49 protein-coding genes, 1 pseudogene and 1 riboswitch (1 of these 51 running past the window's edge) are annotated in these 50,901 nt (G+C 71.6%); of the genes and pseudogenes, 25 read left to right on the top strand and 25 right to left on the bottom strand.

The window, feature by feature from the left end:
• Positions 1–375: 375 nt before the first annotated feature.
• Positions 376–1,263 carry a LysR family transcriptional regulator gene (locus QSK21_RS17705; protein WP_285697080.1) on the bottom strand — a complete coding sequence of 296 codons (888 nt, stop codon included), beginning with the start codon at positions 1,261–1,263 and terminating at the stop codon, positions 376–378.
• 300 nt (positions 1,264–1,563) lie between these two features.
• Between QSK21_RS17705 and QSK21_RS17700 the strand changes: the two genes are divergently transcribed.
• The 4 genes from QSK21_RS17700 (at position 1,564) to QSK21_RS17685 (ending at position 6,304) form a co-directional block, all read left to right on the top strand.
• Entirely contained in the window at positions 1,564–2,073 is a 510-nt protein-coding gene (locus QSK21_RS17700) for a (2Fe-2S)-binding protein (RefSeq protein WP_502871571.1), read from the top strand.
• On the top strand, positions 2,073–3,053 hold the full coding sequence (locus QSK21_RS17695; protein WP_285697079.1) for an FAD binding domain-containing protein: 981 nt from the start codon (positions 2,073–2,075) through the stop codon (positions 3,051–3,053). The genes QSK21_RS17700 and QSK21_RS17695 overlap by 1 nt, the downstream gene beginning before the upstream one ends.
• Positions 3,050–5,260, top strand: a complete 2,211-nt coding sequence (locus QSK21_RS17690) for a xanthine dehydrogenase family protein molybdopterin-binding subunit (RefSeq protein ID WP_285697077.1) — start codon at positions 3,050–3,052, stop codon at positions 5,258–5,260. Before QSK21_RS17695 ends, QSK21_RS17690 begins: the two co-directional genes overlap by 4 nt.
• A 384-nt stretch (positions 5,261–5,644) precedes the next feature.
• Entirely contained in the window at positions 5,645–6,304 is a 660-nt protein-coding gene (locus QSK21_RS17685; RefSeq protein ID WP_285697076.1) for a phosphatase PAP2 family protein, read from the top strand.
• Between the two features lie 12 nt (positions 6,305–6,316).
• On the opposite strand, the gene QSK21_RS17680 is transcribed toward QSK21_RS17685, so the two are convergent.
• Complete coding sequence (locus QSK21_RS17680) at positions 6,317–6,901, bottom strand: class I SAM-dependent methyltransferase (RefSeq protein WP_285697075.1); 585 nt, start codon at positions 6,899–6,901, stop codon at positions 6,317–6,319.
• Positions 6,902–7,014: 113 nt separating this feature from the next.
• Between QSK21_RS17680 and QSK21_RS17675 the strand changes: the two genes are divergently transcribed.
• Positions 7,015–7,734 (top strand): AraC family transcriptional regulator, encoded by a 720-nt coding sequence (locus QSK21_RS17675; protein WP_285697074.1) that lies wholly within the window; start codon positions 7,015–7,017, stop codon positions 7,732–7,734.
• Between the two features lie 23 nt (positions 7,735–7,757).
• Here the strand turns inward: QSK21_RS17675 and QSK21_RS17670 are convergent, their stop codons facing one another.
• Entirely contained in the window at positions 7,758–8,897 is a 1,140-nt protein-coding gene (locus tag QSK21_RS17670; protein ID WP_285697073.1) for a serine hydrolase domain-containing protein, read from the bottom strand.
• A gap of 156 nt (positions 8,898–9,053) precedes the next feature.
• Here QSK21_RS17670 and QSK21_RS17665 point away from each other — a divergent pair, with 156 nt between their 5' ends.
• The gene (locus QSK21_RS17665; protein WP_285697072.1) at positions 9,054–9,665 is read left to right on the top strand and encodes a QsdR family transcriptional regulator; all 612 of its coding nucleotides are present in this window, start codon (positions 9,054–9,056) and stop codon (positions 9,663–9,665) included.
• A gap of 202 nt (positions 9,666–9,867) precedes the next feature.
• The gene (locus QSK21_RS17660) at positions 9,868–11,874 is read left to right on the top strand and encodes a SpoIIE family protein phosphatase (RefSeq protein ID WP_285697071.1); all 2,007 of its coding nucleotides are present in this window, start codon (positions 9,868–9,870) and stop codon (positions 11,872–11,874) included.
• Positions 11,875–12,003: 129 nt separating this feature from the next.
• Here the strand turns inward: QSK21_RS17660 and QSK21_RS17655 are convergent, their stop codons facing one another.
• From QSK21_RS17655 to QSK21_RS17605, 11 genes are all read right to left on the bottom strand, one after another.
• Complete coding sequence (locus tag QSK21_RS17655; RefSeq protein ID WP_285697070.1) at positions 12,004–13,818, bottom strand: CocE/NonD family hydrolase; 1,815 nt, start codon at positions 13,816–13,818, stop codon at positions 12,004–12,006.
• Between the two features lie 261 nt (positions 13,819–14,079).
• Positions 14,080–15,255, bottom strand: coding sequence for a phosphopentomutase (locus QSK21_RS17650; protein WP_285697069.1), 1,176 nt, complete (start codon positions 15,253–15,255; stop codon positions 14,080–14,082).
• On the bottom strand, positions 15,252–16,424 hold the full coding sequence (locus tag QSK21_RS17645) for an alanine racemase (RefSeq protein WP_285697068.1): 1,173 nt from the start codon (positions 16,422–16,424) through the stop codon (positions 15,252–15,254). The genes QSK21_RS17650 and QSK21_RS17645 overlap by 4 nt, the downstream gene beginning before the upstream one ends.
• On the bottom strand, positions 16,415–17,524 hold the full coding sequence (locus QSK21_RS17640; RefSeq protein ID WP_285697067.1) for an aminotransferase class V-fold PLP-dependent enzyme: 1,110 nt from the start codon (positions 17,522–17,524) through the stop codon (positions 16,415–16,417). The genes QSK21_RS17645 and QSK21_RS17640 overlap by 10 nt, the downstream gene beginning before the upstream one ends.
• Complete coding sequence (locus QSK21_RS17635; RefSeq protein WP_285697066.1) at positions 17,521–18,450, bottom strand: phosphotriesterase family protein; 930 nt, start codon at positions 18,448–18,450, stop codon at positions 17,521–17,523. Before QSK21_RS17635 ends, QSK21_RS17640 begins: the two co-directional genes overlap by 4 nt.
• A 24-nt stretch (positions 18,451–18,474) precedes the next feature.
• Entirely contained in the window at positions 18,475–19,851 is a 1,377-nt protein-coding gene (locus QSK21_RS17630; protein WP_285697065.1) for a YhfT family protein, read from the bottom strand.
• Positions 19,852–19,887: 36 nt separating this feature from the next.
• Positions 19,888–20,244: a DUF2620 family protein gene (locus QSK21_RS17625; RefSeq protein WP_285697063.1), complete on the bottom strand. Its 357-nt coding sequence runs from the start codon at positions 20,242–20,244 to the stop codon at positions 19,888–19,890.
• The gene (locus tag QSK21_RS17620; RefSeq protein WP_285697062.1) at positions 20,241–20,618 is read right to left on the bottom strand and encodes a hypothetical protein; all 378 of its coding nucleotides are present in this window, start codon (positions 20,616–20,618) and stop codon (positions 20,241–20,243) included. Before QSK21_RS17620 ends, QSK21_RS17625 begins: the two co-directional genes overlap by 4 nt.
• Before the next feature lie 49 nt (positions 20,619–20,667).
• Entirely contained in the window at positions 20,668–21,597 is a 930-nt protein-coding gene (gene yhfZ, locus QSK21_RS17615; protein ID WP_285697061.1) for a GntR family transcriptional regulator YhfZ, read from the bottom strand.
• Between the two features lie 71 nt (positions 21,598–21,668).
• Positions 21,669–22,877, bottom strand: coding sequence for an L-2-hydroxyglutarate dehydrogenase (lhgD, locus tag QSK21_RS17610; protein WP_285697060.1), 1,209 nt, complete (start codon positions 22,875–22,877; stop codon positions 21,669–21,671).
• A 101-nt stretch (positions 22,878–22,978) separates the two neighbouring features.
• Positions 22,979–23,959: a threonine ammonia-lyase gene (locus QSK21_RS17605; protein ID WP_285697059.1), complete on the bottom strand. Its 981-nt coding sequence runs from the start codon at positions 23,957–23,959 to the stop codon at positions 22,979–22,981.
• Between the two features lie 116 nt (positions 23,960–24,075).
• On the opposite strand from QSK21_RS17605, the gene QSK21_RS17600 reads away from it, so the two are divergent.
• Positions 24,076–25,095 carry an LLM class flavin-dependent oxidoreductase gene (locus QSK21_RS17600; protein ID WP_285697057.1) on the top strand — a complete coding sequence of 340 codons (1,020 nt, stop codon included), beginning with the start codon at positions 24,076–24,078 and terminating at the stop codon, positions 25,093–25,095.
• A 27-nt stretch (positions 25,096–25,122) separates the two neighbouring features.
• On the opposite strand, the gene QSK21_RS17595 is transcribed toward QSK21_RS17600, so the two are convergent.
• Genes QSK21_RS17595 through QSK21_RS17585 form a run of 3 tightly spaced genes read right to left on the bottom strand, consistent with a single transcriptional unit; the run spans position 25,123 to position 28,081 of the window.
• A complete protein-coding gene (locus QSK21_RS17595; protein WP_285697056.1) occupies positions 25,123–25,788 on the bottom strand; it encodes a TetR/AcrR family transcriptional regulator in 666 nt (221 codons plus the stop codon).
• Positions 25,789–25,793: 5 nt separating this feature from the next.
• The gene (locus tag QSK21_RS17590) at positions 25,794–26,597 is read right to left on the bottom strand and encodes a fatty acid desaturase family protein (RefSeq protein ID WP_285697055.1); all 804 of its coding nucleotides are present in this window, start codon (positions 26,595–26,597) and stop codon (positions 25,794–25,796) included.
• Positions 26,594–28,081, bottom strand: coding sequence for a phytoene desaturase family protein (locus QSK21_RS17585; protein WP_285697054.1), 1,488 nt, complete (start codon positions 28,079–28,081; stop codon positions 26,594–26,596). The genes QSK21_RS17590 and QSK21_RS17585 overlap by 4 nt, the downstream gene beginning before the upstream one ends.
• Positions 28,082–28,164: 83 nt before the next feature.
• On the opposite strand from QSK21_RS17585, the gene QSK21_RS36135 reads away from it, so the two are divergent.
• Positions 28,165–28,506 (top strand): alpha/beta fold hydrolase, encoded by a 342-nt coding sequence (locus QSK21_RS36135; RefSeq protein ID WP_352231290.1) that lies wholly within the window; start codon positions 28,165–28,167, stop codon positions 28,504–28,506.
• Here QSK21_RS36135 and QSK21_RS17575 read toward each other — a convergent pair.
• Both QSK21_RS17575 and QSK21_RS17570 read right to left on the bottom strand, forming a co-directional pair.
• Complete coding sequence (locus QSK21_RS17575) at positions 28,484–28,927, bottom strand: MmcQ/YjbR family DNA-binding protein (RefSeq protein ID WP_285697052.1); 444 nt, start codon at positions 28,925–28,927, stop codon at positions 28,484–28,486. The two genes, QSK21_RS36135 and QSK21_RS17575, sit on opposite strands and share 23 nt — an antisense overlap.
• A 61-nt stretch (positions 28,928–28,988) precedes the next feature.
• The gene (locus QSK21_RS17570) at positions 28,989–30,122 is read right to left on the bottom strand and encodes an acyl-CoA dehydrogenase family protein (protein WP_285697051.1); all 1,134 of its coding nucleotides are present in this window, start codon (positions 30,120–30,122) and stop codon (positions 28,989–28,991) included.
• A 189-nt stretch (positions 30,123–30,311) separates the two neighbouring features.
• On the opposite strand from QSK21_RS17570, the gene QSK21_RS17565 reads away from it, so the two are divergent.
• The 6 genes from QSK21_RS17565 to QSK21_RS17540 all read left to right on the top strand — a co-directional run bounded on the left by QSK21_RS17565 (position 30,312) and on the right by QSK21_RS17540 (position 33,815).
• Entirely contained in the window at positions 30,312–30,893 is a 582-nt protein-coding gene (locus QSK21_RS17565) for a peroxidase-related enzyme (RefSeq protein WP_285697049.1), read from the top strand.
• Between the two features lie 98 nt (positions 30,894–30,991).
• Entirely contained in the window at positions 30,992–31,354 is a 363-nt protein-coding gene (locus QSK21_RS17560; protein WP_285697047.1) for a hypothetical protein, read from the top strand.
• Positions 31,355–31,488: 134 nt separating this feature from the next.
• Entirely contained in the window at positions 31,489–32,025 is a 537-nt protein-coding gene (locus QSK21_RS17555) for a hypothetical protein (protein WP_285697044.1), read from the top strand.
• 13 nt (positions 32,026–32,038) lie between these two features.
• On the top strand, positions 32,039–32,404 hold the full coding sequence (locus QSK21_RS17550; RefSeq protein ID WP_285697043.1) for a hypothetical protein: 366 nt from the start codon (positions 32,039–32,041) through the stop codon (positions 32,402–32,404).
• Between the two features lie 393 nt (positions 32,405–32,797).
• Positions 32,798–33,178 carry a hypothetical protein gene (locus QSK21_RS17545; RefSeq protein ID WP_285697041.1) on the top strand — a complete coding sequence of 127 codons (381 nt, stop codon included), beginning with the start codon at positions 32,798–32,800 and terminating at the stop codon, positions 33,176–33,178.
• A 226-nt stretch (positions 33,179–33,404) separates the two neighbouring features.
• Positions 33,405–33,471: riboswitch (guanidine-III (ykkC-III) riboswitch) on the top strand.
• Positions 33,472–33,491: 20 nt separating this feature from the next.
• The gene (locus QSK21_RS17540; protein ID WP_285697040.1) at positions 33,492–33,815 is read left to right on the top strand and encodes a DMT family transporter; all 324 of its coding nucleotides are present in this window, start codon (positions 33,492–33,494) and stop codon (positions 33,813–33,815) included.
• 19 nt (positions 33,816–33,834) lie between these two features.
• Here the strand turns inward: QSK21_RS17540 and QSK21_RS17535 are convergent, their stop codons facing one another.
• Positions 33,835–34,233, bottom strand: a complete 399-nt coding sequence (locus QSK21_RS17535) for a hypothetical protein (protein ID WP_285697039.1) — start codon at positions 34,231–34,233, stop codon at positions 33,835–33,837.
• A 532-nt stretch (positions 34,234–34,765) separates the two neighbouring features.
• Between QSK21_RS17535 and QSK21_RS17530 the strand changes: the two genes are divergently transcribed.
• Complete coding sequence (locus QSK21_RS17530) at positions 34,766–35,089, top strand: histone-like nucleoid-structuring protein Lsr2 (protein WP_285697091.1); 324 nt, start codon at positions 34,766–34,768, stop codon at positions 35,087–35,089.
• A 455-nt stretch (positions 35,090–35,544) separates the two neighbouring features.
• Here the strand turns inward: QSK21_RS17530 and QSK21_RS17525 are convergent, their stop codons facing one another.
• Positions 35,545–35,889 carry a hypothetical protein gene (locus QSK21_RS17525; RefSeq protein ID WP_285697038.1) on the bottom strand — a complete coding sequence of 115 codons (345 nt, stop codon included), beginning with the start codon at positions 35,887–35,889 and terminating at the stop codon, positions 35,545–35,547.
• A 250-nt stretch (positions 35,890–36,139) separates the two neighbouring features.
• On the opposite strand from QSK21_RS17525, the gene QSK21_RS17520 reads away from it, so the two are divergent.
• The gene (locus QSK21_RS17520; RefSeq protein ID WP_285697037.1) at positions 36,140–36,943 is read left to right on the top strand and encodes a VOC family protein; all 804 of its coding nucleotides are present in this window, start codon (positions 36,140–36,142) and stop codon (positions 36,941–36,943) included.
• Positions 36,944–36,985: 42 nt separating this feature from the next.
• Here the strand turns inward: QSK21_RS17520 and QSK21_RS17515 are convergent, their stop codons facing one another.
• Complete coding sequence (locus QSK21_RS17515; RefSeq protein ID WP_285697036.1) at positions 36,986–38,488, bottom strand: dihydrolipoyl dehydrogenase family protein; 1,503 nt, start codon at positions 38,486–38,488, stop codon at positions 36,986–36,988.
• A gap of 133 nt (positions 38,489–38,621) precedes the next feature.
• Complete coding sequence (locus QSK21_RS17510; protein ID WP_285697034.1) at positions 38,622–41,462, bottom strand: alpha/beta hydrolase; 2,841 nt, start codon at positions 41,460–41,462, stop codon at positions 38,622–38,624.
• A 189-nt stretch (positions 41,463–41,651) separates the two neighbouring features.
• On the opposite strand from QSK21_RS17510, the gene QSK21_RS17505 reads away from it, so the two are divergent.
• The 6 genes and pseudogenes from QSK21_RS17505 to QSK21_RS17480 all read left to right on the top strand — a co-directional run.
• Positions 41,652–42,269 carry a PadR family transcriptional regulator gene (locus tag QSK21_RS17505; RefSeq protein ID WP_285697033.1) on the top strand — a complete coding sequence of 206 codons (618 nt, stop codon included), beginning with the start codon at positions 41,652–41,654 and terminating at the stop codon, positions 42,267–42,269.
• Positions 42,266–43,456, top strand: a complete 1,191-nt coding sequence (locus QSK21_RS17500; protein ID WP_285697030.1) for an FAD-dependent monooxygenase — start codon at positions 42,266–42,268, stop codon at positions 43,454–43,456. Before QSK21_RS17505 ends, QSK21_RS17500 begins: the two co-directional genes overlap by 4 nt.
• 124 nt (positions 43,457–43,580) lie before the next feature.
• Entirely contained in the window at positions 43,581–44,006 is a 426-nt protein-coding gene (locus tag QSK21_RS17495) for a ChaB family protein (protein WP_285697029.1), read from the top strand.
• Between the two features lie 389 nt (positions 44,007–44,395).
• The gene (locus QSK21_RS17490; protein ID WP_285697028.1) at positions 44,396–45,562 is read left to right on the top strand and encodes an NAD-dependent epimerase/dehydratase family protein; all 1,167 of its coding nucleotides are present in this window, start codon (positions 44,396–44,398) and stop codon (positions 45,560–45,562) included.
• A gap of 4 nt (positions 45,563–45,566) precedes the next feature.
• A complete protein-coding gene (locus tag QSK21_RS17485) occupies positions 45,567–46,424 on the top strand; it encodes a class I SAM-dependent methyltransferase (RefSeq protein ID WP_285697026.1) in 858 nt (285 codons plus the stop codon).
• A pseudogene (locus tag QSK21_RS17480) lies at positions 46,421–46,834 on the top strand (GtrA family protein); the annotation flags it as partial. The gene QSK21_RS17485 and the pseudogene QSK21_RS17480, both read left to right, overlap by 4 nt.
• 47 nt (positions 46,835–46,881) lie before the next feature.
• Here the strand turns inward: QSK21_RS17480 and QSK21_RS17475 are convergent.
• Positions 46,882–47,736, bottom strand: a complete 855-nt coding sequence (locus QSK21_RS17475; protein WP_285697025.1) for a glycosyltransferase family 2 protein — start codon at positions 47,734–47,736, stop codon at positions 46,882–46,884.
• Positions 47,733–48,677: an NAD-dependent epimerase/dehydratase family protein gene (locus QSK21_RS17470; protein WP_285697023.1), complete on the bottom strand. Its 945-nt coding sequence runs from the start codon at positions 48,675–48,677 to the stop codon at positions 47,733–47,735. Before QSK21_RS17470 ends, QSK21_RS17475 begins: the two co-directional genes overlap by 4 nt.
• A gap of 170 nt (positions 48,678–48,847) precedes the next feature.
• Between QSK21_RS17470 and QSK21_RS17465 the strand changes: the two genes are divergently transcribed.
• On the top strand, positions 48,848–50,086 hold the full coding sequence (locus QSK21_RS17465; RefSeq protein WP_285697021.1) for a hypothetical protein: 1,239 nt from the start codon (positions 48,848–48,850) through the stop codon (positions 50,084–50,086).
• A gap of 81 nt (positions 50,087–50,167) precedes the next feature.
• A protein-coding gene (dacB, locus tag QSK21_RS17460) for a D-alanyl-D-alanine carboxypeptidase/D-alanyl-D-alanine endopeptidase (protein WP_285697019.1) crosses the window boundary here: on the top strand, positions 50,168–50,901 show its beginning. The gene runs 841 nt beyond the window's last position; only the first 734 of its 1,575 coding nucleotides appear in the window; the start codon lies at positions 50,168–50,170; its stop codon lies beyond the right edge, outside the window.

Below are 50,901 nucleotides of genomic sequence, written 5' to 3'. Positions count from 1 at the left end.
AGCTACCGGCTCAAAGACCGCGACCTCGGCCGCGTCCCCGCGGCCAAGACCGACAACTAAAGATCAACAATCGGGTGGGTCACGGTTCACCCGGAACAACCGGGTCACGATTGGGCCGGGATTGACAGACATGCACACCATGCCAAGCTGCGCAGACCGGTGAACCCCGTGCGCAGGTCTCGGAGCCCTGCGGGTTGCCCGGCGTTTGGGCGCGGGACGACAGATCGTCGGCGCGCGGCTCGCCGAGGGCGTAGCGCGAGTCCTCGCCGGGAGTGCCGTCGGCGGGCGGCCGGCCCCGCCCCCTCCGCCGCATCGCGCTGAGTTGCTGTGGTATCGACCGCTGGGGGCGTTGCGAGCCGGGCTGATTTTTTTCAATCAGCCTGGGAATTTTGTCAGGTGGGCTTGGGCAGTTTCGCGGAAGGTTGTTACGAGGGGGTTGGGGTCGCCGGTTCGGGTGGCCAGGACGACGTGGCTTGGCTCGACGTCCTTGAGGGGGATGGTGGTCAGGTCGTCGCGCAGGGTTTCGGCATGGAGGCCGGCCGACACGATGGCGATGGCCTGGCCTGCGGCGATGATCTCCAGTTTGTCGTCCATGGCCTCGACCAGCGGGCCGTCCGGTGGGCTGCTGCCGTCGGGGCGGGGGTCGATGCGCCAGAAGGCGTTCCATTCCGGGTCGGACCAGCGGGGAATGGGCTCGTCGGCGATGTCGTCGAGGGAGATCGCCTCCTTTTCCGCCAAGTGGTGATCGAGTGCGACCAGCACCACCCGGGGTTCGCCGTACAGGACGGTCACGTCGAGGCCGTCGGTGCCTATCGGCAGCCGGGTCACGGCTGCGTCCACCCGGTGTTCGAGTAGGGCGGCGCGCGGTTCGTTCCAGGCCAGCGGGATCGTGCGTACGTCGGCGTGCGGGTGACGGTGACGCAGCTCGCCCACCGCCTCGGTGACCGGCACGTTCGCGGTGTGCCCGATCGTGATGCGGCTGGGACGGGCGACGGCGCGGGTGTGGGCGGCGGCCTGGGCGGCCGAGCGGAGGAGAGCCCTGGCTCGTGGCAGGAACACCGTCCCGGCCTCGGTGAGGACGGTGCCGCGCGGGGTGCGGTCGAGCAGGCGCGCGTCCAGTTGCCGTTCGAGTCGCCGGATCTGGCGGCTCAGCGACGGCTGGGTGATGTGCAGGGCCTCGGCGGCGCGGCCGAAATGCCGGTGTTCCGCGACGACGATGAAATACCGCACCAGCCGGAGGTCCAGGTCGGGTCCGGACGCCATGGCCCCATGCTATTCGGCGCTCCTGGAAAGGCTTCATAAAGCCGTGCTCACCTGGGGTGATGCCCAGAACGTATCGGGATGCGCAACAGGCTTTGGACGTGGGCCGTCCCCGGCTCGCACGATGAGGAGGTCGCTCCGGCCAAAGGCCGGTGTCATTTCCCGACTCCTTTCGTGGGGTGGTCAGTCATGTCCAGCGAGGAATCCTCGCCGCGAGCGGAATCGCCTCCGGAGATCGAGGCGTCCAGGCGCACCGTGATCAAGGCCGGTGTCGCCGTCACCGCCGCGGCGGCCGCACCTGCGCTGCCTGGGACATCGGAGGTTCTGGCCGGTGAAACGTCCACCGGTCCGGTGCGCACGGCTCTGCATGTCAACGGGGTGGTACGTGAGCAGGAGATGGAGCCGCGCGTGACCCTGCTCGACGCGTTGCGTGAGCGGTTCGGCCTGACCGGCACCAAGAAGGGCTGCGACCGGGGTGAGTGCGGTGCCTGCACGGTGCTGGTGGACGGACGGCGCATCAAGTCGTGCCTGACACTGGCGGTCATGCAGCAGGGCCGCGAGATCACCACGATCGAGGGCCTGGCCCGGGGTGACCGGCTGCATCCGGTGCAGGCGGCCTTCATCGAGAACGACGGGCTCCAGTGCGGCTTCTGCACGCCCGGCCAGGTGATGTCGGCCGTGGCGTGCATCGATGAGGACCATGCCGGGTCGGACGACGAGATCCGCGAGTGGATGAGCGGCAACCTGTGCCGCTGCTCCTGCTACCCGAACATCGTGGCCTCCGTGCGGCAGGCCGCCGAGGAGATGCGCTGATGGAGGATTTCGCCTACACGCGCGCCGACCGTCCCGAAAGCGCGGTACGACTGGCCGCGCGGCCGGGGGCGCGCTACATCGCGGGCGGCACCGATGTGCTGAACCTGATGCGGGATGGCGCCGAACGCCACGAGCACTTGATCGACATCAACGCCCTGCGGCTGTCCGGCGTGCGGGAGAAGGAGGGACGGATCGAGATCGGCGCGTTGAGCCGCATGAGTGATGTCGCCGAGCACGAGACCGTCCGGCGCCGGCTGCCGGTGCTGTCACAGGCGCTGCTGGCGGGCGCGTCGCCGCAAGTGCGGAACATGGCGTCGCTCGGCGGCAACCTGCTGCAACGGACGCGATGCTGGTACTTCCGGGACCCGTCCATGCCGTGCAACAAGCGGCAGCCCGGCAGTGGTTGTGCGGCCATCCAGGGACAGAACCGCTGGCACGCCATCCTTGGCGGCAGCGACAGTTGCATCGCCGTCCACCCGTCCGATCTCGCCGTGGCCCTGACCGCTCTGGACGCCACCGTCCACACGATGAGCCAGGAGGGTCCGCGCAGCATCCCGATGTCGGGTCTGTACGTGTTGCCGGGGGACACCCCGCACCGCGAGACCGTGCTGCGTCATGGCGAGCTGATCACCCGGATCGACGTCCCGGTGACGCCGCTCGCGGCCGGTTCGCGCTACCTGAAGGTGCGGGACCGTGCGTCGTTCGAGTTCGCGCTGGTGTCGGTCGCCGCCCTCGTGGACCTGCGCGACGGCGTGGTACGAGCGGCGCGTCTGGCCTTCGGGGGCGTCGCTCCACGGCCGTGGCGTTCCCCGGCGGTGGAGCAGGCCCTGGTCGGGCGGCGCCTGGACGCCGGCACGATCCGCGCGGCCGGTCAGGCGCTCGTACGGGGCGCGACGCCACGTGAGCACAACGCGTTCAAGGTGCCGCTGGTGCAGCGCGCCTTGGCCGACATCCTTGAGGGCTTCGGGAGGACCCGATGAGCGAGACCGTGGTCGGCCGTTCGATGGACCGGGTGGACGGCGTCGCGAAGGTCACCGGGGCCGCCCGGTACGTCGCGGACTCGCAGGTCCCCGGTGTCGTCCACGCGGTGCTGGTCATGAGCACGATCGCGCGTGGCCGCATCGCGTCCATCGACACCTCCGAGGCGACGGACGCGCCCGGCGTGCTGGGCGTCTTCACCCACCGCAACATGCCGCGCATCAACACGCCGACCGGCGAGAACTCCCGTTACGTGAAGGGCTTCTTCCCTGTCCAGGACGACCGGATCCGGCACGCGGGCCAGCCCGTCGCGGTGGTGGTGGCGCGGACCCTCGAACAGGCACAGCACGCGGCCACCCTCGTCCAGGTCTCGTACCGGGCCGAAACGCCCCAGGTGTCGCTGGCGGCGAACCTGCGTCACGCGTACACGCCCGAGCCGGGCCCGTTCGGTCCGTACACCTACCAGCGCGGGGACGTCGCCGCCGGGCTCAGGTCCGCGGCCGTCAGCGTGGACGCCACCTACACGACCCCGCTGCAGGAACACAACGCGATGGAGCCGACGGCCGCCGTGGCGGCCTGGGACGGGGAGCGGCTTCAGGTGTTCGTGTCGACCCAGTCCATCACCGACGTGACGAACTCGCTGGTCGAGGCGTTCGGGATGCGCCGCGAGCACGTCCGGGTCAGCTGCACCTACCTGGGCGGGGCGTTCGGCGGCAAGGGCCTGGCCTGGCCGCAGCCCATCCTCGCCGCGGCCGTCGCCCGGGAGCTGCGGCGGCCGGTGAAGCTGGTGCTGACCAGGGCCGACACCTACACCAGCCACGGCCACCGCGCGGAGAACCGGCACCGGCTGCGGATCGGCGCCACCCGGGACGGACGGCTCACCGCGATCGACCACACCATCACCCAGCAGGCGTCCCGCACCGACGAGCTGGCCGTCAACGGCTCCGAACCCACCAAGATCCTCTACGCCTGCCGGAACGTGCGGACCGAGCTGCGGGTGGTGCGGCTGGACCTGCCCACCGCCCAGTTCGTCCGGTCGCCGGAGACCACGGCCAACTACGCGCTGGAGTCCGCGCTGGACGAGCTGGCCGCCGAGCTCCGGATGGACCCGGTCGAGCTGCGCATCCGCAACTGGTCGGCGATCAACCAGGAGTCCGGGGAGCGGCACGGCAGCAGCTACCTGCGCGAGTGCTACCGGGAGGGGGCGCGGCGGTTCGGCTGGTCACGCCGCGATCCCCGGCCCGGGTCCATGCGCGACCGCGACGGCGGGTTGATCGGCTGGGGCATGGCGACCGCCTCGCACGTGTCCGGCGGCCTGAACGCGGCGGGCGCCACCGTCCGGATCACCGAGGACGGCACCGCCCGGATCCGGTCCGGCACCCAGGACCTGGGCACCGGCACGTACACGGTGATGGCCCAGGTCGGCGCGGACACGCTGGGGCTGCCGGTCGGCGCGGTCACCTTCGAGCTGGGCGACTCGACCTACCCGCAGGCGCCCGCGTCGGTGTCGTCCACGACCGTGCCGAGCGTCGGGGCGGCCGTGGTACGGGCGGCGACCCGGGCACGCCGCCAGGTGATCGACCTCGCCGTGGCCGACCCGGGCGGCCCCCTGCACGGGCTGCCCGCCGACCGGGTCGGCACGCGGGACGGGTACCTGTTCGACACCGGACGGCCGTCGCGCCGGATCGCCTACCGCGAGGTGATGCGCCGCCACGGGCGGCGGATCGAGGTCACCGAGCAGCCGCCGGAGGACGGCACGCCGATGCGGTACTCCTTCGGCGCGTACTTCGTCGAAGTGGGCGTCCACCCACGGCTCGGCCAGGTCCGGGTGCGCCGCGTCGTCGGTGTCTTCGACCCTGGACGCGTCCTCAACCCAAAGACCGCCCGCAGCCAGGCCATCGGCGGCGCCATCTGGTGCATCGGCGTCACCCTCACCGAGCACGCGCTGATCGACCACCGGCTGGGACGCATCGTCACGCCGAACCTGTCCGGCTATCTGGTGCCGGTGAACGCCGACGTGCCGGACATGGACATGGGCTTCATCGACCGCCCGGACCCGTCCAGCGACGCGATGGGCGCCCGCGGCTTCGGCGAGGTGCCCTCGACCGGGCTCACGGCGGCCATCGGCAACGCCGTCCACCACGCCATCGGCCGCCGCATCCGCGACCTGCCGATCACCCCGGACAAGGTCATCGCCGCCCTCGGCTGACGGCTCCTCACACGGCCGGGCGCCGCGACCGCTGCGCGGCGCCCGGCACTCCCCGCCCGTCACGTTCTGCCGGGGCGTACGGCGGTGTGTGGTCGGTGACCAGTGCGCCGACGGCCTGCCGTTAAACCTGCATCACCTGGTCGGCGCGTTTCCGCTCTCCCGCGTCCCGTAGGACGCTCGGCAGGGAGCCGGCACCACCTTCATCGGGCCGCGGCGCACGGCAGCGGTGGTCAACCTCGACCCCGGACGATCCCCGGCCTTCTTCACGTACCGTCACGCCGATCCGGCGGCCGAGCTGAGAGGACTGAGGTGCGACCCGGGACAGCCGAAGGTCTCGGGGTAGCCCCAGTGCTCGGCGTGTTCGCTGGTCTATACGGTCCTTTCATGAAGGACCAGTCACCCATGCCGGGCGGGCGGAGGCTCAAGGTCGCCCTGGTCGGCGGGCTCAGCCTTGCCGCCATCTGGATCGCCGGAATCGCTCTCGGCGACCGGGTTCCTCCGTTGGACTCGTGGATCGTCGGCCACCTGTATTCCCGGCCCCGGACGGTCCCGTCCGCGATCGCCGCGGTGGTCAGCGGGGCCGGGACGGTGATCGCGCTCGCGTTGCTCCTGGCCACCGTGTCGGATCTGCTGCGGCGTCGCCGGGCACAGGGCGCCCGGCTTCTCGCGCGCCATGCGGCACTGCTCACGGCGTGCCTTGCCACCATGGCCCTCCAAGCGGTCTTCCAGCGTCCGGGGCCGCCCGTCACCGCGCAGGACTGGACCTACCCCAGCGGGCATGTCACCCTGCTCACCGCCCTGGCCTTCACCGCCTTCATGATCAGCAGGGAACTGACGGCCGCGTGGCGTGCCACCGTTCTCGTCGCGAGCACGGCGACGCTGGTCGCGGTGTCGGCCGGTCGCGTCACCCTGGGCGAGCACTATCTGCTGGATGTGGTCGCGGCGGTGCTCGCCACACTGGGCGTCGGCCTCATCACCGTCGCCGTCCTGAACCTCACCCGCAATCCGGCGCCGTTGCGCGAGTCGCGCTCGGCCGAGTCCTAGTGCTCGCAGCGATCAAGCTGTGGATGCGGACGAGGTGGCGCGGTAGGCGGTGAAGCGCAGCGCTCGGGGTGTGGTGTCGACGCGGACGTCGGTGAAACCGGCGGCTTGGAGGCGGGCCGCCAGGGTGGCGGGGTCGATGGGGACCATGGTGTCGCCCAGGTGGGCGGCTCGGAACATCGGGCTGGGACGGCTGTCGCTGCCGGCGAAGACCCCGCCGGGCTCCAGGACGCGGTGAGCCTCGGCGAACAGCCGGTCCTGCAACTCGGCGGACCGGACGTGGTGGAGCATCGTGAAGCACACCACCGAGCTGAAGGCGGCCTCGTCGAAGGGCATCGCGGTGCCGTCCCCCGTGACGATCTCGGTGGAGCCGGTGCGCGCCCGTAGCCGCCGGGCCAGGGAGGGGTCGATCTCCAAGGCGGTCAGGGAAGCGGCCCGGCGTTCCAGCACCCGCGTGGTCGCCCCGTACCCGGGCCCGATCTCCAGGGTCCGTCCACCAAGGTCGACGCGTCCGAGCACCCAGGGCAGAAGCCTTTCCTCGACGGTTCGTCTCCAGCGGCCGGAGCGGCAGTACCACTGGTGAACGCGGTTCATCGCCATGCCGGTGACAATAGGGAGCGGTCACGGATGTCGGCTATCAGGTAAAAGGACAATCGTTGTCGCCAACAGGACAGCCGGAATCGGACGTCATCGCACCGGATCCGATCGGCGCGATGGCGGTGTGGACCTACTCGCTGCCTCCCGGGGAACGCTTCGATCTGCACGTCCACCACGACTTCCACCAGCTCGCCTGGGCCGAGCACGGTGCGATGTGGGTCCAGACCGCCGGCGGGCTGTGGGTCCTGCCTCCGACGCGGGCGCTCTTCATCCCCGCAGGGGTCGCGCACGTCACCGGGACGCACGGCCGGTCGCTGATGCGCAGCGTCTTCCTGCGCCCGCACGCCTGCCCGGTCGTCTGGGACGCGCCATCGGTCTTGGCCGTGCGGCCGTTGTTGCGGGAGTTGATCCGGTATTTGGCGGCTCCCGAGCTGGCGGGGGCGCCCCGCGAACGTGCCGAGGCGGTGCTGTTCGACCTGCTGGAGCCGGTCGACGCCGTTCCCTTGATGGTGCCGATGCCCCGCGACGCCCGTGCACGCGAGGTCGCCGAGGCGCTGCTCGCCGATCCGTCCGACCGCCGCACGCTGGACGACTGGGGCCGTACGACCGGGGCGAGCGGCCGCACGCTGGCCCGCCTGTTCGCGTCCGAGACCGGCATGACCTTCGGTCGCTGGCGGACACAGGCCAGGCTTCGCGCCGCCCTGGCGCACCTGGCGGAAGGCGTACCGGTCACGGTCGTCGCCCATCGGGTCGGCTATGTCACCCCGAGCGCGTTCGTCGCCGCCTTCCACCGAGCCTTCGGCCTACCGCCCGGCGCCTACTTCGCCGGAACATGACAGCCCTCGAACCGGGGGACCATTCAGCGGAGGCAGTCGTGGATGGCACGGACATACGTCTCGGATCGATCGGATCCGATGACGCCGGAACCCATCTTGTTCATCATGTAGCTGATCGTGGTGCGGGTGTCGAGATCCACGATGACCAGTGAGCCGCCCCAGCCGCCCCAGTAGCAGGCGCGGCCCTGCGGTACGTACGGAAGCGTCTGCGTCTCGGGAAGGGCGTAGCCGATGCCGAACCGGAGCGGGACACCCAGGACGAGGTCGATGCCGTGGCTCTGCTCGTCGAAGATGAGCGAGATGGTCTCCGGCGAGAGCAGGCGCACGCCGTCCACGGTCCCGTCCAGGGCCAGTGACTTCAGGATCCGGGCCAGGGAGCGGGCGTTGCCGTGGCCGTTGAGGGCGCCCAGCTCGGCGCGCCGCCAGGCGGGGGTGTTGGCGGTTCCGGCGTTGAGCGGCGCCCGCATCAGGGTCTTGTAGGCGGGGCCGTCCCGGTCGATCTGGTCGAGGTCGACGCTTTCCGCGGGCGGCGGCGTGACCGGCGCGATCCGGTCCCAGACGGCCTCGGCCGCGCCGATGCGGAAGTCGGCGCCCAGCGGGCCGGCGATCTCACCGGCGATGAAGTCGGTGAGGGACGTGCCCGCGCATCGGCGCACCAGCTCGCCGACCAGATGGCCCTGGGTCTGCGCGTGGTAGCCGGAGGCCGTGCCGGGTTCCCACCAGGGCGCCTGCGCGGCGAGCCGGCGTGTGGCCCGCTCGGTGTCGTACATGTCCTCGGGCCGGAACGGCGCCTCCCACCCGGAGACGCCGGAGGTGTGGCTGAGCAGGTGGCGGACCTCGATGCCGTCCTTGCCGTTCTCGGCGAACTCCGGCCAGTACTTGGCCACCGGCGCGTACGGGTCGAGCTTGCCGCGGTCGACCAGCATCAGGGCGGCGAGGTTGGTGACCATCTTGGTGGCCGACCAGACGTTGGTGATGGTGTCCTCGGTCCACGGCTCGCGGCGTCCGGCGTCGCGCCACCCGCCCCAGAGGTCGACGACGACGTGCCCGTCCACGTCGACCACGATGCTCGCGCCCAGCTCGTTCCCCGACTCGAGCTGCCGCTCGAACGCGTTCCGGACTTCGGTGAACGCGGTGTCGCACCGCCCATGCACGTCCGCCATGGAACCGGCTCCTTCCTCGCCCAGCATGCGACAGAGCATGCATCTGAAGCAGTGCTGCAACGTTGCCTAGAATTCGTTGCAGTTTGGCATCTGGTCCGGGTTCGTGCAACTCTCGACCAGAGTGCCGCGAACCGACCGACGAGAGGGGTATGCGCGATGACCGCACCGGGCGCCGCGGCATCCGGGCACACCGCGCTCCAGCGCGCGCTCGGGCAGGCACCGGGCCGCCGCCGTCCCACGGTGCTGGACGCCTTCGACATCGCGCGGCGCCGCTTCCGCGAGGGCAGGCGCATCGAGATGCAGAGCCTGGCGGACGAGCTCGGCGTCAACCGGGTCACGCTGTACCGCTGGGTGGGCTCGCGCGAACAGTTGATCACCGAGGTCCTCTGGGCGGCCACGCAGAAGAGCTTCGCCCGCTACCGTGAGATGCTGCCGCAGGGCCCGCGGGCGGCGGCGGCGCTGACCAGGTTCGTTCGGGACGTGAACGAGCACCCGGGGATGCAGCGGTTGCTGCGCGCGGAGCCGGACTTCGCGCTGACCTTGCTGACCAGCACGTCCGGCAGTTATCAACGCCGGTATCTCGGTCTGGTGCGCGACCTGATCCTGGAGGACCGGGCGGCCGGGCTGATGTCGGACGAGATCCCGCTGGACGACCTCGCCTACACCGCCGTCCGGATCACCGAGTCCTACATCCACACCCGTGTCATCACCGGCGAGGAGCCCGACGCCGAACGCGCCGAAGCCGTCCTGCGCGTCCTGCTGCGCTGACGCCCGGCGGGACCGTCGCCTTGGAGAAACTCTTCCCGCACCTGGTGACCATGACCGGAATGATGCCGAAGACAGGCCGTTCTTGATCAACGGAATGGGCGCGATTTAATCGCTCCACGGCGTGGAGGACGCCCGACAGGGGCTCGTTCAATAAGCGGCCCGAACCGCATGGTTGTATTTCGGTATGGCGCGGAAGGACACGGTGAGCGGTACGGCGGAAGGGGCGGTTCCGGCGATCGGAGTGGTGGACGCCGAGGGGCGGCTGATCGGATGGTCGCGCGGCGCCGAGGAGATCCTGGGCTACACCGCCGACGAGATCCTCGGCCGTCCCGGAACCGACGCCCGGATGGAGCGGGACCGTGACGGCCCGGTCTGGTCCTGGAGGGGCGGGACCGGCGATGAGAACTACCGGGCCGGCATCCTCGGCCTGCGCCACCGCAGCGGCAGGCAGATCCTGGCACGCGCCGAAAGCGCCCGGATCGCCACCACGGACGGAACGCCCGCCTGGGTGGTGGTGGCCAGACCCGCCGACGAGGGCTCCACCGGGCTGTCGCTCCTGGAGCCCCTGCTCACCCGCGCGCCCGTGGTCATGGTCGTGTGGGACACCGATCTGGTGCCCATCTGGCGGAACGAACGGGCGCGGAACCTCGAAGAGGGCTTCCCCTCCTTCGGGATCGGCCGGCCGCTGCCGGACGGCGGCGGCGCCGACGCCCCGATCCCTCCGGAACTGGTCCGCCGGGTGCTCGCCGACGGCGAGCCGGTGATCGACCTCGAATGCCGGTGGGGCCCGGCCGACCGCGGTGAGGAACGGATCTACTCGGCCTTCCTGTTCCGTGTCGAGGGCGTGGACGGGCGTGTGTTCGGTGTCTGCCTGATGGCCACCGACATCACCCACAGCCGCGCCCGCCAACGCCTGGGCCTGCTGCGCGAAGCCAGCGTCCGGATCGGCACCACGCTCGACGTTCAGCGGACCGCCCAGGAACTCGCGGATCTGGCCGTGCCCGGCTTCGCCGACTACGTCACCGTCGACCTCACCGAAGCCGCCCTTCCCGGTTCGGTGCCCCTGGAACGGCTGGAGACCACCGAGGCGGGCGTTCCGCTGCTGCGCCGCGCCGGTCTCGCCTCGACCTACCAGGCCGTCCCCGAGTCCCTGCGCCCGAACGAGCAGCCGGCGATGTACGTGCCGGACTCCTCGCCCTTCGGCCGTGTCCTGGCCTCGGGCCGCTCCCATTTCGAGCCCGTACTGGACACCTCGCCCGGGGCCTGGGTCGTCCGGGATCCCGAGCGCGCCAAGGTCGTCAGCGCCGCCGGCATGCACTCGCAGATCATGGTTCCGCTGAAGGCCCGCGGCCAGATCCTGGGGGTCGCCGCGTTCCTGCGTTCCGACAACCCGGCGCCTTTCACCGGGGACGACCTGTTGCTGGTCGAAGAGCTCGCGGCCCGGGCCGCCCGCAGCCTGGACAACGCGCGCCGGTACACCCTCGAACATGACGCCGCCCTGGCCCTGCAACACCGGCTCCTGCCGCAGCGGCTGTCGGGCGGCGACGCCGTCGAGGTGGCCTCGCGCTACCTGCCCTCCGACACCCGGGGCGTGGGGGGCGACTGGTACGACACGATCGTGCTGCCCGACTCACGGGTCGCCCTGATCGTGGGCGATGTGACCGGGCACGGTCTCGGCGCCGCCGCCAACATGGGGCGCCTGCGGGCCTTCACCGAGGCGCTGACCTACCAGGACCTCCCGCCGGGCGCACTGCTCGCCCACCTCGACGAGGTGGTGAGCCGTTTCGCGGAGGACGAGGGCGAGGACGTCGTCTCCCCGGTCGCCGCCACCTGCCTGTACGCGCTCTACGACCCCGCCACCAGGCGCTGCGCGATCGCCTCGGCCGGGCATCCCCCGCCGGCGCTCGTCCACCCGGCCGGTGAGGTCTCGTTCCCCGGCGTCCCCTCCGGCACCCCGATCGGGCTGGGAATGGGCGGCCACGAGTCCATCGAGCTGGAACTCGACGAGGGCACCCTGCTGGTCCTCTACACCGACGGCCTGATCGAACACCGGGAGTCCGACCTGGACGCCGGCATGCGACGCCTCGGCGCGGCCCTGACCCGGACCACCGGCCCGCTGGACCGCCTCTGCTCGGACCTGATCGGAACCTTGGTCAAGGGAGCCCCTCAGGACGACGTGACGCTGCTGATCGCGCGTACCCGCCGGTGAACCGCCCGATAGGGCCGCGCTTCCCGCGCTGATCCCCGGCCAAGGTCCGGTGGGTCACATATAAAGCTTCTGTCCAGCGGCAGCCGATTACCGGCTCGAAGCCGGGCGGCACGGTTTCCGAGGCCCGCTTCACCCCGCCGCGCGACGCCCGATCCTCAGCGGGAAGGTGCCGCGGCCGATGTCGGTGAGCGTGGCGGTGTTCGCCGCGATGTACCGGTCCAGGTACGGCGAGCGGTCGCCCTGCGTCGGCACGTCGAACGCCGGGTCCTGCACGTCCAGGGCCAGCCTGGCGTTGGTGACCTTGATCGTGTTGCCCGAGGGCGTGTCGCGCCAGCGGCCGGTGTCGATGGTCCCGATTTGGACGCCCAGCCGGTGCCCCCGCCGGAAGGTCCAGTCGGTCGACTTCAGATCGAACGCGATCCGCCCCTTGCGCTCCAGCAGCGCGACGTTCTCGTTGAACATCGTTCCCGTGCCGTCCGGGGCGACGTCCCACAGGCGCACCATCACGTTCCCGGCCGCGCTCGCGTTGAGTGCGATCCTCGGCGTACCGGTGAGCCGGAGTGTGCGGGACGCGGGCGTGGACCAGGACCAGAAGCTGTTGGCGGCGGCGGTCCCCAGCTTGGCCGTGTCCTTCTCGGTACGGGAGAGCGGCTCGACGCGCGGAGCACGCTCCATGTCCCAGCGGCCGGGGTCGGCCAGGGTGGTGGCGCCGCCGTCATCGACGTACCGGCCGTCGGACAGCCGCGCGCCGTACGATGTCGCGGCCACGGGCCAGGTCTTCTGGGCGCGCCAGCCTCCGAGGCTGTCCTCGATGGCGTACGCCGGGTCGGACACCGACGGGTCGATGCCGCGCAGGTACGTGTCGTAGAACCGCATGACCTCGTCGAACCAGCCGGCACGGCCCATCAGCAGCCGGCCGTCCGCGTCGGTGTCGTTGCCCCGCACGTGCTCCCACTGGCCGAGCCAGCCGCGTTCCGTGCCCCGATGGTTGTCGAGGTACTCCTCCATGTCCTCGGGCTTGGTGTTGGGCTCGATGAAGCCCTGGGTCACGAACAGCGGGGTGCTGGTGCCGGCCGCGCGGGCGGCCAGGTCGCGGGCCTTCCAGTACGCGGAGTTCGGGTCGGGTTCGTTGTTGTTGGTGAGGTTGTCGCTCAGGCACTCGGGATGGCTCTGCTCGTACGCCGCGTTCGACTTGTACCGGTCGCTGTCGTCGGCCATCGCGGGGATGGTCGCGATCGAGTTGTAGGCGTTCGGGGTGCCCGTGACGTTGGGACGCGGCACCTTGTTGCTGAACAGGTAGTTGTACATGTCCCAGACGGGCTCTTGCGCGACGACCGCCTTCAGGCTTTTCAGCTTGAGGTTGTTGCCCACCAGACCGGTGACGGCGTCGTACGACTTGCCGTACATGCCGACCTTGCCGGTCGACCAGGGACGGGTGGCGGCCCAGTGGACGGCGGCCCGGACGTCCGCCTGCTCGCCCGGTCCGACCCAGTCCAGGCATCCGGTGCTGCCGCCGAAGCCGCGCAGGTCGACCATGACGAAGGTGTAGCCGCGCGCCATCAGGCGGGAGCCGTCGATGAAGTCCTGGAACCGCGCGGACGGCCCGACCCGCTCCCATCCTTCGGCCTCCGTCTGCCCCGCGTGCGCGAAGTAGGGGCCCACCGAGAGGATCACCGGCGTCCTGGCGCGGGGCGGCAGGTGCGCCGGGCGCAGCACGTCGGCGTGCAGCTCGACGCCGCTGCCGTCCGAGGACGGGAAGTACGCCTCGGTCCAGACGGCGCCTTCGGGAACCCGCGGGTTCTCCTCGTGGGTGACCCCGGTCCCGGCCGTTCCCGTCGCGGGTCCGGCCAGGGCGGTCGCGGGCGGTCCGCTGACGGCGAGGGCGGTGATGACGACCAGCGCGCCGGCCGCCGTGACGGTCGACGCCTTCCCACGAAGGTTCATGACACTCCCGTGAGCCCGGCCCCCGAAACAGCGCTGTTTTGGATGCAATGGGAGGGTAGCTACTTTTGCCGGATTTGTCGCTCGTTGATCTCCGCCGGCCGGGCCGTTCCGCTCACGGGACATTCGCCGTGATCGCTCTTACCAGCGAGGTTGGCTGATCTTGCCAAAGTCACCGCGTGCGCCTTGGAAATCCGGGACCCGATGGGCCGGCCAGGAGGATCGTGGCGATCACCGCGTGGCCGCACGCGCCGTTCGCCCGGTTCACCGTTCCGTGAACGGGATCCCGAGTGTCCGGGCGGCGTCTCGGGCGACGTTCGCCAGGGTGGCGGAGTCCGGGAGGGCCGAGGGCGCCGGGGAGTTCGCGGGGTCGTAGTGCAGCAGGGGCACGAACTCCCGGGTGTGGAAGGGATGCCCGATCGTCGGGTCGTTGCCGTGGTCGCCGGTGACGATCAGATGGTCGCCGGGCTCCATGGCCTCCAGGAGAGGGACCAGCCCGAGGTCCACCTCCCGCAGGTGGGCGCGGTACCGCGGCGCGTCCTGCTGGTGCCCGGCCAGGTCGGTCTCCTGGACGTTCGCCACGACCAGGGTGTCGGACGCGCGGGTGAGGGCGGTACGGGTCTCCTTCAGCACCTCGACGGTCCCCACGGCGGGACGCCGCACGGCGGGCGGGCACACGATGATGTCGGCGGCCTTGCCGATGAGGGTCACCGGCAGGCCCGCCTCGGCTGCGCGCGACGGGAGCTGCGCGGCATGGTCGATCTCGACGCCGAGGTGGACGACCTGGAGACCGTCGTTGAGGTAGAAGCCGGAGGCGGGGGTGTCCAGGCCCGCCGTCCCGCCCGTGCCGTGCCGGACGGAGCGCAGGATCGGCTCCGGGCCGCGGCCGCCGACGGCGATCACCCGGGACGTCGGGGCGATCCGGCGGACCGTGCGCGCGATGCCGAGGATCTCGTCGAAGGTCATCTCTTCGAGATCGCCGCTGACGTTCCAGCTCAGTCCCGGGTCGGCCTCGAGGTTGTCGCCGACGACGGCCCGCCCGTCCACGAGCAGGACCGGGAGGCCGTCCAGGGGACGCGCCTCGTGCCCGGCCGACCGGAGCGCCGACGCGACGGTGTCGATGTGGTCGCGGAAGAGGGCGGGAAGGACCCCGTTCATGTCGGTGCCCATCATCGTCTGGTGGCCGGCGAAGGTGTCGGCTCCGGGGTAGCCCAGGGCCGACCGTCCCGCACGCGCCCCGGGGATGAGGGGTTCCGTCAGGCTTTCGTGGGGGTGCACCAGGCCGAGGCCGAGCGCGGCGAGGGTGGGAAGCCGGGGCGGGTCCACGTCCAGGACGTGGCCGAGGGTGTCGGCGGTGGCGTCGCCCTGCCGCAAGGCGGCGGCGTCCGGCATGGCACCGATGCCGAGGCCGTCGATGACCAGGATGACGACGCGGCTCACCAGGGCCTGCCATAGGGGTCCGACAGGCCGAGGAGCCTGGGCTTGCCCGAGCCGACCCCCCGGAGGGCGCCGACCGCGCTGCGCGTCACGAAGATCTGCGTACGGAACGCGAGGACGACGGTGTCGCCGACGCGGACGGAGGCGCCCGCGGGCGGGGCGCCGAGAAGGCGGTAGTAGTCGATGTTCTCGGGTGGCGCGGGCTCCACGGGCAGCGTGAACGGGCCGCCCGCCGAGGGGAACACCAGGGCGGCCTCGGGACGCCCCCGTGCGTAGAAGCCGCCGCCGAAGATCGCCGGACGGCCGTCCGGCAGGATGTGCGCGATCTCCGAGACGTAGACCATCGCGGGGACCTCGGGCTGGTCGAGGTCGTCGGCGTGCAGCGGGGTCGTCGCGGTGAGCGCGTGACCGGGCTCGCCGTGGGTGACGCCGTGCGCGGCCAGCAGCGGGATGCTCGCGGCGGCCGTCGCGCTGGGGGCGCTGATGACGCCGACGGGCGCGCCCGCCGCCGCGAGCCGGGACGTGGCGGTCAGCAGGGTCCGCAGGTTGGGGGTGGGCGCGATGGCCTTGGCCGGCTCGTCGTAGAGGAGGCAGGGGAACGAGGTGACGCCGTCGAGGGACACCGCGTCCAGATCACCGATCTCCGCCGCGACCTTCTCGATGTCGGCCAGCGGGACGCCGCCCTCCTGCCCGGGGTAGAGGTGGTCGGTCCCGTCGACCACCCGGGCCAGCAGCGGCTGGGTGATGCCCAGCCGGGCGGCGGCGTCGGACACCGCGCGGGCCTGCTCGACGCCGAAGACGGTCACGTACCGGGGGCGCCAGGCCAGCACCCGGTCCACGGCGTTGAGCGGAAGCTGGACGAGATGGCCCACGTTGCCCAGCCCGGCACCGGCCCCCCGGATCGCCTCCGCGTCGCGCAGGTCGATGGCGGCGGCGTCGGGGAGCTGCTCGGCCACCGTCGCGATCACGTGCGGGTTGCGTCCCACCTGCTTGAACACCGGCCAGAGCCGGACGCCGTGCGCGGCGGCGACGGTGGCGAGCACGGCGGCGTTGGCGGCGACCGCGTCCAGGTCGATGAGGTAGGTGTCGGGCGGGACGCGGCGGTCCCGGTGCAGCCCGGCCGCGGCCTCGACCAGCCGGGGGTTGCGCGCCATGGTCGCGCTCAGGAACACCGGGCCTCCCTCAGCGCGCTGGTCAGGATCCTGATGACCAGGTCCGCGCCCGACCGCATCGGGTTGATCCGGATCGTCCAGTCGGCCAGGCGGGGGGCGTCGGACAGGTAGGTCCCGGGGAGGCGGTAGAAGAGCGGGGCGATCTCGTATCTGGAGTTGGCGCCGACGGGGTAGGTGGCGGCCCCGTGCCGGGCGGCGGCCTCGATGACCTTCGGGGCGATGGGAGCGTCCAATTGGACGAGCACGCACAGGTCCTGGGCGTTGGCGACGCGTACCTCGGCCACCCCGGGCACCTCACCCGCGCTCAGCCGTTCCGCGACCTCGGTGACGACCGCGGACTGCACGGCCCACAGGACGGGGACGTGGGTGAGGGCGCGCAGGGCGTCGAGCGCCTGCGACCCCTGCACCTGGCCGCCGCCCGAGTAGTTGTCGGCATGCACCCGGTCGACGAGGTCGCGCGACCCCACGACCAGGCCGACACCTTCGGGACCCAGCAGCTTGAACAGCGACAGCGCCGACGCCTCCGCGCCCATCTCGACACCGGTGCGGGGCGTGCGGAACGCCGCGTAGTTGTCGTCGACCAGGGCACGGACGCCCACCGCCGAGTACCGGGCGATCACCTCGGCGGGATCGTAGGAGTCGCCGGGAAGCTGCCTCGCATGCTGGAGGTAGACGTAGCGCGCCTCCGCCTCGGCGGGAGCGGTGTTGAAGTCGGTCTCGACCAAGTCGAGGCCCATCGCGCGGAAGGTCGTCGCGGTCGTCGCGTACGCCGGGGAGGAGTGCACGATCAGCCGTTCCCCGGGGCCGAGGGCCGCGGTGAGCATCGCCCGGATGGCACCGCTGCCGGCGCCCTGGACGAGGGCCGCGGCCGGAGCGTCGAAGAACTCGGCCAGGGTCTCCTCGGTACGGCGGGTGGCGTCCGGCCGTCCCCACTCCGGGGTCACGCCCAGGTCGGCCGAGAACAGCCGGTGGCCGTCGAAGTGGTTCGCCACGCATTCGAGCAGCCGGAACTGCCGGGCCATGGCGTCCGGCAGCGAGACGGTCGGCAGCGGATGGGTGCCGGGCAGTTCCGGCGCGGCCGGCTCGGCCGACGCGGTCATCGTGTGTCCCCCGAGGTCAGAAAGCGGATGGGATTGTCGTGCAGGATCAGGCGGAGGGTCGCCTCGTCGACGCCCTCGGCGGCCAGCCGGGGCACGAAGGAGCCGAAGACGGTGCCGTAGCCACCGCCGCCGTTCGCCTTCAGGTAGCCGGCCCGCGAGACGTCCGCGCTGAGCAGCAGCCGGTCCGCGTGACCGGCCTCGATCAGGTCCAGGGCGCGCCGGAGCCGGACGTCGTCGCTCTGGTACGACGTCTTGCCGACCGTGTCGAACGCGACGTACGCGCCGGCGCGGGCGAGCTCGCGATGGACCGAGGCGTCGTCCAGGAGGTCCTGGTGGCCGATGCTGATCCGGCCTGGCTCCAGTCCCTCGGCGGTCAGGACGTCGAGCTGGCCGAGGCCGCCGCGGCCCAGGTGGGCGTGCGTGGCGACCGGAAGGCCCGACCCGAGGGCGGCGCGGGCGGCGGCGCGCAGGCAGCGTTCCTCGTCGTCCGCGGGCTCCGCGCCGCCGGTGCCGATCTCCCCGATCACACCGGGCCGGATCCGGGTGCCGTCGAGACCGTTCTCGATCTCGGTGAGCAGCCGGTCGGTCAGGTCGGCGACCCCGGACGCGGCGACGTAGGGCGGGTGGAACGAGCGGTAGTAGAACCCGGTCGCCGCCACCACCGCCACCTGGGCGCGCTCGCTGATCCGGGCGAGCGCGGCGGCGTCCCGTCCCATGCCGAGACAGGTCAGCTCGACCACGGCCGCGAGGCCGTGCGAGCGGCGCAGCTCCGCCAGCTCGTCACCGACCGCCGTCTCGTCGTCCAGGAGCGCCGCGGGATCCGGCGCCCGCCCACCCGGCCTGCGCAGGTCGATGCGCAGATGCTCGTGGGCGAGCACCGGTCCGCTCGGTACCGGGACCTCCCCCAGAACGGTCCGCAGCCTCATATCCGCCTTTCGGTCCTTCGACCCTCAGCCCTTCACCGGCGTGAACAGGTCGAGCCAGTACAGGAGGTTGAGGACGACGCCCGCGACGACGACCGCGGCCGGACCAGCCGCGAGCCGCACGATCGGCCGTCCGATCGACTCGTTCAGCAGGTAGAGGCCGCCGACGAGGGCGATGCCGAGTCCGCCGCCCATCTTGGCCGCGGCGGCGATCGACCCGAACAGGATGGCGATCTCCAGGGTCTTGCCGATCGCGCTGCGCAGGTGGTCCGAGGCGTCCCGGATGGACGGGAGCGCCGCCAGTCCCTTGCCGATGTAGGCCAGCGCGAGCACCTCGACCGTGAACAGCACGGCGCCGCCGACGCCCGCGACGATCGCGTTGGGAGCCAGATAGGCCAGCGGGTAGACGAAGGTGAAACCGACGATCTGGTACGCGCCGCTGGCCAGCGCGGTCGTCGCGATCAGCGGCAGGAAGCCGAACGCCCGGTAGAAGTCGACCTGGGCGGCCTCCCCGAAGTCGCCCTTGGCCACCAGGAAGCTGGTCGCCTCGCCACCCGCGAAGATGTGCAGGTTGACCATGACGGCGAGGGCGGCGCCGAGCACCGCGAACCAGGGCAGGTGGCGGCGCAGCCGCTCGGCGTTCGCGCCGAACAGCGACGCGGCCGGGTCGGCGGGCTTCTCCTCCTCCTCGACCGGGATCCTCGCCGCTCCGGGCGCGTCCGCCGGTTCCGCGGGACGGGCGGCGCGGCGCTCCCTGAGGTCCTTGGAGAGGGCGAGGCCGAGCAGCATCAGCACGCCCGCGGCCATGGCCAGCGCGCCGGGGAAGGTGTCCGGCCACACCTTCATGGAGATGACCACGATCACGATCTCCACGGCGAAGGTGATGGCGCCGTGCACCCGTCCGAACTGGCTCGCGATCGCGATCACCGGGAACAGCAGGAAGAGGAACAGGATCGGCGTCGAGATCTCCTGCATCGCGGTGAGGAAGTCCACCGGCAGGTCGTGCGCCGCGTTGTTGGCTCCCGACAGCCCGAAGACGACGAGCGCGCCCCAGGCGCCGCCCAGGATCGGGGCCAGCCACCGGCGCGGCGCGAAGATGCCGAGGATGTCGGTCGGCAGGAACAGCAGCCAGGGGTTCAGCACCCCGGTCGACAGCGCCATGGGCGCGCCGAGCCCGAAGACGAACCCGGCCGAGAGGCCGAACGACACCGCGGTCATCTCGCCGCGCTTGGTGTTGCCCCGGATGAAGTCCAGCAGGAAGGGGCGGACGCCGTCGTTGAAGACGGCGAGGGCCATGTTCGAGACCAGCGCGGTGAGCGCGCAGACGGCGACGACGGTCAGGCTCTGCGCGAGGGAGAAGTCGAGTTTGTCCGGCGCCGCGGTGTAGGCGAGGGCGTAGGGCATGGCTGCCTCCGAGGGGTTCAGGTCAGGACGGCCCGGTCACCCGCCGTGCCGGCGCCGGATGGCTCCGGCCAGGACGGGGACGACCTGGTCGACCTGGTCGATCGAGCAGCCGAAGGCGATCTTGCCATCGGCGACGGCGGTCTCGGCGTCGGCCGCGGTGGCCTGGCCTCGGCCGAAGGTGTGGCATTTGGCTGCGCCGAGCAGCCCGACGAGCACACCCAGGGAGCCCCCGGCCCCGGTGTGGCACGTTCCGATGTAGTAGTCGGCCTGACCGGTCATCAGCCGGGTGGCGGCGTCCATGTCGGTGGTCACGACCACCTCGAAGCCGCCGAGCTCCTCCAGCCGTTTGGCCACGTCCACCTTGCCGACGCCGCCCACCAGGATCTTCGTCATCGTGTCGCCTCTCGTTGTCGCAGCACGGCCAGATGCAGGGCCAGGAAACGGACCTCCTGCTCGGGCAGGTCGGCGCCCAGCGCGGAGCGCGCCCGGCCGGCGAGCGCCGCCGCCTGCTCCATCGCCCGCGGCTGCCCGGCCAGTTCCGCCCGGACGGTGTCGTCCGCCGGGAAGTCGGTCAGCGCCTCGCCGTCGCGGGCGCGTTGCAGGGCCAGCAGGAGGTGGCTGGCCAGCGTTCCGGCGCTCTCCTCGGTGATCTCGCCGCCGGCCGCGGCGAGCGCCTCCAGCTCGTCCCGAACGAACCGGCAGATCTCCGGCGAGACCTGCCCGGTCCGCTCGAAGATGGCCAGGCGCTCCTCAAGCAGCGGATCCATGGCGGCTCTCCTCAGAACGTTCCGGTAGTCGGCGGGGGTCGGCGGGGGGTCAGTACGAAGGCAGCCGGTCGCCGGTCAGGACGTCCTGCTGCGTGCGGGTCACGAGGTCGGCCGACAGCCGGCCGCGCACGGCCTCCACGGCCGGGGAGTCGTCGGCGCGGACGGCCAGCACCGCGCTGGAGTTGCGGTCCCCGAGGTGCCCGCGGGCCGCCTCGTCGAGCGGGATCGTGGTGAGGTCCGCCGCGATGTGCTGGTGGACCTCGTCCAGGTTCCACACCGAGGCGTCCACCTCGCCCCGCCGGAACAGCTCGCTGAGCTGCATATACGACGTTTCAACGTACCTGACGGGCCGGTCCGCGAAGACCAGCCGGGTCAGCTCCTGCTGGTCGGCGGAGCTGGTGTCGACCGCCACGGCCAGCCCCGGGTCGTCCAGCGCCGCCCCGGCCCGCAGCAGCACCCCGTGCTCGCCGACGTACGTGCGCGGGCCGAGATCGGCGAGCCGGGAGAGGCGGGAGCCCTCGCCGAACGCGTCGAACGCCAGCCGCGACACCACGATCAGGTCGACCTTGCCCGACATCAGCGCGTCGAGCCGCGCCTGGGCGCCGCGCATGAACGTCAGCGCGAACGGGATCTCGGCCTTCTCGAACGCCGCCCTCAGCCCCGTCGCCAGGCCCTCGTACCGGCGCGAGTAGGGAAGCGGCATCGCGGCGAGCATCGTGCCGAGGCCCGCGAGCCGCCACAGATCGGCGCGGTCGACCTCACGGAGGTAGGTGCCGAGGTGGCCGCGCGCCTCCGTCCGGAGGGCGCCGGTGTTCTCCAGCAGTTGCAGGGCCGCCTGCACCGTGCCGTTGCCGACGCCGAGCCGCTCCGCGTAGTCGCGGATCCTGGGCAACCGGGAGTCCACTCGCTGGTTGAGCAGTTCGGCCGCCAGCCGCCTGGCGACCATCCCGTTCCTGGTCAGGAACCGTGCGTCCAACATGGCGGAACAATAACCAGGATTCTGTACAAAGACAAGTGGGAGTTCTCCGCGAACACCGGGGTGACGTGCGGTTACGCCCAGGACCGGCGCCGGACGGCCTCTCTCACGATGTGCTCGGCGATGGCGAGCGCCGACGTCGCGCCGGGCGACGGCGCGTTGCGCACGTGGACGATGTGCCCGGTCCCGGAGATGACGAAGTCGTCGACCAGGACGCCACGGGCGTCCATGGCCTGCGCGCGGATCCCCCTCGGCCCGCGGGTGACGGCGTCGCCGGTGAGGGCGGGAACGTACTTGCGGGCCTCGGTGACGAACCGCCTCGGATCCAGGGCGGTGCGCGCCTCGCGAGCCGCCGCCGGCAGGTTGCGGGCCGCGAACCGCCAGAACCCCGGGAATCCGAGGACCTCGCGCACGTCCCGCGGGACGAACCGCCGCCCTTCGTACGACTCCCGGCCCAGCGACAGGAAGGCGTTGGGACCGATCATGACGGTGCCGTCGATCCGCTTGGTGAGGTGGACGCCCAGGAACGGGTAGCGGGGGTCGGGCACGGGATAGATGAGCCCGTTCACGAGGTGGCTCGCGCTCGCATCCATCAGGAGGTAGTCGCCGTAGAACGGCACGATCCGCGGCTCGCGGGGTTCCCCGGCCACGCGCGCCAGCCGGTCGGAGCCGAGCCCGGCGCAGGCGATGACGAGATCGAACTCCTCGGTGCCGGACCCGGCCGTGAGGCGGACCGCTCCCCCGCGTTGCTCCAGCCCCGTCACCTCCTGGCCCAGCCGGATCTCACCACCGGCGGCGCGGAGATCCTCCGCCAGCCCGTTCGTGAGCGCCACGTAGTCGACGATCGCGGTGCGCGGCGAGTGCAGGGCCAGGACCCCCCGCGCGTGCGGCTCGACCTCGGCGATCTCGTCGCCGCCGATCAGCCGGACGCCGGGGACGCCGTTGGCGACGGCGCGGGCGTGGATGGCCGTGAGGCGGGACGCCTCCCTCTCGTCCAGCGCGACGACGATCTTGCCGCACTCCTCGTACGGCACCCCGTGGTCGCGCACGGCCTCGCGCAGCAGGTCCACCCCTCGCCGGCACAGGGTGGCCTTGAGGCTCCCCGGCTCGTAGTAGAAGCCCGCGTGCACCACGCCGCTGTTGTGTCCCGTCTGGTGGGCGGCCAGCCGGTCCTCCTTCTCGAAGAGGGTGACCTCGACACCGCCCGCCTCGCGGGCGAGGCGGCGCGCGACCGACACCCCGATGATGCCGCCGCCGATGACCGCCGCGCGCTTCCCGCTCACGGCTCGCGGCCGGGCTCGGACCCGGGCCGCGGGACCCTCGTGATGTTCGCCATACCGCCGTAACGTACAGCTCGCTCAACCAGCGGGCGCCGCGCCGGGGGTCAGGGACGGACCCATCGGTGGTAGTCGTCCAGGTTGACGTTGCCGCCGCAGATGATCGTGACCACGTGCCGGTCCGCGAAGCGTGCCGGGTCCTCCAGGACGGCGGCCACGCCGAGGGCCGCCGAGGGCTCGACGATGAGACCGGCGTGTTCCAGCAGCATCCGCATGCCCGCCACTATGGATTCCTCACGGACCAGAACGGCGTCGTCGGCCACCTGCAGAAGGTCGTCCAGCACCTCGGGGATGGGGTGGCGACCGGCGACGCCGTCGGCGATGGTGTCGGCGGATTCGGTGCTCACGACCCGGCGCTCCCGCCAGGAGAGGGTCATCGCGGGCGCGCCCTGGGGCTGCACGCAGATCACCTCGACTCCGGGGGCCAGCTCCTTCAGGACGTGGCCCACGCCGGTCGCCATGGCGCCGCCGCCCAGGGCGATCAGAACGGCGTCGACGCCGGGTGCCCCGCCGTGGGAGGGTGCCTCCCGCGCCAGTTCGAGGCCGATGGTCGCCGCTCCCTCGCAGGTCTCGAGGTCGAGGCTGTCCTCCACCAGCCGGATGCCGCGGCGCCGGGCGATGTCGGCCGCCCGTTCCCTGGCCGCCTCGAAGTCGCCGTCCACCAGTTCGAGTGCCGTGTCCAAGGCGCGGATGCGGTCGAGCTTGGCGGCGGGTGCCCGGTGGGAGGCCACGACCGTCACGTCCAGGCCACGGCGGCGGCCGGACCAGGCGAGCGCCCAGCCGAGGTTTCCGGCGCTGGCGCACACGGCGGCCGTCTGGCCCCGGTCCCTCAATTGGCTGGTGACGAGCTCGGTGCCGCGGGCCTTGAAGCTGCGGACCGGGTTCGCCGTCTCGAGCTTGACGCTCACCGCGCAGCCGAGGGCCCGTCCCAAGGCGTCGCACGGGAACAGCGGCGTGTCGAGGAACATTGGGTCGATCACGCGGCGGGCGGCGCGAATCCGGTCGAGGTCGAGACGGGTCTTCAGCATGACGCGACAACCTATCCATCACGAGCATCCGAGGGCCATCGAGAAAGTGCGGCGCATCGGAGGGCCGGTGTGGTCAGGGCCGGAATCGCGGCGGGGACGCCATGGTTGAACCCGGTATGAAGAAGATCGGGTTTCTCTCGTTCGGCCACTGGAGCACCGGGGCGGGCTCGCGGACACGGTCGGCCGCGGACGCGCTGTCCCAGTCGATCGATCTCGCCGTGGCCGCGGAGGAACTGGGTGCCGACGGGGCCTACTTCCGCGTTCATCACTTCGCCCGGCAACTGGCGTCGCCGTTCCCCCTGCTGTCGGCGATCGGGGCGAGGACCTCGCGGATCGAGATCGGCACCGCCGTGATCGACATGCGGTACGAGAACCCGATGTACTTCGCCGAGGACGCCGGGGCCGCCGATCTGATCTCCGGAGGGCGGCTGCAACTTGGGATCAGCCGTGGCTCGCCGGAACAGGTGATCGACGGGTGGCGGTACTTCGGATACGAGCCCGCCGAGGGCGAGAGCGACGCCGACATGGCGCGCAGGCACACCGAGGTGCTGCTGGCGGTGCTGCGCGGCCAGGGCTTCGCCGAGCCGAACCCGCGGCCGATGTTCCCCAACCCGCCCGGTCTGCTGCGCCTGGAGCCGCATTCCGAAGGGTTGCGCGAGCGCATCTGGTGGGGCTCCGGCTCCAACGCCACCAGCGTGTGGGCGGCCAAGCTCGGCATGAACCTGCAAAGCTCCACGCTCAAGGACGACGAGTCGGGGGAGCCGCTGCACATCCAGCAGCGCAAGCAGATCGAGGCGTACCGGGAGGCGTGGCGGGAGGCCGGGCACGAGCGGGAGCCGCGCGTGTCGGTGAGCCGGAGCATCTTCGCGCTGACCAGCGACCTGGACCGCGCCTACTTCGGCAACGCCGACACCGACGACCACATCGGGATGATCGACGAGAACACCCGGGCGATCTTCGGGCGCTCGTACGCGGCCGAGCCCGACGTGCTGGTCAAGCAGCTCGCCGAGGACGAGGCGATCCAGGCCGCCGACACGCTCCTGCTCACGGTCCCCAACCAGCTGGGCGTGGACTACAACGCGCACGTGCTGGAAAGCATCCTCACGCACGTGGCGCCCGAGCTCGGCTGGCGCTGATCGCAACACCCGTCCGGGAAACGGGCCTCAGGCTTCGTCCGCGTCCGGGTCCGGGTCCGCGTCCGGCTGGGACGAGGCCCTTCCCGTAAGGCCGTCCCAGAGGATCGCGGCGGGCTTGGCGACCTCGAACAGCTCCTCGACGCGGGAGCGGTCGCCGTCCAGATGGGTCAGGGTCTGGAGGCCGAGGAACGTCGCGACCGCGATCGAGCCGAGCTGGGCGGACGGCACCACCTCCTCCACCGCGGTCCCGGCGGCCAGCCGGCGGAAGGCCGCGGCGGCGAACTCCGACCACGGCCCGATGTGCGCGAGCAGTTCCTCGCGCAGCCTCGGGGCCGTGGCCGCGGCGGTGAACAGCTCCTGCACGGCCGCGATGTGCCCGTCCTCCCGCATGTCCTCGGCGTACAGGTCGCGCAGCCGGTCGAGCAGCTCGGCGGCGCCGGCGCAGGACCCCAGCGCCTCCTGGTACGCGGCCATCCGCTGCCGGCTGGTGTAGCGCAGCGCGGCCAGGAGCAGGTCTTCCAGGTTCTCGAAGTGGTAGTAGATGACGCCCGGCGCGAACCCTCCGGTGCGGGCGATGGAGCGCGCGGTCGTCCCGCCGTACCCCTCGGTGGCGAGGGTGCGGATGGTCGCGTGCAGGAGCCGTTCCCGGGCCTCCTCGCGCCGGGACCGGGGCCGGGGTCTGGACGGGGGCATCGGGGTCAGATCACTCTCCGCGGATGGACGCCCGCCTCGTCGAGGAAAGGGTCGAGCCGTTGCGCCAGCCTGGCCAGATTATGGCTCGGCACCTGCGGATAGAGGTGGTGCTCCAGGTGGTAGGTCAGCTCCAGGAACAGCCGGGGGACGACACGGCCGCGCAGGGTGTGCGTCTGCGTCAGCGGATCCTCCCCATAGTGGCGGTGCGGCAGGTGGACGGTCAGCAGCGGGTAGACCCAGCTTCCAACGATCATCATCGTGGCGTAGACGAGCAGCCCATGCCAAAGCAGCGCGCCCGCTCCGACCGCCGCGAAGGGCAGCGCCGCCTCGGCCAGGAGCCAGGTCCGCTGCCTGCCGGAAGCCCTGCGGTACGCCCACCACCACAGCCGCGCGAGGAACACGGGGCCGTACAGGATCGCGCCGAGCATGCTCAGGTCCGCGGGGTGGCCTTCGGGGTCGTCCTTGCTCGGGAACGTCCGGTGGTGCTGGAGGTGCGTGGCGCGGTAGGCGTGCCCGCTCTCCAGTAGTACGGCGCCGAGCAGGAACAACGCCCATTCCGTCGCGGTGCGGCCGAGCCCCAGCGAGCGGTGCACGACATCATGCGTGGCCGTCACCACCGCGACGAAGATGCCGAACGCGATCAGTGGCGTCGCCCACCACCAGCCCAGCGCCATGGCGGACGCGAAGAGCGCGACGCCGAGATAGGGAAGCGAGAACGCGAACACCCGGCGCCCGCGGGTGGTCACCAGCAGATCGGTGCCGAGATCGGTGAGCCTGGGTATGCCGGGGACGGCCGCCGCGCCCTTCATCGCATGACCTTCCGTGCCGTTTCCAGAACGTCCTCTGCCACGATGCGGCTGCCGAGCGCGCACGCGACCGTGCCCAACCCGGGCCAGGTCGAGTCGCCCACAAGCCACAGGCCGGGCACACCCAGCGAATGCGGGATGGCGTTCTGGTTGGCGTTGGCAGGTGTCTGCCTCGCGCCGCCGACCGCACCGCGTGGACGGAACGCGAAGCGCTCGTACGAGCGGGGCGTGCCCACCTCCCACACCACGGCCCGTTCACCGAGGTCCGGGTACGCGCGGCGCGCCAGCCCCACGAGGCGTTCCCCCATTTCGCGTTTGCGCTTCTCGTACCGGGCGTCCGGCAACCCCTCCCAGGCGTGCAGCTCGGTGTGCGTGGAGATCATCACGGCGCGGTGTCCCGGTGGGGCGCTCTCGGTGTCCCCGGGGGCGGAGACCGAGACGAACATGTTGTTGCCGTCGCCCAGTGGACGCTCATAGGACTGCAAGAGCTGATGGTGGGTGAACTCCTGGTTCGCGACCTGCTCCTCCGGTACGCCGAGGAACACGACGATCGCGCCGCCCAGGTCGTGCTCGTCCCGTTCGAGGTAGGGCTGGAGCCGTCCCGCCAAGGCGGGGACGACACGCGCGGTCGTCGCTGCGGGCAGTGCGCTGACGACCTGCTCCGCATGGACGATCCCGCGCCGCGTATGGACCTTGAACGCCCCGGCTTGGCCGTGCACACGCTCCACCTGGCAGCCCACGCGCAACTGCCCGCCCATCCGCCGGTAGTGCGCGGTGAACGGGCGCCAGAAGCCGCGCATGCCGCCCACCGCCCGCGTGAGCCCGGCACCGCGAATGGTCACGCCGAGGGCTGCGTTGATGAGCGGGGCCTTGTCGACCGTGCTGTGCACGGTGTCCTCCACCAGCATCGACAACAGGCCCACCAGCGGAGCGTCCCCGCGCAGGTCATGCCGGGCGAGGACATCGCCGAGCGTGGCGTTCACGTACCGGACGAAAGGAAGGTTGCGCGGCCCTAGCGCCTTGATGTTGTGCACGGCGTCGGACGGACGCCGCAGGGGCAGCCGGACACCGGCGCGGCTCGCGTCCCAGAACACCTGTGCGATGCGGTCGAGCCGTGCCCAGAAGGCCCTGTGCCGTGGGGTGTCTCCAAGCGCGCGCAGCCGTTCGCGGTGCCACGCCCGAGTGTCGCGGTGGAGGGTGACGTCGCGGTCGGGAAGCCAGGCGACATAGCCGGGAAGCGGCTCGCCGGGGACGGGATCCATTCCCACGCTGTCGAGGAGTTCGGCCCCCACTCCTCCGGGCTCGAAGTCGACCATCGTCGTGGCGCCCACGTCGAACGAGAATCCGCGCTGACGGTAGTAGCCCGCGCAGCCGCCGACGTGGCCGTGCGCCTCGATCACCGCCGTGGACAGGCCCGCCGCCTGGAGCCGCGCCGCCGTCGCCATCCCGGCGAGACCGCCGCCGAGCACCGCCACCTGACACGACACCGGGAACCGCGGCGAAGGCCCCCGTGCCCGGCCGCCGGGGAGTGCCCCCGCTCCTTGAACATCCGTTCTGAACATAAGTTCAAATCTCCGCGCGCCCGCCGCCGTCCGTCAAGAGGGGTGAGGGAGATCACGGGGGCCCTTGCCGACGACCGGTCGCCCAGACCACCTGGAACATCGGCTGCGCGGCCAAGTTCGCCTGGCCGATCGCCGACCACGGCCTCGGCCGGAGGCTGCACCGCGTCTCGGTGCCGACGCTCATCGTCTGGGGGCGTGACGACGCCCTCGTGCCCGCCGCCTACGCGGAGGACTTCGGCGGGCGCATCGCCGGCAGCCGGGTCGAGCTGATCGACGACTGCGGCCATGTCGTCCAGGCCGACCAGCCCGAACGCGCCCTGTCGGCGATCACGAAGTTCCTGGCCGGGTAGCCGGAGGGTGCTCGTCCAGCCAGGCGCGGGCGCGGCGGGCCGACGCCCGCGACAGCCAGGCGTCCTGGATGATCTCCGCCAGCTCCCCGCGGGTGAGCTCGCCGATGCGGCAGGCCCGCAGCAGCACCGACCGGTGGCCGTCGAAATGCGGGGTGGTGAAGAACGGCGACGTCTCGTCCTGGACGAGCGCCTGCTTGTCCCCTTCGGACGGGACCCAGAACACGATGACGTCCTGGTAGCGCTCGCCGGTCTCGGGGTCCACCGCGTCCGGCCGCGGATTGCGGAAGAAGACGAACGACTTCCCGCCCACCTGGTAGACCGGCTTGTCCTCGGTACCCGGGTACACGGTCACATGCGGCATGGCCAGGGCGAGCTCGTGCACGTCCTCGACCCGCGCGGGCCGGCTCTCGTCCTCGGGCATGGGCTCAGCGTACGCGGCGGGCGGTAGCAAAGAACGGCGCAAGTCGGTCACATGCGCGGGGTCATGGCGAGGAGGGCCGGGATTCGAGTCCCGCCTTGCCCGCCAGCTCGTAGTTCTCGTCCGTGATGTAGATGTGCTGCATCGCCGCGCTCAGGTTGCGCAGATGGCGCTGCATCGGGTGGGACAGCGCGAGGACCCGGCCGCCGCCATAGCGGAAGATGCGGGACACCAGGTCCGTGCACTCCTCGACGACGTAGGTGTGCTGCGCGAACGTGCGGGCCACGAGGGCGTCGTCCAGTCCGGACTCCGTCCGGGCGGCGTCCCAGACCCGTGCCACCGCGTCCCGGTAGAGGACCTGGACCGCACGCAGCCGTGCCTCCGCCCGGCCCATGTCCTTCTGGAACGCGGCGCGCTCGCCGACGGGCACGCCACCCGTCCTGCGCGTGGCGGCGCGCGCCAGGTCGTACATGTCGTCGATGGCGCGCCGGGCGATACCGACCGCCACCGGGCTCAGCTCGTTCGACACGAACATCAGCGGCGGCGGCCTGAACAGGTCGCCGCCGCGCAGACCCGGCGTCCCGAGTCCCTCGATGACCCGACCGGTGGGGACGAACACCTCCGTCATCGAGAAGTCGTAGCTACCCGTGCCCTGGAGACCGGCCACGTGCCAGGTGTCGTGCAGGGTCGCCTCGCTCTTCGGCACGACGGCGAGGATCTCGGCGCCCGCTCCGCCCTCGACGACACAGCCACCGACGACCCAGTCGGCGTGGTTGATCCCACTGCCGAAGCCCCACCGGCCCGACACGACGAAACCCCCGTCCACCGGGACGGCCCGGCCCCGGGAGCCGAACTGTCCGGCGCAGATCGGCAGGTCCGTCCCGGTGCCGGGGAAGACCTCGCGCAGCCCCTCGTCCGGCAGCCACCCGGCGACCGTTCCGGTGGTCCCGTTCCCCACCATGGCGGCCCAGGCCACGGACGCGTCGTAGTAGGCGAGCTGCTCCAGCACCTCGCAGAACTCCAGTGGGTCCAGCTCGTCGCCGCCCAGCTCACGCGGCGTCTTGAGCCAGAACAGCCGCAGGTCGCGCATCAGCTTGACCATGTCGGCCGGCAGCGTGCGCGCCTCTTCGGCCGGGACGGCCGCCTCCTCGAAGCTCGCGCGCCGGGAACGGACCGCCTCCAGAAACCGGCTCCTCATGACGCCCTCCTGTCGATGGCCGCCTGCGGGCACCGTACCCCGACAATGTCGACAATCCGGTAGCCAATTTCCCTCACACGGAACCCCGATCGGGCCATCGCCGCCCAGGCCCCGTCCGGGTGATCGTGGACACCGGCCCCCATCACCGGGGAGCGTGGAGAGGACCGCCGTCCTACCGAGGAGGAGAGCGTGACCGAGAGCCGGTTCGGCGTGGTGGAACTGGAGGAACTGCCGGACGACCTGCGCGAGCGCATCGGGGCGATCGCGGAGAGGTCCGGGTTCGTGCCCAACGTCTTCCGGGCGCTGGGTCACCGGCCCGCCGAGCTACGGGCCTTCCTGGACTACCACGACGCGCTGATGGACCGCCCCGGCGGGCTGAGCAAGGCCGAACGGGAGCTGGTGGTGGTCGCCACCTCCGGCGCCAACCACTGCACGTACTGCGTCGTGGCGCACGGCGCCATCCTGCGCGTACGCACCAAGGACCCGGAGCTGGCCGACCGGGTCGCCACCAACCCGTGGCGCGTGGAGCTGGACGAGCGGGGCCGGGCGATCGTCGACCTCGCGCTCGCCCTGGCCCGCAGGCCCGAACTGTTCGGCGAGGACGACCTCGCCGCGGCCCGCGCGGCCGGGCTCACCGACGACGAGATCTGGGACATCGGCGCGATCACCGCGCTGTTCGCGATGTCGAACCGGCTGGCCCATCTGACGGCGCTACGACCGAACCCGGAGTTCTACACCATGGGACGGGACCGGCAGCGGAACACCTCGTGACATGCGTGTCCCGGCGCGGTGAACGCGCAGGAGCGGCCGATACCGAAAAAGCCGACAAGCAGCGGCGTTCAGGGCGCGTCGCCCTACAATGCGTAGCCATGGCACCTCCACCCCCCTATGGCCAAGGACCCCCACCCCCGTACCAGGGCGGCGACCCGTACCGGCAAGGCGGCTATCCCCAGCGTGACGGCGGCAGGGCCCTGGCCGGCGTGATCCACCTGGTCGCCGGCTTCGTCGTGGCGGTCTTCCTGCTGCACATGCTGTTCGTCGTCTTCGAGGCCAACCAGGACAACGGCTTCGTCAACGGGATCTACAACCTGGCCAAGGTCCTGGTCCTCGGCCTCGGCGACGTCTTCACCCCCGACGACGCCAAGCTCGGCGTCGTGCTGAACTACGGCCTGGCCGCGCTGCTCTACCTGATCGTCGCCCAGCTCATCGTCCGTGTGCTGAACCGCCCATGAGCGGATCAGATCTTCGATCCTGACGCCGTCCGCGAACCGGGACGGCGTCAGGATCGATCAGGCCCTCGCCCATAGGCACCGCATGCGTCGGCCCGGACGGGGAAGGGTGTCCAGACCCAACGTGGGAGGTGCCCATGAGTCCGGGGATGGGCCTGTGGACCGTCGTCCGGGGCGGAGCGCGGGGACTGGTCGCCGCCATGGCGATGACGGGCATCCGTACGGTGACGGCGGCGGTGGGACCCCATGAGCGGACCCCGCCCGAGGCGATCGTGGAGAAGCACGCCCCGTCCGTGCGGCGGCTGCCGAAGCGTTATCAGGAGGCGGTGACCGAACTCGCGCACTGGACCTACGGCGCGGTCGGCGGCGCCGCCTTCGGCGCGCTTCCACGGAGGCTGCGCACGCACCCGTTGACGGGACCCGCCTACGGGCTGGTGATCTGGGCGGGCTTCGAGACCGTCATCGCGCCCGCCCTCGGGGTCCGGCACGCGCGTGAGCACGGCGTCCTGTGGCGGGCCGTGCTGGCGCTCGACCACATCATTTACGGCATCGTCGTGGCCGACCGGTCGGCACGGGAGCGGTCCCTGCGAGGGAGCGACCAGCCCGGGCACCGGGGTCGATTGGATCGCTTGTTTCGGGGCAGGGGGCTCACGAAGGGACCCGCCAAGCGATAAGGGACGATGATCGATGTCCGAGCACCCGATCCAGGGCGAGCACCCGTACCACCAGCACGTGACCTCGCCGGACCAGCACGAGGAGCGGCCAGGCCGCAGCCTGGTGACGACCGATCATGAGGTGATCCGCCGCTGGGCCGAGGAGCGGGGCGCCAGGCCCGCCACCGTGCCCGGCAGCGACCGCGGCGGCAGGCCGGGACGGCTGCTGCTCGACTTCCCCGGATACGGCGGCGAGGGCCTCGTGCACATCGACTGGGACGACTGGTTCCGCACCTTCGACGAGCGCAAGCTCAATTTCCTCTATCAGGAGCACACGAAGGACGGCTCGCCGAGCAACTTCTTCCGGCTGGAGAACCCCCAGAGAAGCGCCGACCGATAAGCCTCCCGCCTGCGACCACACCAGTCGTCTGAGCAGACCCTGCCGCGCGACGTACGCGGGTTCCGTCCTGCGGTGTACCTCGGGTGGACGTGGGGCAGACGACGCCATCGGGGTGGCGAGCCGACTCTGGCGGCATGACCAGACAAGGTTTGTCCACACGGGTACCGCTGGTGTTGTGCGCGGCGGCCCTCGCCATGGGGACGGTCAGCGGATGCAGCGACCCCCCTGAGCCCGTCCGCGGGCTCGGCCTCCGGATCGGCCACCGCGAACCCGACCCGCGCAGCCGGAGAGCCCGGCCCGACCGGCGGGGGCGGGAGCGCGAACCGGGCCGAGTACGAGGCGCGGCTGCTCGACTGGGGCCGCCGACTGGCGCGATGCGCTCGGTCGAACGGCGTGCCCGACTTCCCCGACCCCACCATCGTGCGCGGCGCCGCGGGTGCGCGGGACGCCGACTTCCGTGGCATCCCCAAGGGGGACGTGGAACGGGCGTTCCAGGTGTGCGACGACATCGCGCGGCAGCATCCGCCCGCGCCGCCGCCCACCGAGCCGCCTTCGGCGGCCACGCTTCAGCACATGCGGCAGTACGCCGCGTGCATGCGCCAGCGCGGCGCGGGTCCGTTCCCCGATCCCAAGGCGGACGGCACGTTCCCCATCTTGGGCACGCCGTTCGAGGGGCTGGCGCCGTATAACGGCCAGCCGTTGTCGGACGCGGTGAACAACGCGGAACGGCAGTGCCGACAGTACCAGGTCGAGTGGCGGATGCACGGCTCATGAGGGTGCGGTACGACCACCGCCCAGCCGGGGTAGAGCGCCGTGAGCAGGGCCAGCGACGCGACGACGCCGGCGTCCAAGGCAAGGCGTCGCGGGCTCATGGACGAAGCGTAAGAGCGGCGGACCGCCCTGGCATCCACCTCGCGGCCATTTCCCGTACACCGCGCGGCGTACGTCCCCGAAGCGACATCGGCGGGAATCCTCCGGGGAGGCCCGGCCATTATAGGCGATGCGGGCCCACTCCCGGGTCCGCCCGGACGAGACGCGCCGTACCCGGCCTGCAAAGACGACGCTCCTGAGCTCGAAGGGAGCCGTCATGGCCTGGATCCTGATCATCGCCGCCGGCCTGTTCGAGGTCGTCATGGCGTACTCGCTCAAGCTCAGCGACGGGTTCACCGCGCCCCTGCCGTCCGTGGGCTTCGCGGTCTCCGCCGTCGCCGGCTTCGGCCTGCTCGCGCTCGCGCTCAAGCGCCTCGACATCGGCACCGCCTACGCCGTCTGGACGGGCATCGGCGCCGTGGGCACCGCGACGCTCGGCATGGTCGTCCTGGGCGAGAGCACATCCGCGCTGAAGATCGCCTCGATCGTGCTCATCCTGTGCGGCGTCGTCGGGCTCCACCTGGCGGGCGGCGGCCACTGAACGAGGACATGACCCCGCGTCATGGGCTTCGCAACGGCCTTGGGTCACCGCTGAGGCCGGTCTCTGGCGCCACCGCGAGGCTCAGCGACGGCCGGAACGCCAGGTCGGCGAGCATCTGCCGGTCGTGCGTCGCGACGACGGCGGCCTGCGTGCCGCGCAGCACGGCGGTGAGCTCGTCGACATCGGACAGGACGGGACGCCCGCCGAGGACCACGCCGATGCCGCGGGCGCGGATGTGCGCGCTCGTCCCGGCCGGAAGGCGTCCGGCCGTGCTCAGTTCAGAAAGAAGTCGTCGTATCGACCGGCCCGGCTCGGGTAGGCCGTCCGAGGGAAATGCCCCCCAGTGCGCTCCACAGCTCGCGCCGGAGCCGGGCAGCACGAAAAAGCCGCCCGGCATGATCACCGGGACGGCGGGCACACGAGAAACGGAAGCTCGGCGCCGCGCCGTCAGGAGCGGCGGCGGAGCCTCAGGGAGCCAACACCTCGATACATATGCCCATGCCACCCACGTCCCGCGAAGCCCACTGTTCGGGAGCGCACGGCGGCGACGGGGACCGTGCGGTGATCTCGCGTAAGGTGGGACGCGGGGGCGCCGTAGCGGGAAACCGCTCAACGCATCCGCATCACCACGAATATGACTGCTTCACCGGCATTGGGCCGCCCCCGGATGGCGGGGAGCACGCGGACCCGCCCGAATGGACAACGCGAGGCACGGCGAAATCGGCGCTGACCTGGACCATTGGAGCCGCGGCCGGGGAGCGCGCGGACTGTTCGGCGGACTAGGTTTTTTTCCGCAGAGCCGAATGCCGGGCGGTGCCGACCCGCACCAGAAGGTGGCATGGCCCTTTCGCCCCCTGGACATCCGCCGTCCAATTCCGGCATCATGGCATTCGATCAGCTATTATCATTCCCGGACTAAGGTCGGCGAACGACGGGAAGGACGCGCGTTCATGGCACAGCAGGTTCAAGTTCTCCTGGTCGACGATCTGGACGGCGGTGTGGCCGAGGAGACCGTGACGTTCGGGATCGACGGCCGGAACTACGAGATCGACCTGAGCGCGAAGAACGCCGAGGAGCTGCGCAAGGCGCTGGCCGTCTATCAGCAGAAGGCGCGTAAGGCGCGTCCAGCGGGCCGGAAAACCGCGACTCGCGCGGCCGGCACCCGTGAGCGCAGCGCCGACATCCGCGCCTGGGCCAAGTCGATGGGAATCCCGGTCAACGACCGCGGCCGCATCCCGGCCAACGTGCTCGAGAAATACGAGGCCGCGCATTAACCCGGCGCCTTGGTGACGCCACGGGAACACCCGTGCCGGAACGGCTTGTCCCCGATCCGCGGGACGAAGGTTCTCCGCACCCGTCACAACACGTCGGCAACGCGCCTTCAACTCTCCATCGACACGCCATCACCGAGTGTGCAATCCCGAGGTGCCGTGGAGGCGGCGTCACTTTCGCACATCCCCGACGATCACCGAACCGCTCGCGAAGGTAAGTGGCGCCCGGCGGTTCGCACCGGCCGGGCTCCGCGTGAACGCACATCCGGATAGATCAACAGGGATAACCGCCACCGGAATACGGCGATTTGCCGTCGTCCCCCGCCCAGGCGTTCGCACCACACCCCGCCCAGGAACAAACTCGCCTGAACCCAGCACGCCCTCAAACGCCACCACCCACACGAACCCTCTGGGCCACCACGGGCGCGCAGCCGCAGGCGGTGTCAGAGCCGCGGAAATCAGCCTGGTTCCGAGGTGAACCGGGCCGCCAGCTCACGATGGTTCCGGGCGGCCTGTCTGGCCTGATCGGGTTCGATGGCGGATCCGGGCATGGTCCCAAGGCGTTCGACCCATTCGGCGAGGCGCAAATGCTCGTCGCGGGCGAACTCCCTGCACGGCAGGCATGTCACCCGGTCCGGGCGTGAGGACGTCATCACGTACGGCACCCGCAGCCCGCACCCGGTGTCGACCACGCTCGGCAGGTCGCCGGCGAGCCCGAACGTGGACGCCAGCATGGCGCGGACAACGGCCTGGTCCTGGACCACTTTGGACTGCACATGGATGTGCGGGTCGCTCTCGCTCACGGCTCCTCCTTGCCCGGGCGGCACGGGCCGAGGCTTTCCCGGCGGTGTGCCTCCTCTGCGATGGTCTCGCACGGCCTCGTGCCCCGGGGTGGCCGTTCGTGACCTCGCGCGAACCTGGAGGCTCCGCGCCTGGCGCAGGTTTGGACATGTCCAACAGATTCCATTGATCCTCTGCGCCGCTCGGTTTGCCGGAGCCTCCATAGCGTGGCGGGCAGACACCCATTCCCGCACAACCCCGTGGAGACCGGTCATGCCCGAAGTGACATCCCATGCGCCCGGGTGGCCTTCCTGGGTCGACCTGCACTCCCCCGACACCCGGCGGTCCAAGGAGTTCTACACGGACCTGTTCGGATGGGACGCGTACACGATGACCGTCCCCGGCTTCGGGGACCGCGAGATGTTCACCCTCGGCGGCATCCAGGGACCCGAGGTCGCCGGGATGCATCCGCTCGCCGACGACACCCAGCCGCCGTCGTGGATGTGCTATTTCCGCAGCGACGACATCCAGGCGACGATGGAGACCGTCAGGGCGGCCGGAGGCCGGGAGCTGGCGCCGCCCGCCGACCTCGCCAACCTGGGGCACATGGCGCTGTGCAGCGACCCGGAGGGCGCCGACTTCGCGCTGTGGACCCCGTACAACCTGGCCGGCGCCGGCGTGGTGGACGAGCCGTCGGCGATGTGCTGGGTGGAACTGGCCTGCCGCGACACCGAACAGGCCCGCCGGTACTACAACGAGGTCTTCGGCTGGAAGGGCATCGACGTCGAGCACTCCGGCAGCGACTACACCAAGTTCCTGCTCGGCGAGGACAGGCCGCTGGCCGGCATGGTGCGGATGGACGAGCGGTGGCCGCAGGACGTCCCGCCCCACTGGATCCCGTACTTCCAGGTCGCCGACTGCGACGAGGCCGCCGCCCGCGCCGCCGGCCTGGGCGCGAGCATCCAGTACGGCCCGGCCGACATCCCCGCCGGCCGGTACGCGGTCATGACCGATCCGACCGGCGCGCGGCTGGCCGTCATGACCCCGGACCCCGCCGAGCTCCCCCGGCGCTCCTGAGCGCGGTCCCGGGCCTCGGCGCCCCTGGGCCGGGCCGGACGGTCACGCCGAGCCGTGGCGGTTGGCGGCGATGGTCTCCAGCAGGCGGAGCCAGACCTCGCTCACGGTGGGGAAGCTGGGCACCGCGTGCCACAGCGCGGCGATCGGGATCTTCCCGACGACCGCCATCGTGGCCGAATGGGTCAGCTCGGCGGCGCCGCCACCGGCGAAGGTCGCGCCCACCACCACGCCGGCCGACCTGTCCACCACGAGCTTGGCGCGCCCCTTGTAGTGCTCCCGCATGACGTAGGTGCCGGCCAGGTTCGCCATGTCGAACTCGGCCGTCTCCACGTCCAGTCCCTGGTCACGGGCCTGGGCCTCGGTCAGGCCGACCGCGCCGACCTCGGGATCGGTGAAGATCACCTGCGGGACGGCGCCGCGGTCGGCGAGGTCCTCGTGCGGTGTGAACGGCGTGTCCTCCAGCGGGCGCCCCGCCGCCCGCGCGGCGATCACGCTTCCGGCGATCCGCCCCTGGTACTTGCCCATGTGGGTGAGCGCGGAGCGCCCGTTGACGTCGCCGATGGCGTAGAGCCAGCCTCCCTCGACGCCGGTCACGGTCAGATGGTCGTCGACCTCGATCGGGCCGCCGCCGTCCAGGCCGACCGTCTCCAGGCCGATGCCCTCGGTGCGGGGCGCGCGGCCGGTCGCGACGACGATCTCGTCCGCGACCACCGTGCTCCCGTCCGACAGGTCCACCGTCACCTCGCCGCCGTGGACACGGCCTTCGACGGGCTCGGCGACCTCGCGCCGCCGCACCGAGGCCGCCGAGGTTTCCAGGCGCACGTCGACGCCCCGCTCGCGCAGCGCGTCCGCGATCAGCTCGCCCGCGAACGGCTCGACCCTGCCCAGCAGCCGGGACCCGCGATGGACGAGCGTGACCCGGGAGACGCCCAGGCCGCTCAGCCAGGTGGCCGACTCGCACGCGACCACGCCGCCGCCGATCACCACGACGCGTTCCGGCACCTCGTGCAGGTTGGTGACGTCGCGGGACGTCCACGGCCGCGCCTCCCGCAGCCCCGGGACGGGCGGGATCCGGGGGTGGCTTCCCGTTCCCAGGACGACGGCGTGCCGCGCCGTCAGCCTCCGCTCGCCGCCGTCCGGCCCTGTCACCACCACGGCCCGTTCACCGTCGAGGCGTCCCATGCCGCGCACCACGCCGACGCCGATGCCCTCGGCCCACCCGACCTGCCCGGAGTCGTCCAGATGGTTCACGACCCGGTCGCGGTGCTCCAGGATCGCCCCGACGTCCAGGCCGCGGTCGCCGACGAGCTCGCGCAGGCCCGGCAGGTCGCGTGCGGTGGAGAGCAGCTCCACCGGGCGCAGCAGCGCCTTGCTCGGCATGCACGCCCAATACGAGCATTCGCCGCCGAGCAGCTCGTTCTCCACGATGACGGCGTCCAGCCCGGAGAACTGCGTGGCGTACTGGGCGGCGTTCTCACCGGCCGGGCCGCCGCCCAGGACGATCACGTCCCACTCGGACCTGTCACGATCGACCGAAGCGTTCATCGGTCCATCCTTGCTCAGTGATGCGGCACTGTCACCGGCGACTCTCTAGCGCTGGCGAAGGAGCCCCGCCCACTGGGCGCGGCCGTGGCCGGGGAGCGATCCGGCTCCCCGGCCACGGCCGCTCTCGCTACCGCTATCGGACGTTCGCGCGTACCTTCACCTTCGCCGTGGTGGTGTAGGCGGAACCGGCTCCGGTCGCGGTCAGCGTCGCCTCGCCGCCCGGCGTGGCCGGCGGGATCGTCGCGGTGAACGAGACCTCGCCGTCGCGGTCGGCGACCGCGCGTCCGAGCGACGCCGTTCCCAGGCGGAACTCGACGCTCTCACCGGCCCGGTAGCCCTTGGCGCTGAGCGCGACGGCCCTTCCGGGGGCCACGGTGCCGCCGACCTTCAGCCGGCCGGGGTGCAGCGACGCCTTGTACTCCGCGCACACGTCCCCAGGGACGCCCACCTCGGGGGCCGGGGTGCCTCCGGTGACGCCGTCGTCCTCGCGGACGGTCAGCGTGCTGAACCCGCGCTCGCCCATGACCGCGCCGGCGGTGTTGGTCACCGAGGTCTTGAACGAGGTGGACGGCGTGGCGCTGGGCAGCGCGTCCCCGAGCGTCGGGACGGGCACGGGCACGCACACCTGCCCGGGGGCGAAGGTCACCTTCCGCATCGTGACCCCGGCCTTGCCGGTGGCGGAGCCGAACACGCTGACGTACGCGGTGACCGGGTGGCCGACCTTCTCGGACAGCACCGCCGCCACCTCGGCGGTCCCCGCCCCGGACCCCTCGTCGACGTTGGCGCGCACCAGGTCGACGGTGGCCTGCCGGGCGGGCACCCGTCCGCCGACGCCCCGGTTCTCGGCCGAGAGGTCGGAGAGGTAGACGCCGCCGGAGCCCGTGGCCGCCGTGAACCGCACCTCGCGGATGTCGGTGACCTTGAGCCCGGACAGCGTGGACACCGGGATCTCCACCTGTTGCAGGATCACCTTGCGCAGCCACGGGTGGGTGGTGCCGGGCAGCCTGCTGACGGCGGCGGGGTTGAGCGCGGAGACGGGCGCGGACCAGGTGCGTCCCTTGCCGTCGACGACGCCGACGGTGAGGTCGGTCGCGCTCGCGACGGACTCGTCGGCGGCCATCTTCACCGACAACTGCTCGTAGCGGGCGATGTTGCGCTTGGACGGCGGGACGGTGACGCGCACCTGCCCGCCGGGCGACGTCCACCTCATGCGCAGCATCGGGGACGAGGGGATGTTGAACGCCCACAGCGCCGGCGACCAGTGCGGCAGCGCCGCCTGGTCCAGGGTCGTGGCGCAGAACGGCAGGGACTGCGGGACGGTGACGCCTCCCTGGCCGCCCATGCTGGCGCACACCTCGGCGGTGACGCCGCCGGACGCCCGGACGGCGGGATCGGGGGCCTCGAAGGTGGCCAGGTCGGCACGCGACCGGCTCGGCTGGTTCGCGGCCACGGTGATGTCGGCGAACCCCGCGACCGAGGGCGCGATCGCGCGGGACCCGTCCAGCAGCGGCTGGAAGCGCCGCTCGCCGCCCAGCACCAGCCGGAAGAAACCGGCGATGTAGGCGGTGCCGACCTCGACCTGCTGGGGCGCGGTGAGCCTGGTGGTGCCGGCCGCCGCGGGGTTGCAGGTGGGGTCGTCGCTGTTGGCCGACGACCAGTCGTCGCCGGTGCTCGCGGGCCAGCCGCCCGGGGTCCAGATCGTGTTGAAGTAGTTGTGGTTGGCGCCCATCACCAGCACCGCCGAGCGCAGCACGCTGTCGCGGAAGTTGTGCCGCGAGTCGTCGATGATGTGCTGGCCCATCAGGTTCTCCACGTCGCCGTCGCAGTACGGCAGGATCGTCGCCGTCGCCGTGTTGGGCAGGGAGATCCGGTCGTAGTCGACGGGTGCGAGCGGCAGCACCGCCCTGATCCCGAACTGCTGGGAGACGGGCAGCGCGTCGTTGAGCGTGGCGGCGGCCACGACACCCTCGCCGCCGCGGGAGTGGCCCATGATCCCGACATTGCCGAGGTCGAACCGGCCCACCAGGTCGCGCGGGGTGATGGGGCCGTCGAGCGCCTCGCCCAGGGTGACGTCCCGTCCGGTGAAGGCGTCGTGGTGGACGACGCGGTCGCCCGCGTTGGCCTTCTTCAGCATCGACAGGGTGTCCAGCACCAGCCGCCCTCGCGCCTGGGCGCCGTAGTCGGCGGCGAGCTGGTTGTCGTTGGCGTTGACGGCGTTGGCCGAGATCGAGACGACGGCGTACCCGTTACTGGCCAGGGCCCGCGCGGGCGCGTCGTAGCCGAGGTAGCTGGGGATGGTGAACCGCTCCGCCGTGCTGTCGGGGGACGTGCGGCAGGGCCACCGCGCCGGGTTGGACGGGCCAGGTCCGTAGCAGGACGCGTGCCGGCCGTGCAGGAAGACGACGACGGGCCTCTTGCCCCGGCCGTCCGGCAGGTAGATCTTGCCGGTGAGCTCGCCGCGGATCCCGCCGATGTTGAGCAGCGGGATCGCCTGGTCGCCGAAGGTGTAGACGGCCTCGGACACCCGATAGGGGCCGGTGGCGGAGGGATCGGATCCGAGCGTCCCGGGCTTGTCCTTGGGCTTGGCCCGGCGCTGTGAGGCCGCCGGGGACGCGGGCGCGGCGTCGGCCGCCGTCTCGAAGGCGTCGGTGGTGACCGAACGGGCCTTGGCCACGGAGGGGTCCGTGGTGACGAGCGACAGCGACGTGCCGTCCGCGGACTCGGTCGCCGGGCCCAGGAGCCTGCCGTCGGCCGACAGGGTGGGCGCGGACGCGGTGATGGGGAGCGGCCTCCCGAGGTCGAGCGTGACCCGGAAGCCGCCCGCCACGCGGGTGACCGACCATCGGGGCCCGGAGGCGACCTCCGGGCCGGGGGCTGCGGACGCGGTGCCGGTCATGACGACGGGCACGCAGGAGAGGGCGAGGGCCGCGGCGAGGAGCCGCGCGGGTCTTCTGCGGCGTGTGAAGAGTGGCAACGGACCGCCTTACGTTCCAGGAGGTTGAGCGCATCGCAACGTATGCCGGACTTGTTAAGGACATCCGTCACTCCTGTTACTTGCGTGTTCCGCCCCAGCTCATCCGCAACTAGTTGGCAATGAATAGTTGACTCTGACTAGTCGAACATGGATAGTTGGTAATGACGAAGGACGCGAGAGGAGACCGCGATGGCCGGGCGCAAGGTCGGCAACCTGCTGGGGCTGGCCGTGCTGTCGTATCTGAGCCGGCGGCCCATGCATCCGTACGAGCTGTCGCGGACCATGCGCGACAACGACGACGCGCGCAGCATCAAGTTCAGCCACGGATCGCTCTACATGGTGTTCCGCCAGCTCGAGAAGGCCGGCTTCATCACCGAGCAGGAGACGCTCCGCGAGGGGCAGCGTCCCGAGCGGACCGTCTACGCGCTCACCGCCGAGGGCCGTGCCGAGCTGCGCGACTGGATGCGGGAGCTGGTGGCCGAGCCGGCGCACGAGTACCCGCGCTTCGTCGCGGCGCTCTCGCTGATCGCCGCGCTTCCGCCGGGCGAGGTGACCGAGCTGCTGACCGAACGGCGGCGGCGCCTCGCCGAGCGGCGGGCCGCGATCCGGCGGCTGATCGACGACGCGACGGCGGCGGGCACCCACCCGCTGTTCCTGGTCGAGGAGGAGTACCGGCTGGCGCTCCTGGACGCCGACGCGTCCTTCGTCGCCGGGTTCATCGAACGGATCACCGACGACTGGGGCCCGTTGTGGGAGGCCCACCATCGCTCCCAGGGCGCCCCTCAAGAAGAGGAAGGAGCATCATGAGCCGCACCGCCCTGGTCATCGGCGGCGGGATCGCCGGGCCGGCGACCGCCATGGCCCTGCGGAAGGCCGGCATCGAGGCCGTCGTCCACGAGGCGCGCGCCGAGGGCGACGGCGACGCCGGCGTGTTCCTCACGCTCGGCTCCAACGGGATCGAGGCGCTCAAGGCGATCGACGCCGACCGGCGGGCGACCGCCACCGGCTTCGCCACCCCCGAGCTGACCCTCCGCGGCAGCAAGGGCAGGACGCTCGGCGTCTCGAAGATCAGCTCGGCGACCGCCGCCCCGTCCATGACGATCAGGCGCGCCGACCTCTACCGCGCCCTGCACGAGGAGGCGGTGCGCCGGGGCGTCCAGGTCGTCCACGGCAAGCGGCTGGTGTCGGCCGAGGACACCGGGGACGCCGTCACCGCGACCTTCGCCGACGGCACCACCGCGACCGGCGACCTGCTCATCGGCTGCGACGGCGTCCACTCCACGGTGCGCCGGGCGGTCGACCCGGGCGCGCCGGCACCGTCCTACGCCGGGCTGATCAGCCTCGGCGGCTACGCCCGCGGCGTCGACACCGGAGCCGAGCCCGGCTCCTACACGATGATCTTCGGAAGGCGCGCGTTCTTCGGGTACGCCGTCGCGCCCGACGGCGAGGTCTGGTGGTTCGCGAACGTCCCGCGTCCCGCCGAGCCCGCCCGCGGCGAGGTCGAGCGGATCCCCGCGGACGAGTGGCGCCGCACGCTGGCCGGCGTGTTCGCCGACGACGCGGGGCCGGCCGTGCCGATCCTGGAGGCCACCGCGACCGCCGACATCATGCCGGCAAGCCCCGTCCACCTGCTCAAGCGGCTGCCCGCCTGGCACCGCGGCCGGATGATCGCCGTCGGGGACGCCGCCCACGCCCCCTCGCCCAGCTCGGGCCAGGGCGCCTCACTCGCGATCGAGGACGCCGTCGTCCTGGCCCGCTGCCTGCGCGACGCGCCGTCCCACGCCGAGGCGTACCCGGACTTCGTCCGCCGGCGCCGACCGCGGGTGGAAAAGATCGTCAAGCAGGCCGCGCGGATCAACAACAGCAAGGCCGCGGGCCCGGTCGGACGGCTCTTCCTGGACGCCTTCATGCCGCTGTTCCTCAGGGCGGCCGCGCGGAGCTCGTTCACCGAGGAGGTCTACGGCCACCGCACGACCTGGGAGGTCGCGGCCTAGCGCCCCCGGATTGGACCCCGGATCGGAGCGCTTCCTTTTTCATGCGTCCCGTCCTGCATATCCCCTCAGCTCGGGGTAACGCCACAACTAAGGAAGCACCCAACGCACCGAAAGGAGCAAGGGGATGCCCAAGACCACAAGTCGGGGTCAGGCCAAGAAGTCGGAGCTTCCCGACACCATCAAGCGTTCGGACACCAAGGCGCAGCGGACCTTCGCCAAGGCGCACGATTCCGCCGCCAAGGAGTACGGGTACGGGCAGCGCGCCCACCGCGTGGCCTATGCCGCTCTGAAGAACACCCATGAGAAGGTCGGGGACCACTGGGAGCCCAAGGCGAAGAGAGCCAAGGGTCCATCCGACCCTCAGGCGCGCGGCGGCCGGAAGACCTCACGCCCGGCGGCGGGCGGGGTGGACGCCAACGCCTCCAAGAACCACCTGTACGACGTGGCGCAACGGCTGGACATCCCCGGAAGGTCCAGCATGAACAAGCAGGAGCTCGTCCAGGCCATCAAGAAGGCCAACCGGCGCAAGTCGGCCAAGGCCAGGGCATGAGCCTCTCAATGCGGTGAACCAAATCGCGTGTCACGTCGTTGACCTTGCATGAGCGGCGGGTCGGCGGCGCAGGCGACGCCCCAGCGGGGAACCACCTCGTTGGGGCTTTTGCCGTTTGGGCCAGTAGGGTCACTGACCGGACGTAAGGAGGCGGAGATGCGTAGGCCAGGGTAGGCCAGTAGGGTGTCGGCCAGGTGCGCCGGGAAGTCTGGTCGGCATGGACGACGCCTGGCCTCTCGTAGGGACTCCCATGCTGGCCCGTTGCGCTTCCTTCGCTGTGAACGCAACCCGTCCTGCTGTACGGCGGTCCCAGCTCCCGCCCGCGCGCGTGAGGTGACGTCGGTTAGGCCCCTACCCTCGAACAGCCACGGAAGATGCAGGAGGGATGCATGCGGATACTTGTTCTCGGCGGTGACGGATACCTCGGCTGGCCGACGGCTCTGCACCTGTCGCAGGCCGGCCACGATGTCGCCGTGGCCGACAACTTCGTACGGCGGCAGTACGACTTCGAGCTGGGAGTGGAGAGCCTCGTCCCCATCGAGTCGCTCCAGACCCGCGTCAGCGCGTGGCGGGAGCACACCGGCAAGGACATCGCCGTGTACGTCGGCGACCTGTGCGACCACGACCACACGCTCGGCATGCTGCGGGACTTCCGCCCCGAGGCCGTGGTGCACTTCGCCGAGCAGCGCGCGGCGCCGTACTCGATGATCGACCGCAAGCACGCGGTCTACACCCAGGTCAACAATGTCGTGGGGACGCTGAACCTGCTGTACGCGATCGCCGAGGTGGATCGTGACATCCACCTGGTCAAGCTCGGCACGATGGGCGAGTACGGCACCCCCAACATCGACATCGAGGAGGGCTGGCTGGAGATCGAGCACAACGGCCGCAGAGACCGCGTGCTCTACCCGAAGCGGCCCGGCTCCTTCTACCACCTGTCGAAGGTGCACGACAGCCACAACATCGAGTTCACCTGCCGGATCTGGGGGCTGCGCGCCACCGACCTCAACCAGGGCGTGGTGTACGGGCAGCAGACCCCGGAGACCGCGCTGGACGACCGGCTGGCCACCCGGTTCGACTACGACGCCGTCTTCGGCACGGTGCTCAACCGGTTCGTCATTCAGGCCGTGCTGGGCCACCCGCTGACGGTGTACGGCGGCGGCGGCCAGCGCCGGGGCATCATCGACATCCGCGACACCGTCCAGTGCGTCCAGCTCGCCTGCGAGAACCCGGCCGACCGCGGCGAGTTCCGGGTGTTCAACCAGATGACCGAGTCGATGTCGGTCAAGGAGATCGCCGAGACGGTCGCGCGCTGTTACCCCGGTGACGTCACCATCGAGAACCTGGAGAACCCCCGGGTCGAGCTGGAGGGCCACTACTACAACGTGACCCACACCCGCCTGCTGGACCTCGGCCTCTCCCCGCACCTGCTCTCCGACACCCTGATCACCTCGCTGTTCGACGTGGCCAAGCGGCACGCGCACCGGGTGAAGACCCCCGCGCTCCAGCCCAAGGTCAACTGGCGCGACCACGCGAGCCCCGTGCAGGAGACCTGACCGGATGGCCGACCGAGACGACCGGGCAGAGCAACAAGGGGCCTTCGCCCGCGCCACCGGCCGCACCGCCGAGGGCGCGGCCGAGGAGGGCGCCGCGGACAAGCCCCGCTACCGGCGCTACCAGTACGACCTGATCGCCCCGCATTGCGGGCGCAGCGTGCTGGAGGTCGGCGCGGGGCTCGGCGAGTTCGCGGCGCAGTTCACCGGCCTGGACCGGCTCGTGGTCACCGACGTGGACCCGGACGCGGTGACCGTCGCCAAGTCCCGGTTCGCCGAGGACGGGACGGCGGCACGGGAGATCGAGGTGCGCCAGTTCGACCTGGCCGCAGGCCACCGGCTGGACCGGCCGGTGGAGTCGGTCGTGGCGATCAACGTGCTGGAGCACTTCGACGACGACGCCGGGGTCCTGGAGCTGCTCGCCGGGTCGGTCGTCCCGGGCGGGAGCATCGTGCTGTGGGTGCCCGGCTACCAGAGCCTCTACAGCGACTTCGACCGGCGGGTGGGGCACTTCCGCCGGTACACCCCCCGGACACTGCGGGACGCGATCGCGCGCGCCGGGCTGGCCTGCGAGCTGGCCCGCCCGGTGAACCTGCTCGGCGGCCTGGCCTGGTGGGCGGCGATGCGCCTGGGACGGGCGCGGAAGCCGGCCTCGGGCGCCGTGGGCCTGTACGACCGGGTGATCGTCCCGGTCACCCGGGTGCTGGACCGCGCGCTGCCCGTCCCGTTCGGCCAGTCCGTGCTGGCGGTCGCCCGCGTCCCGGCGGGCACCGGGACGGGCACCGAGGCGAGCACGGAGACGGGCACCAAGGCGAGCACGGAGACGGGCGCCGAGGCGAGCACGGAAGGGCCGGGGGCGCGATGACCGCCACCGCGTCGGAACAGACGACCGCCCCCCGGCCCGCGGACGCGGGCGGGGGGCGACCGCTGCGGCTGATCTTCACCCGGTACACGATCGGGTCGATCATCGCGGGCGTGGCCACCGAGGCCACGCTGCTGCTCACCTACGGCCTGGCGCTGCTGGGCCCGGAGGCCGCGTCCATCGCCGCGTGGATGGTGGGGGCGGCCGTGAACTACTCGCTCAGCCGCCGGTGGGCCTGGGGACGGCGGGGCCGCCGGAGGCTGCCCCGCGAGCTGCTGTCCTTCTGGGCGATCTCAGTGGCCACCATGGCGCTGTCGGCGTGGGCGACCGGCCTGGCCCACCGGGTGGGCCCCCGGCTGTTCGAGCCGCTGGAGCACGGGATGCTGCGGGTGGCGTTCGTCGGGGCGGTGTTCCTGGCCGTCTACGGGATGCTGTTCGTGGTGAAGTTCATGGTTTTCCACTACTTCGTCTTCGCGGGCTCGGGCGACGGCACCGAGCCCGGCGACCCCCGGCGGGACGTGGCGCGCCTCTTAGCGCGGCGCTCCCGCCACCAGGTCCCCACGACCACCCGCGAGAACCGGTAGCCGTAGACCAGGTTGCCGCCCTTCTTGGTGGTCCCGGCGGCGCGGCGGCGCATCGTCGCCGGCACCTCCCGCACCCGGTAGCCCCTGGAGATCACGCCGATCAGCAGCTCGGACGCCTGGTACTGCGGCTGCTCCAGCGTGACCGCGGCGGTCACCTCGGCGCGCATGGCGCGCATCCCGAACGTGGTGTCGGTGATGCGCTGCCCCGTCAGCCGGCTCACCAGCCAGGCGAACACGTGGACGCCGAGGCGGCGGACCCGGTCGTAGGTCTCCTGCCGGCCCAGCCGGCGGGAGCCGGTGACGAAGTCGGCCTCGCCGCGCAGCACCGGCTCCAGCACCACCGGGATCTGTGCCGAGTCGTACTGCCCGTCGGCGTCGGTGGTCACGATGTACTCGGCGCCGCCCTCGCGGGCGATGCGGTAGCCCAGCCGCAGCGCGGCGCCCTGGCCGCGGTTCACCGGGACGTCGCATACCAGCGCGCCGTACTTGCGGGCCATCGCGGCGGTGCCGTCGGTCGAGCCGTCCACCACCACGATCACGGCGGCCTCATGGCCCGAGATCGTCTCCGGGATGGAGTCGACGACGGCGCCGATGCCGCGTTCCTCGTTGTAGGCGGCGATGACGATCGCCACCGGGGGCAGCCGGGTCCCGTACTCGGCGGTGAAGGCGGCCAGCGCCGCCTCGTCGACGTCGCCGGGCGCCTCCGCCTGGGGATCGATCGCCTCGCTCATCCGACCTCCACGGGTGCGAAGTCAGGCCAGACCGTCTTCATGCCGGACACCAGGTCGTGGCTCGGCTCGTAGCCCAGGGAGCGGGCCTTGGTGATGTCCAGCACCACTGCGGGCATCTCGCCCGCCTTCGCCGGGACGTGCTCGGCGGGGATCGGCGCGCCGGTGACCTCCCGGGCGGCCTCGATCAGGTCGTTGACGCTGGTGGACAGCCCGGAGCCGATGACGAGCGGGCCGATGTGCCCGGTGCGCCAGGCCAGCAGCACGCCCTGCACCACGTCGTCCACGTGGACGTAGTCGCGCAGTTGCTCGCCGTCCCCGTAGATCTGGACGCCCGTGCCGGACGCGGCGGCCCGCATCAGGCGCGGCACGAAGCTGTCCTTGTGCCTCATCCCCGGGCCGTAGACGTTGGCGAAGCGCAGCGCGCAGGTCCGCATGCCGTAGACGCCGGAGTACGCGCTCAGCAGCATCTCCACGGCCGCCTTCGTCGCGCCGTACGGGGTGAGCGGGCGCAACGGCAGGTCCTCGCTGATCGGGGTGCTGCCGACGTCGCCGGTCACCGCGTTGGTCGAGGCGAACACCACGCGGGGGACGCCGGACTCGCGGGCCAGCTCCAGCAGGGCGGCCGTGGCGTCCACGTTCAACCGGTAGACGCCGGCCGGGTCCTCGACCGAGCGCAGCACCGAGGTGACCGCGGCCAGGTGCACGATCCCGTCCAGGTCCCCGGTGACGGCGGCGCGGCGCACGTCCGGGTCGCACAGGTCGCCCACCACCGAGCGCACGGCGGGATCGGGATGCGGGTTCCTGTCCACGACCACCACCTCGGACCCGGCGGCCAGCAGGGCGTCCACCAGGCGGCTTCCGATGAAGCCCGATCCCCCGGTGACCAGCACCCGCGCGCCGTCGAGACCGGTGCCCTCCCCGCCGTCACGCTGTTCCGGCAAAGGGGCAATGGACACATCTGTCATCGGCGTTCACCCGCTGCACTCGTGGACCCTTACGACCGCCGACCCTAACGGACCGTCTCGCGTGCCAAAGACGCGAATCGACGATCGACGCCCGCGTTGGCATGATGACCGCGGAGGGAGGACGACCTGTGATCCATGTTCTGGTGATGGGCTTGCCCCTGGTAGCGGGCCTTATTCTCGCCCTGCTCGCGCACCGCGGGGGGTGGGCGCCGCCGCTGGTGGTCGCGCTGGGAACGGGTGCGGTGCTGCGGGTGGTGGTCATGGTCGTCGCCGTCCAGGACCCCTGGCAGCCCTGGGACATGGCCGAGGACTTCAAGTCCACCGCCGACACCGTTCTCGACGGCCGCGATCCCCTGGTCTACCTGCGAGAAGGCGGCTGGCACTTCCTGCCGATGCTGGCCTATCTCCTCGCCGGGATGCGGGAGCTTGGGAATTTCCTGGGAATTCCCTGGACGGTGATGGGACGGGTGGTCCCCGTCCTGGCCGACCTGGCCCTGATCCCCCTTGTCGCGAAGCTCACCGAGGGCCGGGAAGGCGATCCGGGGCGCGGCGCCAGGCACGCCTTCCAGTACGCGTGCGCGCCTCCCGTCCTGATGGTGTCCGCGCTGCACGGCCAGTTCCCGCCGATCACGCTGGCGCTGGGGATCGCCGCCCTGCCGGCCGCCCGCAACGGCCGCGTTTCTCTGACGGGCCTGCTCATCGGGCTGTCGGTGACCACGGCGAACTGGGCGGCGCTGCTGCTGCCCGGCGTGCTGATGACCACGCGCGGGTGGCGGGCCCGGCTGGGCGTGCTCGGCTGGACGGCGTTCGTCCCGCTCGCGTTCCTGGTCAGCAGCGTGCCGTTGCTTGGCACCCCGGTGCGCGAGCTGCCCGAGTCGGTGGCCAAGTCGCTGTCGGCGCGTGCGGTGATCGGCGACTGGGGGTGGACCGCGCTGGTGACCGGAGGGCGCCAGGCGGTGGAGCCCGGGTTCGGGAGCATCGGCATGCCGGTGCTGGTGCTGGGGCTGCTGGCCGCCGCGTGGTGGTGGCGCAAGGCGGGCCCGATCAGGCTGACCCTCGCGTTGCTGCTGGTCTTTCTCATCGTGACCTACCGGTTCGGTACCCAGTACCTGCTCTGGCCGATCCCCTACCTGCTGATGCTGTCGCGGCGCGGCACCTTGCCCGTCATCACCGTCAGCGGCCTGTGGGCGGCGTTCGGCTATCTCTACATGTCCCGCCTGGACGAGTTCGCCTGGCGCGACACGCACGTGTGGTGGGCGTTCTCCTCGTTCGTCGTGATCGCGCTGTTCGTCTACGTGCTGCCCGAGCGGCGCGCACCCGAGCCGGACGAACCCCCGGCGGAACCGCCGCGCTCACCCAGCCACGCGACGGCCGCGTCCACCTAGCCGTCGCGCGGTGCCCCGCGCGGTATACGACATCCGTCGAACGGCGGGCGCGGAGAGGCTCGCGCCCCTAGTGTCGGCGGCATGATCACGCGTCGTTCACTGGGTGGTGTGCTGGCGGCGCTACTGGGAAGTAGCGCCCTCACGGTGGCGACGGCGGTGCCCGCGGCACACGCCGTCCCAACACGGTCCGCGCCCGGCGTCGTCCGGGCGACCGATCTGAAGGCCGATCTGGATGCGATCCTGGCCGACGAACGGCTCGCCGGGGCCGCGGTCGGGGTGCTGGTCAGCGATGCCAGGACGGGCGAGGTGGCGTACTCCCGCGCCCCCGCGTCCGGGTTGATGCCCGCGTCCAACAACAAGATCCACACCTCGGTGGCGGCGCTCGCGCTCCTCGGGCCCGGCTACCGGTTCCACACCGGCGTGTACGCGCGGAACGTCCGCGGCTCCACCGTCCACGGCGACCTGTACCTGCGGGGCACCGGCGACGCCACGATGCGGGCCGCCGAGTACGACCGGCTGGCCGCGCGGGTCGCCGAGCGGGGGATCACCCGGGTGACCGGCGACCTGATCGCCGACGACACCTGGTTCGACGCCCAGCGGACCTCCCCCGACTGGGACCCCACCGACTTCCCCTTCGCCTACGCCGCCCAGATCTCCGCGCTGACGATCTCGCCCGACGACGAGTTCAACTCCGGGACCGTCAAGGTGACGGTGACGCCGGGCGAGCAGGGCGCGCCGGTCCGGGTCGCGCTCACCCCCGCGACCGATGTCGTCAAGATCGACAACCGCGCGGTCACCGGCGCCACGGGCAGTCC

The organism is Actinomadura sp. NBRC 104412, assembly GCF_030269515.1.
GTDB lineage: Bacteria > Actinomycetota > Actinomycetes > Streptosporangiales > Streptosporangiaceae > Spirillospora.
The sequence above is the reverse complement of the archived record's forward strand: the minus strand, read 5'-3'. Positions and strand labels throughout refer to the sequence as shown.

Excerpts from the sequence above, each read along its gene's own strand:
- QSK21_RS17505 (WP_285697033.1), top strand. The coding sequence starts at position 41,652 with ATGGCCGGGCGCAAGGTCGGCAACCTGCTGGGGCTGGCCGTGCTGTCG.
- QSK21_RS17515 (WP_285697036.1), bottom strand. The coding sequence starts at position 38,488 with ATGAACGCTTCGGTCGATCGTGACAGGTCCGAGTGGGACGTGATCGTC.
- QSK21_RS17640 (WP_285697067.1), bottom strand. The coding sequence starts at position 17,524 with ATGACCGCGTCGGCCGAGCCGGCCGCGCCGGAACTGCCCGGCACCCAT.
- QSK21_RS17575 (WP_285697052.1), bottom strand. The coding sequence starts at position 28,927 with ATGCCCGAGGACGAGAGCCGGCCCGCGCGGGTCGAGGACGTGCACGAG.
- QSK21_RS17680 (WP_285697075.1), bottom strand. The coding sequence starts at position 6,901 with ATGGCGATGAACCGCGTTCACCAGTGGTACTGCCGCTCCGGCCGCTGG.
- QSK21_RS17695 (WP_285697079.1), top strand. The coding sequence starts at position 2,073 with ATGGAGGATTTCGCCTACACGCGCGCCGACCGTCCCGAAAGCGCGGTA.
- QSK21_RS17485 (WP_285697026.1), top strand. The coding sequence starts at position 45,567 with ATGGCCGACCGAGACGACCGGGCAGAGCAACAAGGGGCCTTCGCCCGC.
- QSK21_RS17705 (WP_285697080.1), bottom strand. The coding sequence starts at position 1,263 with ATGGCGTCCGGACCCGACCTGGACCTCCGGCTGGTGCGGTATTTCATC.
- QSK21_RS17540 (WP_285697040.1), top strand. The coding sequence starts at position 33,492 with ATGGCCTGGATCCTGATCATCGCCGCCGGCCTGTTCGAGGTCGTCATG.
- QSK21_RS17685 (WP_285697076.1), top strand. The coding sequence starts at position 5,645 with ATGAAGGACCAGTCACCCATGCCGGGCGGGCGGAGGCTCAAGGTCGCC.
- QSK21_RS17665 (WP_285697072.1), top strand. The coding sequence starts at position 9,054 with ATGACCGCACCGGGCGCCGCGGCATCCGGGCACACCGCGCTCCAGCGC.
- QSK21_RS17595 (WP_285697056.1), bottom strand. The coding sequence starts at position 25,788 with ATGCCCCCGTCCAGACCCCGGCCCCGGTCCCGGCGCGAGGAGGCCCGG.
- QSK21_RS17635 (WP_285697066.1), bottom strand. The coding sequence starts at position 18,450 with ATGAGGCTGCGGACCGTTCTGGGGGAGGTCCCGGTACCGAGCGGACCG.
- QSK21_RS17690 (WP_285697077.1), top strand. The coding sequence starts at position 3,050 with ATGAGCGAGACCGTGGTCGGCCGTTCGATGGACCGGGTGGACGGCGTC.
- QSK21_RS17465 (WP_285697021.1), top strand. The coding sequence starts at position 48,848 with ATGGGCTTGCCCCTGGTAGCGGGCCTTATTCTCGCCCTGCTCGCGCAC.
- QSK21_RS17500 (WP_285697030.1), top strand. The coding sequence starts at position 42,266 with ATGAGCCGCACCGCCCTGGTCATCGGCGGCGGGATCGCCGGGCCGGCG.
- QSK21_RS17570 (WP_285697051.1), bottom strand. The coding sequence starts at position 30,122 with ATGAGGAGCCGGTTTCTGGAGGCGGTCCGTTCCCGGCGCGCGAGCTTC.
- QSK21_RS17655 (WP_285697070.1), bottom strand. The coding sequence starts at position 13,818 with ATGAACCTTCGTGGGAAGGCGTCGACCGTCACGGCGGCCGGCGCGCTG.
- QSK21_RS17530 (WP_285697091.1), top strand. The coding sequence starts at position 34,766 with ATGGCACAGCAGGTTCAAGTTCTCCTGGTCGACGATCTGGACGGCGGT.
- QSK21_RS17590 (WP_285697055.1), bottom strand. The coding sequence starts at position 26,597 with ATGAAGGGCGCGGCGGCCGTCCCCGGCATACCCAGGCTCACCGATCTC.
- QSK21_RS17670 (WP_285697073.1), bottom strand. The coding sequence starts at position 8,897 with ATGGCGGACGTGCATGGGCGGTGCGACACCGCGTTCACCGAAGTCCGG.
- QSK21_RS17490 (WP_285697028.1), top strand. The coding sequence starts at position 44,396 with ATGCGGATACTTGTTCTCGGCGGTGACGGATACCTCGGCTGGCCGACG.
- QSK21_RS17520 (WP_285697037.1), top strand. The coding sequence starts at position 36,140 with ATGCCCGAAGTGACATCCCATGCGCCCGGGTGGCCTTCCTGGGTCGAC.
- QSK21_RS17630 (WP_285697065.1), bottom strand. The coding sequence starts at position 19,851 with ATGCCCTACGCCCTCGCCTACACCGCGGCGCCGGACAAACTCGACTTC.
- QSK21_RS17620 (WP_285697062.1), bottom strand. The coding sequence starts at position 20,618 with ATGGATCCGCTGCTTGAGGAGCGCCTGGCCATCTTCGAGCGGACCGGG.
- QSK21_RS17675 (WP_285697074.1), top strand. The coding sequence starts at position 7,015 with ATGGCGGTGTGGACCTACTCGCTGCCTCCCGGGGAACGCTTCGATCTG.
- QSK21_RS17475 (WP_285697025.1), bottom strand. The coding sequence starts at position 47,736 with ATGAGCGAGGCGATCGATCCCCAGGCGGAGGCGCCCGGCGACGTCGAC.
- QSK21_RS17550 (WP_285697043.1), top strand. The coding sequence starts at position 32,039 with ATGTCCGAGCACCCGATCCAGGGCGAGCACCCGTACCACCAGCACGTG.
- QSK21_RS17560 (WP_285697047.1), top strand. The coding sequence starts at position 30,992 with ATGGCACCTCCACCCCCCTATGGCCAAGGACCCCCACCCCCGTACCAG.
- QSK21_RS17625 (WP_285697063.1), bottom strand. The coding sequence starts at position 20,244 with ATGACGAAGATCCTGGTGGGCGGCGTCGGCAAGGTGGACGTGGCCAAA.
- QSK21_RS17495 (WP_285697029.1), top strand. The coding sequence starts at position 43,581 with ATGCCCAAGACCACAAGTCGGGGTCAGGCCAAGAAGTCGGAGCTTCCC.
- QSK21_RS17605 (WP_285697059.1), bottom strand. The coding sequence starts at position 23,959 with ATGCTGAAGACCCGTCTCGACCTCGACCGGATTCGCGCCGCCCGCCGC.
- QSK21_RS17555 (WP_285697044.1), top strand. The coding sequence starts at position 31,489 with ATGAGTCCGGGGATGGGCCTGTGGACCGTCGTCCGGGGCGGAGCGCGG.
- yhfZ (WP_285697061.1), bottom strand. The coding sequence starts at position 21,597 with ATGTTGGACGCACGGTTCCTGACCAGGAACGGGATGGTCGCCAGGCGG.
- QSK21_RS17600 (WP_285697057.1), top strand. The coding sequence starts at position 24,076 with ATGAAGAAGATCGGGTTTCTCTCGTTCGGCCACTGGAGCACCGGGGCG.